The sequence below is a fragment of the Arthrobacter sp. AG258 genome (assembly GCF_004364695.1).
Classification (GTDB): Bacteria; Actinomycetota; Actinomycetes; order Actinomycetales; family Micrococcaceae; genus Arthrobacter.
Genome location: NZ_SOBI01000003.1, coordinates 561,503 through 602,321, shown reverse-complemented (window position 1 = coordinate 602,321; position 40,819 = coordinate 561,503). Strand labels below are relative to the sequence as shown.

Below are 40,819 nucleotides of genomic sequence, written 5' to 3'. Positions count from 1 at the left end.
GGTTGAAGTCTTCGAGGCGGCGGCCCATGCGCAGGGCTGTGGCGCGGTCCCACTGTTGGTTGGCGTCGACCATCAGTGGGACGTCGGGGCCGATGTGGTCCCGGATGCCGGCGACCCGGCGGAGGTCTTCCGTGCTGTCCGGCAGGCCTACTTTGATTTTGATGCCGCCGATTCCTTCCTCGATGGACCGGCTGGCCCGGTCCTTGACTTCTTCGAGGGTGGCGTTGAGGAAGCCGCCGGAGGTGTTGTAGGTCCGTACCGAGTCGCGGTACGAGCCCAGGAGCTTGGCCAGTGGCAGGCCCGCGCGTTTTGCCTTCAGGTCGTACAGGGCGATGTCGATGGCGGCCAGGGCCTGGGTGGCGACGCCGGAGCGGCCCACGGAGGCCCCGGCCCACAGGAGTTTGGTGTAGATCCTGGCGATGTCGTTGGGGTCCTCGCCGATCAGGCCTTCGGCGACCTCTTTGGCGTGGGCGTACTGTGCCGGTCCTCCGGCCCGTTTGGAGTAGCTGAAGCCGATGCCCGAATGCCCGAGTTCGGTGGTGATCTCGGCGAACAGGAAGACCACCTCGGTCATGGGCTTCTGCCGGCCGGTGAAGACTTTGGCGTCGCTGATGGGAACAGTGAGCGGCAGGCGCGCGGTGGACAGGTTGACGTGCCGGATCAGATCGACAGTACTCATTGATACTCCTAGGGGCGTGACTGGGCTCCATCGCCCACCTCTTTAGGATATAAGTTGATAACTTGTATTACAAGTTTGGGCTTTTGTTGCGCTCACCACTCCGGGATCGTGGCAGGAATAGCGCCGGGCTGCGGTGCTGTTGACCCAGGCATGAAAGCAATTACCTACAGCGAATACGGCAGCCCCGACGTCCTTGAGCTCACCGAGCAGCCAATGCCGAAGGTGGGTCCGGGAATGGTCCTGGTCAAGGTGAAGGCGGCTGCAGTCAATCCGGTGGACTGGAAGATCATGGCGGGTTACCTGGATGCGGCCATGGACCTGCAGTTCCCTGCGATCCCGGGATGGGATGTGGCAGGCGTGGTGGAGTCGGTGGGAATCGATTCCCGGCAGTTCAAACCCGGCGACGAAGTGATCGCCTACGGGCGCAAGGACTACGTCCACGGCGGCAGCTTCGCCGAATACATTGCCTTGCCCGAAAGGCTCCTGGCGCGGAAGCCCGCCGCCCTTGACTGGAACGGGTCCGCAGGCCTTCCGCTGGCGGGCTTGACTGCCTACCAGGTGCTGAACCGCCTTGGCCTCAGCGCAGGCGAGACCGTACTGATCCATGGCGGCGCCGGCGGCGTGGGATCCCTGGGCATCCAGATTGCCGTGGCGCTGGGCGCCGAAGTCATTGCGACGGCGTCGGAAAAGAACCACGATTTCCTCCGCTCCCTGGGCGCGCACCCCGTCACGTATGGTGACGGTCTTGCCGACCGGGTCCGGCCCCTGCGGCCCGGCGGGGTGGACGTGGTTGCCGATTTTGTCGGCGGCAACCTGGCGGCCACCCTCGACGTGCTTGCAGAAGGCGGACGGCATGCCTCGATCGCCGACAGTGACGTTGAAGAGCATGGCGGCACCTGGATGTGGGTCAGCCCTGTCGGCGCCCAGCTTCAGGAACTGGCGGACCTGGTGGATGAGAGGAAGATGCGGGTGGAGGTTGCCGAGGTGTTTCCCCTGGCCCGGGCCGCGGATGCATTCCGGCTCAACATGGAGGGGCATACCCGGGGCAAGATCGTGGTGACGGTGGATCACACAGTCTGAGTCCGCAACTGCCCGCTATTTCCTGATTGCGCCGAAGCCTGCAATCAGCGCCTCGAGTCCGAGGCGGAAGGCGGTGTCGGCCGGGCGGCCGCGTTCCTGCCCGGCCGAGGTCTCCTGCCCTGATGCCGAATGTCTCACGGCCGCCGTGAAATAGGGCGTGGATTCCGCCATTGAACCGGCGTCGAAAATGTCCTCGGGCGCCGTGACGTCGTAGGCGGAGCCGAAGATAAAGGACTCCAGTGCCACGATGGAGGGTACGATCCGGTCCTGGGGAAAGCCGGCGTCCGAAAATCCCTTGCTGACGGTCTCGTACATGGCGAGGGTCTGCGGGGCATCCGTCACAGGCAGGACGGCGATGACGGGGATCAGCGGGGTGTGTTCTGCAAAGACATCCCGGTAGCTCCAGGCCCAGGTGCGCACGGCGTCTTCCCAGCTGCTGCCGCCGAATCCGGAGACATCCACCAAGGACATCAGATGGTCCTCCACCAGGAGCAGCACGTCGTGCTTGGACGCCACGTGGTTGTAGAGGGCGGACGGCGCAACGTCCAACACCTTGGCGAGGGCGGCCATGGTCAGCCCGTCATAGCCTTTGCGGCTGACCAGCTTCAGCGCGGCCGAGGTAATCCCCGCTTTGTCCAAAACCGCCGCCGACGGCCTGCCCGCCCGCCTCTTCTGCGCGCCCCCGCTGGTGGCGGCGCGTCCCTGTGCGGCTGATAGTGCCGGCATTCCTGCCCTTTCGTCGGTGGTCTCCAGCATTATTCCATCCGGGACTTCCGCTCCCGGATGCCACCGGTTATAGTTCTACTAAATGAATGCCATTCATTTAGTGGTTTCCATCACTAGGGAAGCCGAAGAGAGGACATCATGCTGAACCTGAACCGCGACGTCGTGGTCGTTGGAGCCGGGCCGTCCGGACTCACCGCCGCCCGTGAACTGAAGAAGGCCGGCCTCACCGTCGCCGTACTTGAGGCCCGCGACCGCGTGGGCGGCCGCACCTGGACGGACACCGTGGACGGCGCCATGCTCGAGATTGGCGGCCAGTGGGTTTCCCCGGACCAGACCGCCCTCCTGGAACTCCTTCGGGAACTGAACCTGGAGACCTACCCGCGCTACCGCGACGGCGAGTCCATCTACATCGGCGCGGACGGCACCCCCGTGCGCTACACCGGCGACTCCTTCCCCGTGGACGCGGACACCGCCGTCGAAATGGACCGCCTGGTGGCCCTCCTGGACGGCCTGGCCGCCGAGATTGGCGCCACGGAACCGTGGGCCCACCCGAAGGCCCGCGAACTGGACACCATTTCCTTCCATCACTGGCTGCGGCAACACTCGGCCAACGAGGAAGCCTGCAAGAACATCGGCCTCTTCATCGCGGGCGGCATGCTCACCAAGCCGGCCCACGCCTTCTCCGCCCTGCAGGCGGTCCTGATGGCCGCCTCCGCCGGCTCGTTCACCCACCTGACGGACGAGGACTTCATCCTCGACCGGCGCGTTGTGGGCGGGATGCAGCAGGTTTCGCTGCTTCAGGCGCAGGAACTGGGCGACGACGTCGTCCTGGACTCCCCGGTGCGCACCATCAACTGGGAGCAGGATGCCGACGGCGGCTACCGGGTCGCCGTCGAGTCTGACCGCGCTACCGTCAACGCCCGGTTTGTGGTCATGGCCGTGCCGCCCAACCTCTATTCCCGAGTCTCGTTCAACCCGCCGTTGCCGCGCCGCCAGCACCAGATGCACCAGCACCAGTCCCTGGGCCTGGTCATCAAGGTCCACGCCGTCTACGCCACTCCTTTCTGGCGGGACAAGGGACTTTCGGGTACCGGCTTTGGCGCGGATGCTTTGGTGCAGGAGGTCTACGACAACACCAACTACGGAGATTCCCGCGGCACGCTGGTGGGCTTCGTCTCGGATGAGAAGGCGGACGCCGTCTTTGAGCTCAGCGCCGACGCCCGGAAGAAGGCCATCCTGGAATCCATTGCCGGCTTCCTTGGCGACGAAGCCCTGGCTCCGGAGGTTTACTACGAGTCCGACTGGGGCTCGGAGGAGTGGACCCGGGGCGCCTACGCTTCCAGCTACGACCTGGGCGGCCTGCATCGTTACGGCAAGGACCAGCTGGCACCCGTGGGTCCTATCTACTGGTCCTCGTCCGACCTGGCCGCGGAAGGCTACCAGCACGTCGACGGTGCCGTCCGCATGGGGCGCCTGACCGCCGCGCGCATCGCCGAGGTGGCGAAGGTTCCGGTTGCCGCCGGCTGGTAAATAAGCATGCTTACTAATAGGCTGGCGGCGGGGAGCGTCCCCGACTTCAGACGAACGAGGTGAGGCATGACTGACGCGCAGAGCATCAGCAAGGTTACTGAGATCATCAACGATGCCAAGATCGGGATGGTCACCACCATCAACGAAGAAGGCGCCCTCGTCAGCCGGCCGCTGGCAGTCCAGGAGGTCATGGACGACGGCGATATGTGGTTCTTCACCGGCCTGGGCACCTCGCAGGTGGCGCACGTCCGGGCAGATCCGCGCGTCAACGTCGCCTTTGGCAAGAACACCGAATGGGTTTCCGTTGCCGGAACCGCCGAGGTGGTCACGGACCGGGCCAAGATCCACGAAATGTGGAACCAGGTGGTCGAGGCGTGGTTCCCCGACGGTCCGGACACCCCCGAAGTGTGCCTGCTCCGGGTCGAATCGGACTCCGCGGAGTACTGGACCAGCCCGGGTGGCACTGCGGCCACCGTGCTGCAGTGGGTGAAGTCTAAGGTCACCAACAGCCGGATTAGTGTTGGCGAGAGCGGAACCGTGGAGCTTTAGCAGAACCAGGGGGCGGAGCGGCTACGGCTGCTCCGCCCTCTTCAACGCCTGCAGGACTGCCGGCAGCAGCACGTCATTGCGGCCCCACAGCGGATCCAGGATCTCCACGTACCAGGAGTCCGCGAGGAGCAGGGCCAGGGCATCGTTGGTTTCCACGGCCCAGTCCCGGATCTGTTCCTCTTCCACCGGGTTTTCGCTGGAGCCGAGGACCGTGGTCACTTCCGATCCGGCGATGGTGACGGGGATGGCTGCGCTGCTGGCCTCGCCAGGCGCGTGCGCCACCGTCACCAGTTCGGTGCGGGTGGACAGCGCCAGCAGTTCACCAGCGGTGGCGGCACTGCAGAAGCCCGTGACGTATTCGCGTTGCGCCGCCGCACCGTCCCGGATGCCAGGTTGGGATTCCTTGGTGAACAGCCCGTGCCGGTTCAGCTCGGCCAACGCTCCGGCAATGGGCCTGGTCTCGTCGTCGGAGCCCGGGGCAAAGTGCCCGGGCTGGTAGGAACTCCCGCCCTCCAGCCACCGGGCCGTCAGTTCCCCGGCGGCCTCAAGGGTGGTGGCTTGGCGCCAGACTCCACGGTCCTCCAACAGCCGGCCGAACTTGTCATGGACCGGCACTTCCTCAGGCTTCATCTTCGGATGCTATCGCCGGGGCGGCGGCCCGATCCACCGCCCCCGACACAGCAGTTAACCTCAGCCGGCCCGGTCGGCCGGCTGGCGGGATGGAATTCCGGAAGCCCGTTCGGCCGCCGCCAGGGTTGCCGCCAGGCTCCCGACGGCGTCCGGGTACTTCGCGTGCGCGGCAGTGCGCAGCTGGTCCGCCGTGCGCATCGCCTTGATCAGGGCGGAGGTCTCCGGCAGGCGCACGTCCGTCAGGGCGGGGTAGTCGATCATGCTGGCCGGATCGAGCTCATAGCGGCGCCAGCGGAGCAAAAGCTCGTCATGCCGAGCCGTCGCCGCCTGATGGGCAGAGAGCTGCCGGCGGTGCTCACGGCGGCCCGCATGCCAGGCCAGGTACCGGGGGGTGGCGTGGTGGGCGGCAATTCCCGCGGCCACCGCCGCGCCCGCCATGACAAGCCCGGACCAGGGGGACACCATCGCAGGGATGATCAACGCCGGAAGTGCAACGCACGAGCCCAGGAAAAGGTCCCAGAACAGCTGGTCCGGCACCTCGGCGGCGCGGCCCTTGGGTCCCAGTGCCCGGCGTCTTACGGCAAAAACTGTGGCGGCCACGCTGGCAACCAGGACCGGACCACACAACAGGACCGCCCACGCACCTTGATGCAGTCCCTGGAACAGGAATTCGGCCATGGCTGACATTGTGCACCTCCAGCGCCCGCAGGCCCCGGCCGGAACGCCCGGGCTGGTCATTCCATTGCATCGTCTTCCGGGCACCGCGTCAATGGCGTCAGGGAATGGCCACAGGGGGTACTGCAAAGCATCGGGAGGTGGGTAGCGTGGACCCATGCGTATCAAAATGTGCAGCATCCATGTCCAGGATCCCGCAGCGGCCCATGCCTTCTACACGGGGACCCTGGGCTTTGACACGCTCATGGCCATGCCTGAGTACAACCTCTACATCATCAAGGACCCCGGCGCCGACGACAGTTCCACGGGGTTGCTCCTGGAGCCCAGCGACAACCCGATCGGCGCGGACTACATGAACGCCGTGCGCGAAGCGGGCCTGCCCGCCATCGTCTTCGGCGTCCCGGACGTCCAGGCCGAATTCGAACGGCTGACGGCGGCCGGCGTCAGCTTCAAGACGCCGCCCACCACGGATCCCTTCGGCACCAGTGCCGTGTTCGACGACGGCTGCGGCAACTACATCCAGATCCACCAGGACTGAGGGCTACTCCGCCTTCGCGCGGTCCTTCTTGGCCTGCTTTTTCGCCGCCTCTTCCTTGACCCGCTGGGCCTCGGCGCGGACGGCAGCGTGCGTGGAACGCTCGGTGACCAGCCATTGTGGCGGTGCCTGCAGCAGGGCGGTGATTTCCGCCGTCGTAAGCGCTTCCTCCACGCCGCCGCGGGCAAGGCCGCTGATGGACACGTTCAGCTTCTGTGCCACCACCGGGCGGGGGTGCGGGCCGTTGCGGCGGAGCTCGGCGAGCCACTCCGGCGGGTTGGCCTGGAGCTCGGCGAATTCCTCGCGGGTGATGGTTGAATCCTGGAACTCCTGCGGCGCAGCAGGCAGGTAGATGCCAAGTTTCTTGGCAACGGTGGCCGGCTTCATGGACTGGGAGTTTGCAGAGGTCATGCTTCAAGGGTATCCGGGCGGCGGGTACTGTGAAGACGTGCCCGCCGACAATACCCCTGCCCCTGACGCCCCTGACGCCGTTGCCGGCGCAGAGCCGCGGATGCTTCGCATCTCCTACGTGGCAGGAGTGACGCCCGGTAAGTGGATCCGCCGGTGGGAGGAGCGGATGCAGGATATTCCGCTGCGCGCATCCATGGTTGACGACGGCGACCAGCTGGAGGTGCTTCGCGACGGCAGGGCGGACATGGCCTTTGTCCGGCTTCCGGTGGACCGGACCGGCCTCAATGTCATCCCGCTGTATGAGGAGCAGCCCGTGGTGGTGGCCCCCAAAGGCCACGAGATCTCCGTGTTCGAGGAAGTGGCGCTCGCCGACCTGGAAGAGGAATTGATCCTGGATGTGGCCTCATTGGGTGGACCGGAGGCGGCGCTCCAGGTGGTTGCCACCGGCGCCGGGCTGGTGATCCTCCCCATGCCGGTGGCGCGCCACCTCAACGTCAAAGACACGGTGGCGCGGCGGCTGACCGGGTTGGACGGGACGGAAATCGGGCTGGCCTGGCCTGTTGACGCCACGGACGAGGTCCTTGAAGAGTTCATCGGCATCGTCCGCGGGCGCACTGCCCACAGTTCGCGGCAGCCCTCTGCCCAGCCGGTCAAGGAAAAGAAGGATCCCAAACCGGACCGGCGGGGAACCGGGACCAAAAAAGCCCCGAAAGTGGCCCAGCGTTATGCTCCCAACCCGGACAAGGGCCGTGGCAGGGGATCGCGGAAAAAGGGCAAAAGATAATCATTTACGGGTCCGTCGCGGCCAAATAATAAGTCTACTTGCGAATATGTTGCTAAGCATGCTTATTGTAGGAGGGTAGCGACGCGGGGTGACCAGCACCTTGCCACCTGCAGGAAGGCCGCGGCCCGATGACCAGCAACCTCGATCCTGATGCCCGGAGCAGTTACCGCCTGATCGCGTTGGCGGCGCGCCTGATCCAGCGGCGCCAGGACGATGCCCTGGCGCACCTTGGCCTCACCCGTGCCGCCGTCATTGCCCTGGAAGGGTTGACGGACGGTCCGCTGAACCAGGAACAACTTGCGGAGGAAATCCGGGTCCAGAGCCAGACGCTGGGCCGGGTCCTCCTGCGGCTCGAAGCCGCCGGCCTGATAACCCGGACCCGCCAGGTCACGGACCGCCGGCAACTAAAGGTGGAACTGACGGATGCGGGCAGTGCCGCGGTCGAAGCCGCACGGGAAGCGGAGGTCAACGCCTACCCGCGCGACTCCGATATTTCGTGGAAAGCCCTCCGCGAGGAGCTGACGAAGTTCGTCCACGCGGTCCCGCCGGGCCATGACTCCGGAGTAGTTCCCTTCGCGCCGCCCGAACACCGTACGGGGCACCGCGGCCAGGCCAGCCGTGCCGGCGGCTTGCGCGGCTGGGACCAATCCCGTCCAGGCGGATAATCGGCCACGCAACTGCAGTGCCGGCGGTTCGGCAGTCGATCATTCGATGACCAGCGCATGCCCTTGGTGCTACGACGACGGCATTTCCGGTCCGGAATGCCAGCGCAGCAGGGCCGCAACGTGGTCGTTGCCCGGCAGAAGCGGTCCCGGTACCAACAGGACTCGGGCGTCGGTCAGGGCTGCGGCGCGCACCAGTGCCGCAGGGCCCGGAACTACGCCAAGAATTCCGGCAGCCAAGGCTTCGTCCGGGGCGGCGGCGACCCACGGTTCGGCATCCAACGCCAGCAGGGTCCCTCCTGACAAGGCGGCGTCATCCATGATCAGGCATTCCACCTGCGCCTGCTGGAATGCTTTGACCACCGCATCGACTCCGCGGGCGGAACCCGAATTGGGCCTGCCTCCCTGAAGCGCCAGCCTGTCAAGCACGGCGTCCTGCTCCTCTGCCCACAACGCGGCTACGCGCCGGTTCACCTCGTCATCCAGGTCGGCACTGTCCGCACCGGCCGTATGGGTATGGGAATCCACCTCCGAGACGAGAGCCCTGCTGGAGTCCGAGAGGCTTTCCTGCACCAGCCCGCGCGCCCGGACGTCACCTGCGAGAACAATCAGCCTCGCGTGGCTGCCGCTTGCCACCCGGTCAATTTCCGTCGCCACGTCGCTGGCATTGCGGCGCCAAACTTCCTCTGTGTGGTGCTGGAAACGCAGCTGCGACCAGCCGCCGCCATGAAATTTGTGGACGTGCTCGGAGCTTCCTTCCACTTCCCGCACGTTGCCTGGAAAGCTCGCCCCGGTGCGGTACAACCTGATTTCTCCGTGTTCCCGGCTTACCTCTGCAACGATGTAGTGAATTACTTCCGGCCGGTGCTTGAGGAGGGGGATCAGGTTCGGGACTGGCCCAACTTCCATATATTCAGGGAGTATGGGGCTGCCGGGGAGCACCTCGTTGATTTCAGCTTTCCCGGCACGGACCAACACGAACCTGGACGCAGGAGCGGGCACACCGGCCGCCGGTGTCAGAACCTGGCCCATTGCCTGGATGTCGGCGGATGTTGCCCCCTGTGCTTCAAGCCGGGTTTGGGCGTTGCCGGGCCTGACGTCGCCGGCTTCCAAGGTGTCCACCGTCCCGGTCCCGGCGGCGACATAGGCCGTGCACCACGGACCTTGCAGGCGGAAGAGGTGTGCGTACGCTTCCAGGCCCGAACCAGGTTGTTCTGCCATGACGGTCTCCTCCGCGCGTACTGACGCAACCCCGGGTGCGGTTCGTCAATTTACCGTAGCCGCGGAGTGGGGCACGCTGAAGGGACTTCCGACCCCCCTTGGAGCTTTACGCTTGGCAGGCGTCCTTGAGGGCTTTGACCGAGTCCGCCGGCACCTGGTCCCCGGATGCAGCCACGTCGCCGAGCGGCGTCGTGATTTCCGCCGGGACCCCGGCCTCCCGGGCCGCGGACACCAACCCTGCCAGCGCCTTCTTATCGTCCACGCTGACAAGTCCGTCCTGGACCCTGGCGCAGATCTGCTTGGTGACCTCCTGGGCAACGGCGGAGGCGGCCTGGGAAGCGGCGGCGCTGGCCGCGTTGCCGGCCGCGTCCCCTGCCGCTCCGCATCCGGTCAACAACAAACCTGCGGACAGGACGGCGGTGAGGGCTGCGTGGCGGCGGATCATGCTTCCAGCCTACCGGCGCGCGGGAACCCCCAGGATGCTGTCCAGGAGCCCATTCCGGAACTTGCCCTCCGGATCGTGCCCGGCGGCGAAGGCCCGGAAGTCTGCGAAGCGCGGATAGAGCTTCTCCCAGTCGTAAGCGTCCGCGGTAAACAGCTTCCCCCAGTGCGGCCTCGCCCCGAAGGGCCGCAGGGCTTCTTCAAGGACCGGAAGGAAAGCCTCCACCTCGGGTTGCATCGGCTTCCAGGTAAAGTGCAAGGCCACGCTCGGCTGCCGGAAGAACGGGCTGAGCCAAAACTCATCGGCGGCGCCGGTGCGGATCTCCGAGACGAAGAGCAGGGGTGCGAGCTCGTCCGCGAGGGCCCGGACCGCCTGGAGGGCCGCGGGGGCCTGCCCGATGGGCAGGATGAACTCGCTTTGCAGCTCGTCCCCGTTGCTCGGCGTGAATTCATGGCGGAAATGCGGCAGACGGTCCAGCCAGGGCCCGGGCTGGTCCAGCTGGAGGGTGCAGTTCTCGGCAGACATGTCCGGCAGTGGATGGCGCGGGCGCTGGGCCGGTGTGGCGCCGTACAGGTTGGCCAGCGGCTCTTCCCCGGCAAGGGCTTTGAGCCAGACCTGGTTGACGGTGTCACCGGCATAGTCCGTAAAGAGGCTGACGCTGTACGCACTGGACACGATGGCGGTGAAGTCCTCCAGCGCGGCATCCCACGGAAGGTCTTCCAGGACGCGCTGGCGCATGCTGAAGCTTGGCCGTACCGCCAGTTCCAGCCCGGTGACGATGCCGAGGGCACCCATGCCCACCACGCTGGCCAGGAAATCGTCCCCGTCCTTCCGGGACAGCGTGACCTGCTCGCCCGAGGCCCGAACCATGTCGATCGATTCCACGGCGCCGGCCAGTGCGGGGTTGTTGACGCCGGAACCGTGGGTGCCAGTCTGCACCGCGCCGGCTACCGAGATGTGCGGCAGTGATGCCATGTTGTGGATGGCAAGGCCGGCCTCTTCCAGCTTCCGGCACAGGGCACCGTAGCTCACCCCGCCGCTGACCCGGACCGTTGAACGGTCCGCACCCACCTCCACCTGCTGGGGGAGTGCATCGAGGAGGACGTGCATGCCGTCCGTGTCGCCGACGCTGTTGAATGAGTGCCGTGACCCCAAGGCCTTCACCCGCGTCGATCCGGCGACGATAGCAGCCAGTTCGCTGACCGATTCCGGCCGCCGGACATCAGCGGAGGAGTATTGGAGGTTTCCTGCCCAGTTCTTCATTGAGTGGCTTTCGCTTGGTGTTGGGGTCATCCCACTGTCAGCGCTAACAAAGTGGGATGTCAAGGCACTTCCGCTGTGCGGGCGGCGGCCCGCCAGTGTCCGGGCCGTCCGATACCCGCCGGGAGGCTCGTGGCCGCGCTGCCCCGCGCCGCGGCAACCTGCGCCTGGGTGAGGAACAGCGCTCCCGCCAGGTCGGCGTCGTCCAGCCTTGCATCCCGCAGGTCGGCGCCTGCCAGGTCGGCACTTGGAGCCAGGCGGACAACGCGCGGATCGGGGTCGAAGTAACCTGCGCGGACCTCCTCGCTGACCTCCCGCAGAACCGCGCCAACACTCTCATGGAGGGACCCGACGTCGGCTGCAAGGACCGTTTCGAGGCTTCCACCGGCGATTCCCTGTACGAGGCTGTGTACCTGGCCCACCTCCCGTGCCGTTTCCGGGCTGTAAGCAAGCGACTCGGCCCGGTCCAGTTGCCAGAGCATTTCGTGGAGCTGCCGCAGGACCTTGAAGGCGGCAAACATGTCCTTGGCCGACCGGGGGTCCTCCCGCCAGCTGGTCCCTCCGAAGAGCCGCTGGCTGACGGCCTGGCCGGCACCGAAGCAGTCAAAGGCCGTGCAGCCTGCGAACCCGCGGGCGCGCAGGCTGCGGTGGATGGTGCAGGAGAAGTCGCCTGCCAGGTTGGGGCACGGGGTGGCTGGCGGCTTGTCGATGGCAAAGTCCGCGGAGCGGGTGAATCCGAAGGCGGTGCAACACAGTGCAAAGCACTGGGTGCAGTCAGGTGTGAGGCGTGGGGTGGTGGGTTCCATGGGGGCTCCCTGGGGTGGTTCCGATAAGGGTGCGGAAAGGAGGGGAACCCGGGTTCGGGTTCCCCTCCGGGGCGCACGGAATCACCGTTCCTGTATGGAAGGATAAGAACTGCCGGCAGCGGGAGGTCACTGGGAATGCATGGAATTCACTGGGACCAGAATAGCCATTGCGGGCGTGCTCTGTCAGGAGGTCCCTGTATCTCCCGCCTGCGTGGTGCGCGGCGGCGGGACGCGGCGGCTGCCGGTGGTTTCGAAGGCCGCGGCCAGCCGGAGCAGGTCCGTGTCGCTGTACGCTTTGCCGGCGATGGTCAGGCCCACGGGCATGGCAAGGTCAGCCGCAACTCCCATGGGGACCGTGACCGTGGGGATGCCCAGGTGCCGGGGGACCAGGTTTCCGTTGGCCACCCACACGCCGTTGCGCCACGCGATGTCTGCGGAAGCTTCGTTGCTGTCGGCATCGGCGGGTGCAACGTCGGCAGCTGCCGGGAACACCACGGCATCCAGTCCCAGCCGGTCCATCCATTCCTCCAGGTCGACGCGCCGGGTTTCCTCCAGCCCCGCCAGTCCTTCGGGCAGGTGCGGAATATCGGCCAGGGCTGGAACGCCGTACTCCCGGATCCAGGCGGGATAGTCGCTGATGTCGTCATCGAACCCGTCGTAGCGGTCCGGCAGCGAACCTTCAGGGGCTGGGAAGATGGCGGAGCCGTCCACGTCAGACAGGCGGTTCAGCCGCGGATCACCGTTTGCATCAAGGAAGTCATTCCACGCCCAGGCTGACAGGTCCACGATCTCCCGCCGCAGATACTCCGGGGACACGAATCCCCGCGTGGCGATGGTGGGCGCGCCCGGCCGGTCCCCTTCGTAGTTGGACACCACGGGGAAGTCCACCTCGATGACCTCCGCGCCTGCGGCCTCGAGGTCCTGCCGGGCTGCGTTCCAGAGGTCCAGCACCGAGTCCCGGGTATTGATCCGCTGCCCCGTGGGACCACCGATGCCCGGATGGTCCGACGTCCCGGCGTCGGGATCGGCATTGATGTACATCCGGGGGATACCCAGCCGCTTGCCCGCGAGGACGCCGGCTGCTGCGGAAGCGTCCGGCACGGCCAGCTCAACGTACGACGGCGGGCGGACACTTGATGCCTTGGGTACCGGCACCCACGGCTGGACGCGCCAGAAATCCCCGCGTGCCTCGGCGTCGTCCGCCACCACGACGTCCAGGACTTCGAGCAGGTCGGCCATGGTCCGGGCGTGCGGAACCACCACGTCCATGGTGGGCACCAGGGGCCAGTTTCCGCGGACGGAAATGACCCCGCGCGAGGGGGTATAGGCACACAGGGCGTTGTTGGAGGCCGGGGCGCGACCGGAGGACCAGGTCTCTTCCGCGAGGCCGAACGCCGCGAAACTGGCGGCGGTGGCGGTCCCGGAGCCGTTGGATGAACCTGACGCGAAGGCGGCCGTGAGGTAGTCCGCGTTGTAGGGGCTTTCTGCCCGGCCGTACACGCCGCGCTGCATCCCGCCGTTGGCCATGGGAGGCATGTTGGTAAGCCCGATCAGGACTGCGCCGCCGGCCCGGAGCCGTTCAATGGTGAAGGCGTCGCGCTGCGCCACCAGGTCCTTGAACGCCGGGGAACCGGCGGCCACGGTGAGGCCGCGGACCTGGTAACTGTCCTTGGCCGTGTAGGGGATGCCGTCCAACGGGCCCAGCGTGAAGCCGGCCGACCGGCGCCGATCGGACGCCTGCGCCTCGGCCACCGCCGCCGGGTTCATGACCACCATGGCATTTAGACATATGCCCGATGAATCATATTTTCGGATCCGCTCCAGGTACAGCTCCACCAGCTCCTCGCTGGTGACCTCGCCGGACTCGAGCGCCGCACGCAGCCGGCTGATGCCGGCCTCGACGACGTTGAACGGGCGGGCTGCGGGTGCGGACTTTTGCTCCTCGACCAGTTTCACGCGGCCTCCTCCCTCGGGGCAGGCTGCTGCTGGGTGATGCAGTGGATGCCGCCGCCGAAGGCGAAGATGTCGCGGGCGTCCACCAGTTCCACCGTTCGGCCCGGGTACGCGCGCTCGAGGATGCCTGCGGCGATGGCGTCGTTGGGATCATCGAAGCTGCACAGCACCACCACGTCGTTGGCCACGTAGTGGTTGATGTAGGACCAGTCCACCCAGCCTTCGTCGTCCTTGAGGGTTGTGGGCGCGGGAACGTCGATAATGCGCAGCGGCCGGCCCTGGGCGTCCATTTGGCCGGACAGGACCGCCTTCAGTTGGAGGTAGACGGCGTGATCCGGGTGTGCGGGGTCGTCTTGGCGGTGAAGCAGGATGGTGCCGGGTCCAGCGAAGGTTGCCACGATGTCCACATGGCCGCGGGTGCCGAATTCGTCGTAATCGCGCGTGAGTCCGCGCGGCAGCCAGATGGCCTTGCTGGTCCCCAGGGCCGCGGAAACCTCCGCTTCCACGGAGTCCTTGGTGGCGCCGGGGTTGCGGCCGGGATCAAGCTGGACGGTCTCGGTCAGCAACACTGTCCCCTCACCGTCCACGTGGAATCCGCCGCCCTCGTTCACCAGTGGACTTGTCCGGACGGGGACGCCGGTTGTGGCGGCGACGGCCTTTGCCACTGCTTCGTCGTTGCCCCAGGCTGCCCATTCCTGGGCGCCCCAACCGTTGAAGATCCAGTCCACGGCGGCCACTGATCCGTCCGGTTGGTGTACGAAGGTGGGTCCGCTGTCCCGAAGCTAGGCGTCATCGAGGGGGACCTCCACGACGTCGATGCCCGTGCCGAGCCATTCCCGTGCGGCCGTGGCGTCCCGGGGATCGGCCACCACGGTGACCGGCTCGTACCTGGCGATGGTCTGTGCCACCCTGGTCCACGCGGCGCGGGCGCGGTCAAGGGTGGGGCTTCCTGTTGGACCGAAGGTTTCGTTGGGTGGCGGAAATGCCATCCAGGTGCGCTGGTGGGCCTCCCACTCGGCGGGCATCCCGGTGGTGGCGGAGGGCGAAACGTGGTTGGGGGCGGCGGTGGCCCCAACGGCGGTCGAATAAATGAATGACATTCATTTATTATGGAGAGGCGGATGTGTCGTGCGCAAGGGTTACGCCGATTCAGTCCATACCTGACCGGTCAACTGCCGCCAGGATGGCCCGTGCCAGTTCCGCCGGCTTGGTGAATTGCGGCCAGTGGCCGGTGGGCAGGTCGACATAGTCGACGTCGTGGACCCGCGCCAGCTCGGCGACGAACGGACTGGCGGCCGCGATCCACTCCCTGAGCAGGGCCGCGGGAAACTCGCACGCAATCACAGTGGCGGGCACGGCGTAGCGGCGCTCGTCATGCAGGTGCTGCCTGCCGTAGGCCACGCCCCGCGGTTCGGGAACGGCACGTGCGCGGAAGGCCCGGCGGAGCCCGTCGTCCAGGTCCAGCAGGTCGGCGTCATCGAAGCTTTCCCAAGGCGGAAGGGGAATGTCGTCACCCTCGGCGGGCAGTTCATCATTGATCACACCCCCTTCGCCCAGTGGGCCGCTGTCCACGTAGATGGCGCGCTCCACCTTGTCCGGCCGTGCGTCAACGGCCCCGTGGATGATGGCGCCACCTCCCGAATGCCCCACCAGGACCACCTTGCCGCCGATGGCATCGACGGCCTGGACCACGGCGTCTATGTGGTCCTGCAGCCCTATTCCGGCCCGACTGGAGTCCACCGATTCCAGTCCGGGCAGGGTCAGGGGGTGGGGGCGGTGGCCCGCTGCCTCCAGGGCAGGTGTCACCTCCGCCCAGGATGAAGCGTCCAACCAGAATCCGGGTACCAGGATGATGTCCATGACCGCACCCTACCCCCCACCCCCTGCGCCGGAGCAAGGGGCCGCTACCGCTTCCGGTTCCGGCCCTTCCCGGCGTTCCGGCTGCCGCGTTCGAAGGCCTCGCGTTCTGCGGAGCGCTGCGACTTTCCCGCGGAGACCACCTTCTGCTGCCACTCCCGGTGGTAGGCGCGCTGGGCGGCAACGTCGGAGCGGCGGGCCAGGGCTGCGAGTTCACGCTGCATCTTCAGGTACGAATTCCAGCGCCGTTCCTCCAGGACGCCCCCGTCAATCGCTTCCCGGACTGCGCAACCGGGCTCAGTTCCGTGCGCGCAGTCCGCAAACCGGCAGCTTGCGGCCAGTTCCTCCACGTCGCCGAACATCCCGCCCAGGCCTTCGCCGGCGTCGAACAGCCCGAAACCCCGCACGCCGGGTGTGTCCATCAGCACCGTGCCGTTGGACAGCGGCACCAGTTCGCGGGCGGTGGTGGTGTGCTTGCCCTTGAAATCGCCGGACCTCACCGCACCGGTCTCTTGGACTTCCTGCCCCGCCAAGGCGTTGATCAAGGTGGACTTGCCGGCTCCGGACGGACCCAGGAGCACAATGGTGCCTCCGGCCGGAATGCGGCCCATCAATTCGTCGATGCCGTCGCCGTTCTCGGCAGAGGTGGTCACCACGTCCACGCCCGCCGCCTGAAGGACCACCTTCCCGACGACGTCGTCCGCCACCTGCGCAAGGTCAGCCTTGGTGATGATCACCAGGGGAGTGGCGCCCGAGTCCCATACCGCCACCAGGGTCCGTTCCAGCCGGTTGTGGGTGAGCGGCCGGTCCACGGGCACCACCACGCCAACGGTGTCCATGTTGGCGGCAAGGACCTGCTCGGCGGACGAGTCCTCGAAGGCACGTTTGCGGCTGAGCTCGGACCGGCGGGGCAGGATGGCCAGGATCTGGCGCCCGCCGGCGCGGTTGGGGCCGATCCAGACCCAGTCACCGGTGACGGGCTGGTCGCCGGTGAGCGGGTAGGGCAGGTGGAGCAGCCCGTCGGCGACGGCGACCAGCAGCAGCGTTCGGTCCACGCGCACCACCCGCCCGGTGCCGGTGGCCTCGGGGTTGGGATGCGCGGCGAAATGGCGGGCGACGGCGGGCGTGTAGCCGTAGGCGAAAGGGCCCTCGGCCGTTGAAGGGTTGTTGATGCCAGGGTTGTCCAGGGCGTTGCCTGAAGGAATATGCACGTTGGTGTCCTCGGAAAGGTTCCCGGAGCAGGCGCGAGGTACCGGTCAGGAATCTCAGGAACGGCGCGTGCAACGGGAAAGGATGGTTGATGGTGTTGATGCGGGGCGCTCACGGCGCGCGGCAGTTGCAGTCATCAAAGCCACCTCCTCTCCCTCGTGCGGGTCCCGTCACCCTGCCGGGAACGGCAGGATGGGGCCGGGACCCACTTTAGTGGCCGCCGGCGTCGGGCACCAGAGCCTGGACCACAAGGGTGCGGACTCCCGTGGATCCACCCCCCTCCGGCCGCTAGGCGCTGGTGGCGTCCTGGACCTCGCCCACCAGCTCCTCGATGATGTCTTCGAGGAAGAGCATCCCGGTGGTCCTGCCGCCGGCGTCGAACACCCGGGCCACGTGGGCCCCCGTCCGGCGCATGGCGGCCAGCGCATCCTCAAGGTCGGCGCCGGCAAAGGCCGAGGCGAGGCGCCGGATCCGCTTGGCCGGCACCGGCTGGTGGAACTTCGCGGCCGTGGTCAGGTCCATGACGTCCTTCAGGTGGAGGTAGCCGCCAGGTTCCCCGGCCGGGTTGGTCAGGATGTACCGGGAGTAGCCGTGCCTGGCTACGGCCAGCTGGATATCAGCAGGCGTGGCCGACTCCGGCAGCAGCACCATCTCCGCCAGGGGGACCTGGACATCTGCCACGGTCTTGGCCGTGAATTCGAACGCGTTGCTCAGGGTGCCGCTGGTGTCAGCCAGCATCCCGTCCCTGGTGGACTGCTCCACGATGGTGGCGACCTCGTCCAGCGTGTAAGCGCTGGTGGCCTCATCCTTGGGTTCCACCCGGAAGAGCCGGAGGACGGCATTGGCAATCCCGTTCAGCGACCAGATCACCGGTTTGAATACCCGGGCCACCAGGACCAACGGGGGAGCGAGCAACAGGGCCGCCCGGGTGGGAACCGAGAAGGAGATGTTCTTGGGCACCATTTCCCCCACCACCACATGCAGGAACGTCACCAGCAGCAGCGCCACAACGAACGCGATGATGCTGATCGCCTCATAGGACAGGGATGTCAGGCCCAGCGGGATTTCCAGGAGGTGGTGGATGGCGGGCTCGGAGACGTTCAGGATGACCAGCGAGCAGACAGTGATGCCCAACTGACTGGTGGCCAGCATGAGGGTGGCGTGCTCCATGGCCCAGAGGGTGGTTTTGGCCGCCTTGCTCCCCGCCTCCGCCTTGGGCTCAATCTGGGACCGGCGTGCGGAAATGACGGCAAACTCGGCACCGACGAAGAAGCCGTTCACCAGCAGGAGCACGGCCAGCCAGATGATGCCGGGAAGGTAGTCACTCATGGGCCAGCTCCTGGGTCAGGTTGTCGATCATCCGGTCATGCGGGCTCTGCGGCGGTTCGGCGGCCCCGGCGGGAGTGAAGCGGAGCCGCTCCACATGCATCCCCGCCACGCGCTCCACACGGAGGGCGCCGCCGTCGACCGCCACTTCGTCGCCCAGCTCCGGCAGCCGGTCCAGCTGGTCCGTGACGTACCCGCCAACTGTGTCGTACTCCTCCCCGTCCGGAACCTCGATGCCGGTGCGGTCCAGCAGTTCATCGGGGCGCAGCGCCGCGTCGAACGTGACGGACCGGCCAACCCGGACCACACCCGCCCGTGCGCGGTCGTGTTCATCCTCGAGTTCACCCACTATCTCCTCCACCAGGTCCTCGAGCGTGACGATTCCGGCGGTACCGCCGTACTCGTCGGAGACGATGGCCACCTGGAGCCCCTGCCGGCGGAGGAGGCCCAGGAGGGTGTCCACGCCCATCGACTCCGGAACCCTGAGCGGTTCAACCATCAGCCCCGCCGCGGTGGTCCCGGCGCGCTGGTCCAGGGGCAGCGCGAACGCCTGCTTGACGTGCAGGAGGCCCAGCACCTCGTCCCGGTCGCGGCCGATCACGGGAAAGCGGGAGTAGCCGGTCGCCGTGGCAAGGGCCACAATGTCCTCGGCGGTGTCACCGGACGCGACAGCCGCCATGCGCACGCGCGGAGTCATCACGTCCGCTGCGCTGTACTCCGAAAAACGCAGGGTGCGGCGCAACAGGGTGGCGTGGTCAAGGTCCAAGACCCCTTCGACGGCGGAGCGGCGCACCAGGGAGCTCAGCTCCTCCGCGCTGCGCGCACCGGAGAGCTCCTCCTTCGGTTCGATCCCGAACCCCCGGATGATCCGGTTGGCTGTGTTGTTGAAGAGCAGGATCACCGGCTTGAACACAGCCGTGAACAGGGCCTGGAACGGGACCACCACCTTGGCGGTAGCCAGCGGCAGTGCCAGGGCGAAGTTCTTCGGGACGAGCTCGCCCACCACCATCGAAAAGACCGTGGCCAGGAAGATCCCGGCAACGGAGCCAACGGCGGGAACCACCGCATCGGGAACGCCCAGCGAGGTGAGCGGCGCGCTGAGCAGCCGGCTGATGGCCGGTTCAAAGGTGTAGCCGGTGAGGAGGGTGGTCAGCGTGATACCCAGCTGCGCACCGGAAAGGTGTGTTGAGGTGATCCGCAGCGCTTTGATGGTGGGGCCCAGCCGCTTCTCGCCGCGGGCCTGTCGGGACTCGAGGTCATGCCGGTCAAGGTTCACCAGGGCGAACTCGGAGGCGACGAAGAAGCCGGTACCGACGGTCAGGACCAGGCCGATGCCCAGCATGATCCATTCATACATTGGGGCGCCCCTCTCCTGTGGTGGCCGGTGGTCCGGTCAGGCGGCAGAGGGGCCAGGGCATGTGTGAAGGAGGGTCGTCCATAACCGGTTCAACTCCGCTCCCGCCGGCGAAGTTCCCAGCGGGGTTCCAGATCCCGTCCAGAGCGGGGTTCCGCGCTTAATCATGGTGCGGGGTTCTTCTGCCAGGCGCGGCGGGGTGTGATACTTGCTGCGGCAGCATTCGGGCTTTTGGGGGGACTTCCTGCATATGGTTCTGGACACCGCAACCCTGCGCATCGCGTTTGGCCTGATGGCCCTGGCGCTGGTGGTCCTCTTCTACTTTTCCGCATACCGGGTGACGCGCTCGCCGTACAGCGGCTGGTGGTGCGTTGCCCTGGTGTTCTTCCTGGCGGGGTCGGGCTGCTTCCTGCTGAACGGCACCCCCCACCAGGTTTGGGCCAATCCGCTGGGTAACGCGGTTCTGGTGTACGGTGCGGTGGCGGTCTGGGCCGGGGCACGTTCCCTGCGGACGGCGCCGCCGCCGAAGTGGGCCTTCACGGGCATCCCGCTGGTCACGCTGGTTGCCTCCGTGCTGGACCACCCGGCCACCAACACATGGTCCGGTGGCGCCGTGTTCCTCGCCGCCATGAGCGCCACCATCGGGCTGGCATCCCATGAGCTGTGGCGCCTGGAACCCGGCTACTCGAGGGTCCGCATTCCCATGGCCGTGGCTGCGGGAGGGCTGTCCGTTTTCTACTTGTTCCGGTGGGTGGCCTTCCTCCTGGACGGCCAGGACGGTCCAGTGTTCGTCACGGTCTTCGGGTCCGCCGTGACCACCATGGTGACCATGGTGATGCTGGTGGTGGTCTCCTTCAGCATGGCAGCACTGAGCAGCGAACAGCAGACGCGCGCCCTCCGCGTGGTGGCCACCCGCGATGACCTCACCGGGCTCCTGAACCGCAAGGCGTTCCTGGACCTTGCCGCCGAGCAGCTCGCAGACCGCGCCATCACCCGCGGATCCGGGGCGTTGATCCTTGCCGACCTGGACCATTTCAAGACGGTCAACGACACCTACGGGCACGCTGCCGGGGACTTTGCCCTGAAGGCCTTCGCTGACGCCTGCGTAGCCACCGTGCGTTCCACGGACTTGACTGGGAGGTATGGCGGGGAGGAGTTCGTCATCCTGGTTCCCGGGGCCAGCGCCGAGCGGGCGGAGGCAATCGCGGAGGAGATCAGCAGGCGGCTGGCCGACGCTGCCGCGCCGGGCGGATTGGAGCTGCCCACGGCCAGTTACGGGATTTCCGTCTACGACGCCGGCACCTCCAGCGTGGACCGCCTCATCGCTTCGGCCGATGCCGCCCTCTACCGGGCCAAATCGCTGGGCAGGAACCGCGCCGCCCGCAGCGACGAGATGCTGTAGGGCGGCGCGGCTCCGGACTGCCGGTCAGTGCGGCCGCAGGGCGTCCGCCTGGCCGGCAAGGAGCGTCAGCGCCACGGCTTCGGGCCGGTCCACGGTGCTCTGGATGGCCACGGAGGTGCCCTTGCGGGCCGAATCGAGGATGGATTCCATGACTTCCAGGACGTGGTAGGCCAGGGCACCTCCCGCGCGCGGTTCCTTGCCCTGCGGGGTGGAAGCCAGGTCAGCGATGCCGAACCCGCGTCCGGAGTCGATGTAGCCTGCGGAGGCGGGAAGTGTTTCCCAGTCCTCGGCGCCCAGGGAGAACAGCTGGACGTCGCCGTCAAAGTGGTTGGGATCGGGCACCACCAGCGATCCGCGTTCGCCATGGACTTCAATGTTGGGGCTCTTGGTTTTTACCGCGTCGAAGCTCATGAACAGGGTGGAAAGTGCACCCGAGGCGTGGACCAGGACGCCCGTGACGTGGGAGTCGATGTTAACGGCTACCTGCTCGCCCTGCCGCGGTCCGGACCCGATGGTTCGCTGGTTCCGGGTATGGCTGGCGGCACCCACCACGGACACCACCGGTCCCAGCAGCGTCACCAAGGCCGTGACGTAGTAGGGCCCCATGTCCAGGAGGGGCCCGCCGCCGGGCTGGTAGTAGAAGTCCGGGTTTGGGTGCCAGCGTTCGTGCCCCGGAGTTGCCATGGTGGCGGTGGCCGAGATGGGTGCGCCGATCAGGCCGTCGTCGATCGCTTTGCGGGCGGTTTGGATCCCGGTGCCCAGCACGGTGTCAGGGGCGCAGCCGACGGCGACACCGGCCTCGCGTGCCGCATCCAGCACCTGGCGTGCTTCCTCGGTTGTGGCTGCCAGCGGCTTTTCGCCGTAGACGCTCTTGCCGGCGGCGATCGCCTTTAGCGCAACGTCAGCATGCGCGGCGGGGATGGTCAGGTTCAGGACCAGGTCGATGTCGTCAGCGGCGAGCAGTTCGTTCACGGAGACGGCGCGGACTCCGTCGTAGTCATCCGCCACGGCCTGGGCACGCGCGGGATCCAGGTCCGCGACGGCCACCAGCTGGATCTGGTCCAGGCGCCGGAAGTTGGCGAGGTACTGGGCGATGATGGCTCCGCAGCCAATGATCCCTACGTTCAACGGCTTGCCCACAGCAGGCCCCTTTCGATGATGGTGCGTACGTTCCGGTCCTGCAGGATTTCCACCCGGTGCCCGGGCGTGCAGACGAAGATCCTGCCCTTGCCCCACTGGCGGGTCCAGATGGCGGGGGAGGTGACTTCGCGGTGCCAGGGGTCCCACTCGCGGACTTTTTGGGTGGTGGTGGCGAGGACGTCGATGTAGTCGTCCGAGAGGACCCAGTACTGCTCGGTCTCCAGGTCGAAGTCCTGGATGCCCCGGGTGATGGGGTGTTCGGCCGCCGCGGGCAGCATATTGACGGTATAGGGCACATAGTTGTCCGACTGCTCGCCGATGCACTCATCCGGGTGTTTGCCGGGGTGGCAGGCGAACTGGCCGCCGATCAGGTGCAGGTAGTCGGAGGTGTTCCGGTACGAATCGGCGATTCCACCGTGCCAGCCGGCCAGGCCGGTGCCGTTCTCCACGGCGGCCCGCAGTCCGGCGAACTCGTCCTTTTCGATGGTGGACATGGTCATGCACTGCATGATCAGGTCCACCCCGGCCATGTACGCGGCGTCGGCGTAGACCTTGGGGGATTCCTCCACCCGGACGTCATAGCCGCTGTCTTTGAGATAGGGAATGAAGAGCTCGGTGGCCTCGTAGGGCTGGTGGCCGTCCCAGCCGCCCCGGACCACAAGTGCATGCTTGCGTTCTGTCATTGGATTTCCTTTGTTTGGCTACCGGCCTCGCGGGCCGGAAGGAGCAGGGATCAGCGGCTCGCGAAGGCGGCGTCGAAAGCGGCTGCGGGCGGGGCGATGCGTGCCAGTTCCCGGACCATGGCAAGGGCCTGCGGGGCGCCGATGAGGCGGTCCATTCCAGCATCCTCCCATTCGATGCTGGTGGGACCCTCGTAGCCAATGGCGTTCAGTGTCCGGAAGATGCGGTTCCACTGCACGTCACCGTGTCCTGCCGTGACGAAGTCCCAGCCCCGGCGGGGGTCCGCCCAGGCGAGGTGTGAACCCAGCCGGCCGTTGCGCCCATCCAGCTGCCGGACGGACTCCTTCACATGCACATGGAAGATCCTGTCCGCGAAGTCCTGGAGGAACATCACGGGATCCAGGTCCTGCCAGATGAAGTGGGAGGGATCGAAGTTCAGCCCAAAATTTTCCCTGTGGCCAATAGCTTCAAGGGTCCGCTTCGTGGTCCAGTAATCGTAGGCGATCTCGGACGGGTGGACCTCCAGGGCAAACCGGACTCCCACGTCGTCGAAGACATCCAGGATGGGGTTCCACCGGTCCGCGAAGTCCTGGTAGCCGGCGTCGACCATTGCCTGCGTGGCGGGCGGGAACATGGCGACGGCCTTCCAGATGGAGGAACCGGTGAACCCCGTCACGGTCTTGACGCCAAGCCGTGCGGCCGCCCGGGCGGTGTCCTTCATGGCTTCCGCTGCCCGGCGGCGTACCCCTTCAGGCTCCCCGTTGCCCCAGACCTCCGCCGAGAGGATGCCTTGGTGGCGCTCATCGATGGGGTCGTCGCAGACGGCCTGGCCGGTCAGGTGGTTGGCGATGGCGAACACCTGGAGGTTGTTTTTCTCAAGGATATCCAGCCGGCCCTGGACGTAGTTGTCATCGTCGGCTGCCCGGCGGGGGTCCAGGTGGTCGCCCCAGCAGGCGATTTCCAGCCCGTCAAAACCCCACTCGCCGGCAAGCCGGGCCACTTCCTCGAAGGGCAGGTCGGCCCATTGGCCGGTGAACAGCGTGATTGGTCGTGTCATTGGGTGTTCCTTGGGTTCTTGGAGCTGTGGATCGCTCAGACTTTTTGCCATTGGCTCGAATTCGCGGCGCTGGACTCCACGGCAGCAAGGACCCGCTGTACCTGCAGGGCATCCGCGAAGGACGGTTCAGGCTGCCGGCCTTCGCCGATGGCGGTGACGAGGTCCACCACCTGGTGGGTGAAGCCGTGTTCGTACCCGAGGCCGTGCCCGGTGGGCCACCAGTTTCCGACGTACGGGTGCTCGGGCTCGGTGACGAAGATCCGGCGGAATCCTGCGTCGGGCGATTCGGCCGCGTCGTAGAAGGAGAGGACGTTCATCTCCTCGAAGTCAAAGGCGAGGGAACCTTTGGTGCCGTTGATCTCCAGCCGCATGGCGTTCTTCCGGCCCAGGGCGTACCGCGTAGCTTCAAACACGCCGATCGCGCCCGCGGAGGCGCCGCCGTCGAACCTTGCGCTGAAGATGGCCGCATCATCGACGGTGACCCTCCCGCGCGGGGCCTCGCTGCTGACGTCGCCGTGGCCGCCCAGGCCCACCAGGTCGCCTGCCAGCGGACGTTCGGGGACGAAGGTTTCCAGCAGTGCCGAGACCCCGCTGATGTTTTGCCCCGTGACCCACTGGGCGGCGTCGATGCTGTGCGCACCGATGTCGCCCAGGGACCCGGATCCGGACTTGGCCTTGTCCAGCCGCCAGGTCATGGGGGCGTTGGCGTCGGAGAGCCAGTCCTGCAGGTATTGGGCCCGGACGTGCCGGAGGTCGCCGATCCGTCCCTGCTCCACGAAGCGCTTGGCCAGTGCCAGGGCCGGGGTGCGTCGGTAGCTGAAGCCGCACATGGAGAGGACGCCGTGCTTCGCGGCAGTCTCCGCGGCCAGTGTCATCCGTTCGGCTTCTTCCACGGAGTTGGCCAGCGGCTTTTCGCACAGCACGTGCTTGCCGGCTTCGAGGGCCGCGATGGCGATCTCCGCGTGGGTACTGCCGGGCGTGCAGATGTCGATGAGGTCGATGTCGTCGCGTTCGATCAGGCGCCGCCAGTCGGTCTCCACCGAGTCCCAGCCCAGCTTGTCTGCGGCCGCCTGGACGCCGTCGGCATTCCGCCCGGCCACTGCGGTGAGCTGTGGCTGCAGCGGCAGGTCGAAGAACCGTGGCGCGGTGCGCCAGGCGTGGGAGTGGGCGGCACCCATGAAGGCGTAGCCCACCATGCCCACCCGGAGGGGTTTGGCGATGCTCATGGCATCGGTCCTTTCTACTTGCTGAAGCCGGCGGTCAGGCCGCTGAGCAGCTGCCGGCGGGCGATGACGTACACCACGAGGAGTGGAAGGGTGGCCAGCACGACGGAGGCAAGAATGGCGGGGATGTTCACGCTGAACTCGCCTTGGAAGGTCCACAGCGACAGGGGCAGCACCCTGGTGGCGGGACTCTGCGTCAGGATCAGTGGGAAGAGGAAGCCATTCCAGACGTGGAGGGCGTTGTAGATGCCCACGGTGATGACGGCGGGCTTGGTCATGGGAAGCGCAAGCCGCCACATCATGGCCCAGTCCGAGCAACCATCCAGACGCATCGACTCAAACAGCTCATTGGGGACGTCCCGCATGAAGTTGGAGAGGATGAGGACGCTGACCGGGATGGCAAAGGCCACGGACGGCAGGATCAGCGCCAGCAACGTGTCGTACATGTGGGCCTTGGTGATCATCCAGTAGATGGGGATGATCGTGGCGTGCAGCGGGATGGCCAGGCCCAGGAGGAAAAGGTTGTTCGTCAGGCTCAGGAATTTTCCCCGTCCGCGGACGATGGCGTACGCGGCCATGAAGGAGACCAGCAGCGCCGGCAGCACCGTGCCCAGCGTGACGATCAGGCTGTTGGCGAAGTACCTGGCGAAGTTGTTGTCCAGCACCAGCTTGTAGTTATCCAGCGTAGGTTCCGTTGCCGGCAGCATCGGGTTGGACGTGAAGAACCCCGCCTGGTTCTTGAAGCTGGTAATCACCACGTAATAGATGGGCACGATGATGACGGCGAGCCAAAGCCAGCCGCCCAAGCCGCCCAGGAGGTTCGGCCGCATCCGGCCTGGCCCCTTGGACCTGACAGCCGGTTTTTCCGCGATGGTTCCGGTGGCCGGCGAAGGGGGAATCGGGAGTTGTGTCGTGGACGCCATCAGGCACCTTCCAATTGGCTCGCGTTGCGGTTCTTTCCGCCCAGGCGCTGGAGCAGGAGCGCCAGTCCCAGGCCGATGACGATCAGCATGACGCCGAGGGCGCTCGCCGCGCCCATGTCATTGGCCTTGAAGCCCGTGAGGTACATATGCAGCGGAAGGAGCCGGGTGCTGTAGCCCGGTCCGCCGCCGGTCAGCACGAAGATCAGGTCGAAGTAGGCCAGGCTGCCCACCACCATCAGGGTGGAGGAGGTGATGATGGTGTACTTCAGCTGCGGCAGGGTGATGTCCCAGAACTGGCGCAACCGGCCTGCGCCGTCGATTTCAGCTGCCTCATAGAGCGAGGCCGGGATCTGGCGCACGCCGCCTTGGTAGATCAGTGTGTGGAACGGGACAAACTGCCAGGCAATAACGAAGACGACCACGAAGAGGACCAGATCCGAGTTGCCCAGCCAGTCTTGGGCGAGGATGGGCAGGTTGAATCCGGGGCCCAGGCCGAAGTTGGGATCGAGCAGGGCTTTGAAGGCGATGGCAACGGCCGCGGACGACAGCAGCAATGGCAGGAAGTAGAGGACGGCAAGGGCCGCCCGGTACTTTTGGCCGCCGGCGGTGAAGACCCCCAGCAGCAGGCTGACGGGGGCCTGGACGATGAACGAGAAGAACATGACTTTGGCAGTCACGACCAGCGCGTTGCCCGTTACCGGATCGGTCAGTACCGTCGTCCAGCTGGCCAGGCCCTGCAGCTTGATCTCGCCCAGTCCGTTCCAGCTTGTGAAGCTGAGGAAGACAACGCCGATCAGCGGGATGACGGCAAAGGCGAGGAAGAAGACCAGCGCCGGGACCGCGAGCCACCCCGAGGGGCCCGAGTCACGGACCCCCCGGTTGGTAGAACCAAGAACCGCCATGGCCGCTTACTTTCCTATCGTGGCGTTCATGGTGCTGATGAACTGGTCCGGGCTGATCTTCTGCAGGAAGATCTGGTCCAGGTTCGACAGCATGGCGTCTCCCTGGGCCGGGCTGAGCGCCTGGTCCCAGGAGAGCGTGAAGCTGGGGGCGTTCTTGGCCAGGCCATAGACGAAGGTCAGGAAATCCTTGTCCGGCGAGGCGGCCAGCTTGTCTTCAATTCCCTTGACCACCGGCACAGCGCCGGAACTGATGAGGGCGTCGGTATTCGCGTCGGTGAACATGCCGTCCTTGACATAGTCCAAGGCGGCCTTCTTCTGGGCGTCAGTCGCCTTGGCTGAAATGGACCAGAAGTTGGAGGGATTTCCGACGACGTTCGCCGGGTCTCCCTTGCCGCCGGAGACGGTGGGGAAGGTGGTGTAGCCAAGCTTCCCGCTCTTGACGAAGTCCGCGGCGTCCTTCTTCATGCCCTGGTAGATCCAGCCGCCCTGCAGGATCATGGCTGCCTTGCCCGTGTACATCAGGGCCTGGTCCGCGTTGCTGTCGGCAGCCACCGAAGAGAAGCCGTTGATGAACCCGCCGGCACCGGCCAGCTCCTGGATCTTCGTGAGCGCTTCCTTCACGGCAGGATCAGACCAAGCACCAGGCTTGTTGGCGGCGATATTGGCGAAGACTTCAGGGCCGCCGATGCGCTCCACGAGGTACTCGAGCCACATAAGGTCCGGCCACTTCGATTGGCCGCCCAGGGAGAAGGGAGCGATGCCGGCCTGCTTGAACTTCGGCACCAGGGCCATCAAGTCGTCCCAGGTCTTGGGCGGCTGGGCACCGACCTTGTCGAAGACGTCTTTGTTGAAGTAGAGGACGACCGGCTGGACGTTGTTGTTCGGCAACGCGTAGGTCTTGCCGTTTACTTCACCGTTCTTGAGCACCGATGGAAGGTAGCGGTCCTTGACCTGCGGGTTGTCCTTGACGAACGTGGACAGGTCATCCACCTGGCCGGCATCGACGTACGATTTCAGCACGCCGCCGCCCCAGCCGTAGACGAACGTGGGTCCTTCACCGGCGCCGATGGCCGTCCGGACCTTTGTCTTGTACGCGTCGTTGGCGAAGAAATCGAGTTTGATCGACTTGTCCGGATTTGCCTGGTTCCAATCGTCCACCGATTTCTGCAGGACAGGCTGGTTGCCGCCGGTCAGGCCCCACATGCTGGCCGAGTCGCTGCTGACGCTGGAACCTGCCGGTCCTGAAGAACCGCAGGCGGCGAGGCTGACTGCCAGTCCTGCCGCAGTGATTGCCACGGCTGCCGAACGCAACTTTCGAAATGTCATGTCGTTTCCGTTCATCCTCCGGGCTCAACGCTGGGTCCCGGTAACGTATGAAGCAGGCATTGCCTCGGCTCCGAGGCGGATCACCCACATCGATTCGGTTGATGGTCGCACCGACGATAGCTCGAAATATTTCGAAAACTTGCGGTCGGTTGTCAAAATGTATCGGTGAGCCGCATCACAGTCAAGGGCCACGCGCAGCCTCTTTTTGCATCCTTAGAGGGACTTCATTGACCTCTCGGGTTATTGGGTGCAAGATTGCCGTAGTCGAAATGTTTCGAAGGATGGGATGGTCCCTTGGTAAGGACTGAGCGCACGCAAAAGGCGACTCTGGCGGCAGTTGCCTTGCAGGCAGGGGTTTCGACTCCCACGGTTTCGAAGGTGGTCAACGGCCGTGAGGACGTGGCACCGGATACCCGGGCCCGGATCCTCCGGGCACTTGAACAAGCCGGATACCAGTCGCCGGTGCAGCGGCGTACCGCCACCAGGACAGGCACGGTGATCGAAGTGGTGGTGGATGTCCTCACATCCGCCTATACCTCCGAAGTCCTGGCGGGAGTACTGAACTTCGCCGCAGCCGAGGACGTCGAGGTCATGCTGAGCGTTACCGGCCCCACGGCACCCTCCGCCCAAAGCGCTGAACGCCGGGCCCAGCGCATGGTCGACGATGGCAGGGCGGGAATGATCGTGGTGACCTCGGCCTTCAGCGAGGCGCAGCTGCATGCCTTCCGGCGGCGCCACATTCCCGTCGTCGTCATCGATCCGCTCAATCCGCCGCCGGCGGACGTGGTCAGCATCGGTGCCACGAACTGGGCCGGGGGGAAGGCCGCCACCGAGCACCTCCTGGACCTGGGCCACCGGCGCATTGCCTACATCGGCGGAATCGAGCGGGCGGAGTGCAACCAGGCCCGGTTGCACGGCTACATGGCGGCCTTGACGGCCCACGGCGTGCCCGTGGATCCCCAATACATCGTCACCGGCGGCAGGTTCCGCCGGGATAGCGGAGTTGCCGGCCTGAAGGCACTGCTCCGCCTCGAAAACCGCCCCACGGCCATCTTCGCCGGAAGCGACAGCATCGCCCTGGGGGTTCTGGCCGAAGCTGCACACCACGGCCTCCGGGTCCCCGGGGACATCAGCCTCATCGGGTTCGACGGCACCATCCAGGGTGAAGAGTCCGTGCCGGCGTTGACGTCCGTGGCCCAACCGCTGGAGGAGATGGGCCGGGCTGCCCTGCGGTCGCTGCTGCGGCAAGCACGCGGTGAGGTCCTGGATTCGCACCGCGTGGAACTGGCCACGCAGGTGATCGTCCGGGAATCCACTGCACCTCCCGCGGACTGACGGCAAGCCCGGGGCCTGGCCCGGTCCAGGATTTAAACGACGGGCGGCCGCCCACCCGGCCGAAAAGACCGGGGTGGCAGCCGCCGTGCGGGTGGGATTCCTAGCGTTTGACGGCTTCGAGCTTGAGCATCTTGGCGATGACGCCGTCGAGTTCGGAGTCGTCGAAGATCTTCTTCCAGTCGTCCTTGATGATGGTGTCCTTGCCGTACTGGATGGCGATTTCGCAGGCTTCCGAGAACGGGTTGGACCCGCGCAGGGCGTTGGTCAGGGCGATCTGGACGTGGCCGAACAACATGGCCTTGGCCGCCTCCTCCGGCACGCCGGCCGTGTGGACGGTCTCGTGCAGCGCCTCGTTGAGCAGCGTACCGATCATGCAGGCCACGGTTTCCACCAGGGTGGGCTCCAGGATGGCAAGCTGCTTGACCGTGACCCAGTGCACGTCGATGACCGGCGCGTAGATGGTGCGGATGACGGCCTCCGCAGAGTCGCGGGTGGCTGCCGGCGCGTCGTCGTCGATGGCGGCGACGACGTTCTGGGGGGCGCCCTCGCCGCCGAAGGTGTCGGCCCATTCCTCCTTGGTGGTGCGCTCCAGGAACACCGACGGGTGGCACGGGTGCGCGACTGCCTGGACGACGTCGTCGCGCTTGGCCAGCAGGCCCGCATAAGCGGCAGCGGGGTCAAGGGTGAGCAGGATGGCGCCGGCCTTCATCTGCGGCACCACATCTTCGGAGACGATGCCCAGGACGGTGTCGGGGACGGCGAGGATCACCACGTCGGCGCCCTTGACGGCGTCGTCCGTGGCGGTGATCTGGCGGCCTTCGGCCTGGACGCGTTCCTGGCCGGCGGGGGAGTTCTCGCTGTAGAAGACGATGTGGCCGGACTTCTGGAGGTTGCGGGAAACGCGCATCCCCATCTTGCCTCCGGCTCCGATGACGGCGACGGTCAAAGTTTCTGCTGACATTTCACTTGCTCCTTAGGAATTTGATGCTGTGCCGGGTCCACTGGTTTTCGAGCCGGATGGTGTCCGCCTCGGTGTCCTGCCAGGGCAGCCAGTGTTCGACGATCTGGTTGATGTTTCTTTCGTGCGGCCGGATTTTTTCGACCATGTACGCGTAGTCGAGCAGGCCTTCGCCAAGCGGCGCGCCGGAGTAGGTGAAGCCCACCCATCCGTCCTTGCGGCTGAAGGCAAAGTCCTTGATGTGCATGTTCAGGACGTAGGGGGCGACGGCGTCAATGACCTCGCGGGGCATTTCCAGCGCTGCGACGGTGTTGGCGGGGTCGCTGCAGATCCCCAGGTACGGGCTGTCCACGCCGCGGATCACGTCCAGGATGCGGGCGGTGGGGACCTGTTCGTAGGTTTCCACTGCGATCTTCACCCCGGCATCCTCGAATTCCGGCAGCACGTCCTTGAAGATCGCCACCGCTTCCTCCGTGGTGGGGCTGTGGCCGGGGGCGTGGACCATGGTGCGCAGAAGCGGCGAGCCGAGGATGCCGGCGATGTGCAGGAACCTTCGCAGGTGGTCCGGTCGGATGCCCTTGGTGCCCAGCTCCAGGGAGATTCCCAGCCTGTCCGCGGTGTCCCGCACGGCTCGGAGTTCCGGGTCAGCCATGGCCTCCAGGGGTGCGTAGTCGCAAACCTGGAACAGGTCCACGCCCAGTTCCGCGGTCCGCTCCAGGACATCATGAAGGCTCAGTGGCTGGGAGACCTTGGCCGAGAGCTGCCAGAAGAAGGCGTAACTGCTCAGCCCAATCCGTGAGGTCATGCCGGCACCGCCATCGTTTGCAGCCGCGCCGCGGCTTCGTCAAGGACGGCCTTCAGTGCTGTGGGGTCGTGGGCGAAGCGGCCCAGGAACAGGCCGGCGACGGCGGGACCGAGTTGGGTGATCAGGCCCGGCCCGGCGCTGCCGCCATAGATGACGCGGCTGTCTTCCTGCCCCGGGAGGCTGCGCAGGTGCTCGTCCAGGCCCGAAATGACGGCGTTGATATACCCGGGCGTGGCCGGCTCCGGAGCGCCGATGGCCCACTGCGGCTCGTATGCCACGATGGTCCTGGCGGCCGCTGCCAGCGATGACGCGCGTTTGAGGATGCCATCGATTTCCGCCGTGCACTGGGCGATGGCTTCCTCAACGGATCCGCGGTGCAGTTCCCCGACGCACAGGACGGGGGTCAGGCCATTGCGGTAGGCCGCGGCGGTCTTCAGTCCGATCACGCGCTGGTCCTCGTCAAAGATCCGGCGGCGTTCAGCGTGGCCCACCTCGGCGTACCGGCCACCGAGTTCAGCTACTGTTTTGCCGCCGACTTCGCCGGTGAACGCGCCTTCGTCTTCCCAGAAGACGTCCTGCGCTCCGGTGGCAGCACCTGCCGGACCGAGGATCCGTGCCGCTTCCGGGAGCGCCGGGAGGATGGGCAGGACGAAGAGTTCGATGTCGCCGTTTTGCACCGCGGGGTGGGCGAAGGCGATGGATGCGATATCGCGACAGTAGTCCACCGAGCGGGCGTAGCCGAAGTACATCTTCAGGCTGACACCGATAATGGCCGTGGGTCCGGTGCGGGGCTTAGCAGGAAGTGACACCTTCGTAGTCCTTAATCAGGGAAACTTTCTCTGCCGAGGCGGAGGTTTCGTCGAAGGTGTAGGTGAGCCATTCCCTGGCGAGCCGCCGGGCGAGTTCAAGTCCGACGACGCGCTGGCCGAAGGTCAGGACCTGGGCGTTGTTGCTCAGGACGGCGCGTTCAACGGAGAAGCTGTCGTGGGCGGTCACCGCGCGGATGCCGGGGACCTTGTTCGCTGCGATGGCGACGCCGAGCCCGGTTCCGCAGACGAGCAGCGCGCGGTCGGCCTTTCCTGCGGCGATGAGTTCCGCCGCTGCGATGGCTACGGAGGGATAAGGGGTGTGGCTGGTGGCGTCCACGCCCACGTCAGCGACGGACTCGACCAGGTCGGAGGCCTCGAGGTCGGCCTTGAGGGCTTCCTTGTAGTCGAAACCGGCGTCGTCGGCTCCGATGACCAGGCGCAGTTTGGCGCTCATGCGTTCTCCTTGATGGTGGTGTTCTGGCTGAGGGTGTTGTGGATGGCCCGCACGATCAGGGCCATGGAGACGGCGCCCGCGTCCGGGGTACCAAGGCTCTTCTCGGCGTGCGGACGTGCCCGGCCCATCAGTGGCAGCAGGTTGGCGGTGTCCTCGGCGGCCTGCTGCGCGGCGGTGGCGGCAGCGTCCCAGGCTCCGGACAACGGCTTTCCGCTGTCCACGCCGGCGGTGAGGGCATCCCGGAAGGGAACCAGCACGTCCACCAGCGTCTTGTCACCTACCTTGGCCTTGCCGAAGTCCATGATGGCTGCAGCGGCGCCGGCCACTCCGGTGGCGACGGCACCGGCGTCGGGAGCTTTGTCATCGCCCACGGCGTCACCGACGGCGCGCAGGGCCATGCCCCACAGGGCGCCGGAGGTGCCGCCGGCCTTGTCCGCCCAGGCGTCTGCGGCGAAGTAGAGGGTGGTGGCCGCCCCGGCGCCGCGGGCGACGGCGTCTGCCGCGGCCTTCACGGCGGCCCCGACGCCCCGCTCCATGCCGATGCCGTGGTCGCCGTCGCCGGCGACCGCATCGATGCGGCCCAGTTCGCCTGCGTTGGCGTCCACCACGTCCTTGGCCGCACCGAGCGCTGCCAGGACACGGACGGCCCCCGCACGGGACGCGGGAGTCGCCTCGGGAATGGGAAGTTCGACGTCGGCCACCTCGTCGACGGTCTCTTCCAGCGCTTCGGCCCTGACGGCGCCGCGGCGGAAGGCCGGGGCGTCCGCAGGCGCGTTCCAGAGGGCTTCGAGTTCGTCGTCGAGCCAGAAGAGCGTCAGGGACGTGCCGGCCATGTCGAAGCTGGTGACCAGCTCGCCCACCTGCGGATCCACTGCCTGCAGGCCGGCCTCGGCCAGGAGTTGCGCCACGCGGCGGTAGACCACGAACAGCTCCTCGTACTTCACGCTGCCCAAGCCGTTCAGGATGGGGACCACGCGTGCACCCTTGGGTTCCACGCCCTCCGGCACCTCGGTCAGGAGCTTGGCGACCAGCAGCCCGGCGAGCTCATCCGCCGTCGGAATCGCCGTTTCGCCGATGCCCGGCTCTCCGTGGATGCCCATGCCGACGGCCATGCGGCCCTCGGGGACGGAGAACAGGGGTTGGATGGCTCCCGGCAGGGTGCATCCGCTGAAGGCCACACCAAAGGAACGGGTGCGGTGGTTGGCGCGTTCGGCGATTTCCACCACCGCGTCCATTCCGTAGCGCGCTTCCGCGGCGGCGGCCGCCACCTTGAACACGGTCAGGTCCCCGGCAATGCCGCGGCGCTTGGTGTGCTCTTCGACCGGGGCGGATGAGACGTCGTCGGTGACGGCGATGCTGCGGCAGTCGATGCCTTCCCTGCGCAGCTTCTCCTGGGCCTGGGTGAAGTGCAGGACGTCGCCGGCATAGTTGCCGTAGCCCAACAGCACCCCGGCGCCGTTGTTGGCCGCCTTGGCCACGTTGTAAACCTGCTGCGCCGACGGCGACGCGAACAGGTTGCCCATTGCGGCACCGTGCGCCAGGCCTTGGCCCACCAGGCCGGCAAACGCGGGATAGTGGCCGGAGCCTCCGCCGATCACCAGTGCCACCGTGTCCGGGATGCTCTTGGTGCTGCGGACCACGCCACCCGAAACGCGTTTGACCCAGCGTCCGTGGGAGGCGACGAAGCCCTCGATCATTTCGTCAGCGAAGGCTGAAGGTTCGTTGAAGAGGCGGGTCATGGGAAAGCTCCTGGGCCTGGCTGGGGGGACGATCTGGTTCGGGGGTGGGATGGTGCGGGGGCATCCGCGGATGAGGCGGATGCCCCCGGGCTGCTACGGTTCGGCGTGCTGTGCGGCGCCGGCGGGATCCAGTGCCTCGGTGCGGACGCCCTCGCTGGCACGGCCGGAGCGGCTGAGGGCCACCATCAGGACGGCGGACAGCAGCATGAACCCGCCCACGACGAACATCGGCACGGTGTAGTCGCCTGTCCAGTCCTTGAGCCAGCCGGTGATGTAGCCGGCGCTGAAGCCTGCCAGGTTGCCCACGGTGTTGATCAGGGCGATGCCCGCTGCCGCTGCCGCGCCGGTCAGGAACTGGGTGGGAACCGTCCAGAAGTTGGGGAGTGCCGCGAAGATGGCCATGGCCGTGATGGTGATGACGGCGATGGTGGCTGCCGGGCTTCCCGCAAAGAGTGCCAGCGGGATGCTCAGTCCACCCACCAGTGCCGGAACCGCAATGTGCCAGGTCTTGACGCCGCGCTTGGTGGCGTCCTTTGACCAGAAGTAGAGGGCGAAGGCTGCCGGCAGGTACGGGATGGCAGTGATCAGGCCCTTCTGGAGGACGTCAAACTTGGTGCCGTAAATGCCTTCGAAGCCGGAGATGATGGTGGGCAGGAAGAAGCCGAGGGCGTACAGGCCGTAGATGAAGCCGAAGTAGATCAGGGAGAGCATCCAGACGCGGCCGTTGCCGAACACGGTGCGGACGCTGACGTGCTTGTTGCCGGCGGCCGTTTCGTTCTTTTCCTTTTCCAGGGCGCCCGTCAGCCAGGTCTTTTCCTCGGCGGAGAGCCACTTGGCCTTCGCGGGGGAATCGGCCAGGTAGAACCAGGAAATGATGCCGATCAGGATGGCGGGAATGGCCACGCCGAGGAACATGACGCGCCAGCCTTCAAGGCCGAAGAGGCCGTGCTGCTGGATCAGGAGGCCTGCCAGCGGGGCGCCGACCACGGTGGTGAGCGGCTGGGCCAGGTAGAACAGAGCCAGGATCTTGCTGCGGTGCCGTGCGGGAACCCAGAGGCTCAGGAAGAGGATGGCGCCGGGGAAGAAGCCGGCCTCGGCCACGCCCAGGATGAAGCGCAGGATGTACAGCTGTTCAACGTTGGCCACCCAGGTGAACAGCAGGGAGACGATGCCCCAGCTGACCATGATGCGGGCCAGCCAGCGGCGGGCGCCGAACTTGTGGAGCGCCAGGTTGGAGGGGACTTCAAGCAGGATGTAGCCGATGAAGAACACGCCCGAGGCGAAACCGAACTGGGCGGCGTTCAGCGCCAGGTCCTTGTTCATGCCGTTGGGGCCGGCGAAAGAGATGGCGGTGCGGTCGAGGTAGTTGATGAAGAACATCAGTGCGACGAACGGGACAAGCCGGATCGCCACTTTCCTGATTGCGGATTTTTCGACCACCGATTGTGTGGTGTCCACATTGACTCCTAGATGTTGGTGCCCCGGCCGCATCCGTCACTGGAGGCGTGGGGTTGTCTCAGATACGCGCGGACTGGGAGGCGCCGCGGTGCGTGAAGCTGTGAGTTCCACCATAGGACCGAAAAGTAAATTGGTCAACCGGTTGACGAGTTGGTGTCAGTACATTGCGGTCATCATGCGGACCCTCCCTGCAGTCGGGCGTGGTCAACCAGTTGTTACGCTTGGGAGGTGTCCGTAGAATCCGCCGCCTCGACGGCCAAGATCAGTGCCGCCCTGGGCTCTCTGGGGCAGGGTTCAGTAGTGTCGGAAGTGGCCGAGCGCCTGCTGGCCTTCTTTACGAGCGGCGACATTGCACCGGGAACCAGGCTGCCTGCCGAGCGCACGCTGGCCGCCTCCCTTGGCGTGGGCCGGTCTGCGGTGCGTGAGGCCCTCGCCGCGCTGGAAATCCTGGGCATCGTGGTGGTCCGGCCGGGGTCCGGAACCTACCTTCGGGACGGTGTCTCGGAGCTTCTGCCCCGCACCCTGAGCTGGGGCATGATGTTGGGCGCCCCACGCACGCGCGAGCTCGTGGAACTGCGCAGCGGACTGGAAGTGCAGGCTGCCCAGCTGGCCGCGGAGCGCATTACGGATGAAGCGCTGGCACGGATGCGCGACAATCTGGACACCATGGCCCGCACCTTGGATGACCTCGGCGCCTTCGTCGAGGCGGACGCAGCCTTCCACCGCGAAATCGCTGCGGCTTCAGGCAACCAGGTTCTCCAGGAACTCCTGCAAAGTATCCGCTCGCTGCTGCGGATCTGGGTGGACCGGGCCCTCACTGATGAGGGCCATGCTGCGGCCGCCCTCAAGGAGCATGCCAGGATCCACGAAGCCTTGGCGGCCCGCGATGCCGACGCCGTGACCGCCACCATGCGCTCGCACATGCAGACAGCGTCCCGGCGCCTGCTGGCAGGATACGACGCCGCCCAGTAGGGCGCCGCCCTATCTGGCAGCCGCCTTCTTCAATTCCTGCAGGATTTCCAGCTGGACCCGGTTCATGGAGATCAGCAGCTCGATCTCCTTTTTTGCCTCGACATTGGTGTCGTAGTCGTGTTGGGCCATGGCTGCGGCAATGGCGTCCTGCCGCTTGGCGGCGATGAGCAAAATGGCGCCCTGCAGTCCGGCGAGCATGGAAAGCAGGAGGTTCAGCAGGATGTAGGGGTACGGGTCCCAGGCGTTGGCGGCAAGTGCCACGGTATTGATGGCGGCCCAGATGAGCATGAAGCCGATGAAGCTGCCAACGAAGGGCCAGCTTCCCATCCCGTTGCGCATGATGTCAGCGGCACGCTGGCCCTTGCTCAGGGAAGCTTTGTGTTTCTCGTGCCAGGTCTTCTGTTGGAGGCTCATGGCTCAGGGTAGACCCAGTCCGGACGGTTGCAGGTCGGCCCGGTCCCCTCCCGTCTGGAGCGGTCCCACCGATCCGCGCCGCACCAAGGTGGCAGTAAACTGTGCCGGAGCGGCGGAGGGTAGGCCCTCTATCTGGCGGATGAGCGCCTTGGCCGCTGCAACGCCCATGTTGTAGACGGGCTGGGCAATAACGGTAAGGGGTGGGCTCACGAGCCTGGTCCAGGCGAAGTCGTCATACATGAGGAACGAAACATCGGCCGGAATGGACAGGCCCAGTTCCTGGATGGCCTCGACCACACTGAGGGCGATCAGGCCATCCGATGCCACCACGGCTGTGGCGCGGTTGGGGTCCCGCAGTACTTCGCGGGTGATGCTGCGGATGGAGTCTTCGTCGCCCGCATTCAACCTGACAAGGTCTTCCGGGAAGGGCAGTCCCGCAGCAAGGAAAGCCTGCCGCATCCCCTCAATGCGGTCCGCAATCTGGGAGGACTCCAAGGTCATGCCCGGCGTATAGGGCGAGTCGGTCCGCAGCGTGGAAATAAAGGCGATGCGCCGGTGCCCTGCCTCGAGAAGATATTGTGTGGCCTCCAGGGAAATCCTCACCATGTCCACGGCCATGGTCTCCACCTCAAGGTCACCGGCGGTGCGGTCGATGAACACCAGGGGGCGTCCGGACCGGTGGACATCCTGCAGGTGTTCGGTGTCCACGGATGACGCCGGGGCGACGATAAGGCCGTCCACCCGCTTGTCCAGCAAAACCCGCACCGCGTCCACTTCTGCGGCCCGGTCCTCATCAGTGTTGACCAGGATGACGTTGTAGCCGGCTTTTTTGGCCGTGTCCGTAATGCCCCGCGTGGCAAGCCCAAAATGCGGGTTTTCGATGTCACCCACCACCACGCCGATGGTGTGCGATTTGCCGGTGTTCATGCTGCGGGCCAGCTCGTTGGGCCGGTAGGAAAGCGCTTCGGCGGCCGCGAGGACGCGCTCGCGGACGTCGTCGCTGACAGCGCCGTAATTGCCCAGTGCCCGCGCGGCCTGCGCCTTGGAGACCTGCGCAGCTTTTGCGACGTCGGCAACGGTTACGTCCCGCCGTCGTGCTCCATCACCGTTCATCTTCACCTTTCGAGGGGGTGTTGACGCCCCCTGTGACTTCAGCTACATTTCTATCCATCGATGTGAGTCCGGTCTCAATCTTATGGTGTGAGACCGGACTCAACAAGACCATCGGCGACTTTCTTCGGCGGCCCTGACAGCACCGCCTTCCCACCAACGATTGGACAACGCTGTGAAGAAAAAGAACCTCCGACCTGCCGGATTTGCCGCAGCAGCCCTGGCCGCGGTCCTGGCACTTTCCGGCTGCGGCTCCACCTCGGCCGCCTCCACCACCGAAAACAACCCCTACGGACTGATCCAGCCCGGCACCATCCGGGTGGCAAGCCTCGGTGACTCAAAGCCGTACACGTTCGCCGATGCCTCCGGAAACTTCACCGGCTTCGACGTCGAACTCTTCAAGGACGTGGCCCACCGGGCCGGTGTGGACAACGTAGTCTTCACCGGGCAGGACTTCTCGGGCCTCCTCGCCGCTGTGGCCAACGGACAGTTTGACGCCGGTGTCGCCGCCATCGGCATCACCGACAAGCGGAAAGAAACCGTGGACTTCTCGGACGGTTACCTGGCCGGCTACCTCACGGTCATCACCACCAAGACCTCCGGCATCACCAGCGCCGACGGGCTGGCCGGCAAACGCCTGGGCGTGGTCCAGGGAACCCTGCAGGAAGCCTATGCGGTAAAGAACTTCACCTCGGCCAGCCTGGTCCGCTTCCCTGACAACAACACCGCCATCGCCGCCGTGAACAGCGGAACCGTGGACGCGCACTTCCTGGACTATGAGGCCACCAAGGCCTATGAGGAGCAGCACGGCCTGGTCAGCGCCGCGGACATCCCGTCCTTCGATGCCCCTGCCGGGTTCGCAGTGGCCAAGGGCAAGACGGCCTTCAAGGAAGCCCTGAACAAGGGCCTGGCCGCAGCCATGGAAGACGGCACCTGGAAGAAGCTCTACCAGAAGTGGTTCCCGGGCTCACCGATGCCCGAGCAGTACCTGCCCAAGGCTGAGCAGGCCGCATCACCCTCGCCAAGCAAGTAAGCCCCAAGCATCATTTGCCGGGCTGGCAGGCCTTCGGGCCACCTGGCCGGGCGGGCCGCCTTACGCGGCCTGCCCGGCACCTCCCCATCATCTACGTCTGAGAGCAACCATGGACTGGCTCAACACCATCATCCGTACCTTCTTTGACTTCGGCGCTATGGCCGAGGTCCTGCCCCAACTCCTGGCGGTCGGCCTGCTGAACACGCTGATCATCTCCATTGCCGCCACCGTCCTTGGCACGGTGCTGGGAATGGTGGTGGCCGTCATGGGCATTTCACCGTCCAAGTGGCTGCGCGTCCCGGCCAGGATCTACACGGACCTTTTCCGCGGCCTGCCCGCCATCCTCACCATCCTGCTGATTGGCCAGGGCTTTGCCCGCCTGAGCCAGTCGATCTTCGGCCCGTCCCCCTACCCGCTGGGAATCATCGCGCTGAGCCTCATCGCCAGCGCCTACATTGGGGAGATCTTCCGCGCCGGGATCCTCAGCGTGGACAAGGGCCAAGGCGAGGCCTGCCGTGCACTGGGCATGAGCTACGCCAAGTCCATGGCCCTGGTGGTGGTGCCCCAAGGTGTCCGCCGGGTCCTCCCTGCGCTGGTGAACCAGTTCATCGCCATCGTCAAGGACTCCTCCCTGGTGTACTTCCTGGGCCTGCTGGTCACCGAACGCGAACTCTTCCGGGTGGGCCAGGACGCCGCCGTGCTGTCCGGGAACCTTTCACCCCTGGTGGCCGCCGGCCTCCTCTACCTGGTGATCACCGTCCCGCTGACGCACCTGGTGAACCACTTCGACAACAAGTTCCGCACCGGCCGCCGCCGCGCCGCACCACCCACCAGCGGACTGAAGGAAGTCAAGGAACTCGACGCGGCCTCGCCGCTCACAGCCGGGAGCAACACATGAACACCCCCACCCCCACCACCATGAATACCGCCACCCCTGAGGCGCAGTCGTTCCGCGGCTCATGCCTGGAACTGCGCAACCTCACCATGGCGTACGGCGACATCGAGGTACTGCGCAACGTCAGCCTCACCGTGGCGCCGGGCACCACCACCTGCATCATCGGCCCCTCGGGATCCGGCAAATCCACCTTGCTGCGCGGTGTCAACCGGCTGCACGAACCTAAAAGCGGAAACGTCCTGCTCGCGGGCGACAGCACCCTGACCGTCAACCCGGACACCCTCCGCACCCGCATCGGCATGGTGTTCCAGCACTTCAACCTCTTCCCGGACCACACTGCCGAGGAAAACGTGGCACTCGCCCTCTGGAGTGTCAAAGGCATGCCCAAGGCCCAGGCCATGGAACGCGCCCGCCAACGGCTCGCCGAGGTTGGCCTCGCCGAACGTGCCGACCACCGCCCCCGTGACCTCTCCGGCGGCCAGCAACAACGAGTC

Annotated in this window: 41 protein-coding genes and 1 pseudogene (1 of these 42 only partly in view); 12 read left to right on the top strand and 30 right to left on the bottom strand. The window is 66.1% G+C overall.

What is annotated here, in order from left to right:
- A partial coding sequence (locus DFO47_RS09210) for a mandelate racemase/muconate lactonizing enzyme family protein (protein ID WP_133831431.1) occupies positions 1-679 on the bottom strand: 679 nt, incomplete at its 3' end.
- Between the two features lie 150 nt (positions 680-829).
- Here DFO47_RS09210 and DFO47_RS09205 point away from each other — a divergent pair.
- Entirely contained in the window at positions 830-1,759 is a 930-nt protein-coding gene (locus DFO47_RS09205) for an NADP-dependent oxidoreductase (RefSeq protein ID WP_133831430.1), read from the top strand.
- Positions 1,760-1,774: 15 nt separating this feature from the next.
- Here the strand turns inward: DFO47_RS09205 and DFO47_RS09200 are convergent, their stop codons facing one another.
- Positions 1,775-2,515, bottom strand: a complete 741-nt coding sequence (locus tag DFO47_RS09200; protein ID WP_133831429.1) for a TetR/AcrR family transcriptional regulator C-terminal domain-containing protein — start codon at positions 2,513-2,515, stop codon at positions 1,775-1,777.
- Between the two features lie 108 nt (positions 2,516-2,623).
- On the opposite strand from DFO47_RS09200, the gene DFO47_RS09195 reads away from it, so the two are divergent.
- Both DFO47_RS09195 and DFO47_RS09190 read left to right on the top strand, forming a co-directional pair.
- Positions 2,624-4,015: an NAD(P)/FAD-dependent oxidoreductase gene (locus tag DFO47_RS09195; protein WP_133831428.1), complete on the top strand. Its 1,392-nt coding sequence runs from the start codon at positions 2,624-2,626 to the stop codon at positions 4,013-4,015.
- 66 nt (positions 4,016-4,081) lie between these two features.
- A complete protein-coding gene (locus DFO47_RS09190) occupies positions 4,082-4,564 on the top strand; it encodes a pyridoxamine 5'-phosphate oxidase family protein (protein ID WP_133831427.1) in 483 nt (160 codons plus the stop codon).
- Positions 4,565-4,585: 21 nt separating this feature from the next.
- Here the strand turns inward: DFO47_RS09190 and DFO47_RS09185 are convergent, their stop codons facing one another.
- Both DFO47_RS09185 and DFO47_RS09180 read right to left on the bottom strand, forming a co-directional pair.
- Positions 4,586-5,194 (bottom strand): hypothetical protein, encoded by a 609-nt coding sequence (locus tag DFO47_RS09185; RefSeq protein ID WP_133831426.1) that lies wholly within the window; start codon positions 5,192-5,194, stop codon positions 4,586-4,588.
- A gap of 60 nt (positions 5,195-5,254) precedes the next feature.
- Positions 5,255-5,872 (bottom strand): hypothetical protein, encoded by a 618-nt coding sequence (locus DFO47_RS09180; RefSeq protein WP_243835405.1) that lies wholly within the window; start codon positions 5,870-5,872, stop codon positions 5,255-5,257.
- A 154-nt stretch (positions 5,873-6,026) separates the two neighbouring features.
- Between DFO47_RS09180 and DFO47_RS09175 the strand changes: the two genes are divergently transcribed.
- Positions 6,027-6,407 carry a VOC family protein gene (locus tag DFO47_RS09175; RefSeq protein WP_018763390.1) on the top strand — a complete coding sequence of 127 codons (381 nt, stop codon included), beginning with the start codon at positions 6,027-6,029 and terminating at the stop codon, positions 6,405-6,407.
- 3 nt (positions 6,408-6,410) lie between these two features.
- Here DFO47_RS09175 and DFO47_RS09170 read toward each other — a convergent pair whose 3' ends face one another.
- Complete coding sequence (locus tag DFO47_RS09170) at positions 6,411-6,815, bottom strand: DUF5997 family protein (RefSeq protein WP_026265045.1); 405 nt, start codon at positions 6,813-6,815, stop codon at positions 6,411-6,413.
- Between DFO47_RS09170 and DFO47_RS09165 the strand changes: the two genes are divergently transcribed.
- Together DFO47_RS09165 and DFO47_RS09160 are read left to right on the top strand one after the other, a co-directional pair.
- Positions 6,778-7,599, top strand: coding sequence for a LysR substrate-binding domain-containing protein (locus DFO47_RS09165; protein ID WP_208294390.1), 822 nt, complete (start codon positions 6,778-6,780; stop codon positions 7,597-7,599). The two genes, DFO47_RS09170 and DFO47_RS09165, sit on opposite strands and share 38 nt — an antisense overlap.
- Before the next feature lie 128 nt (positions 7,600-7,727).
- On the top strand, positions 7,728-8,264 hold the full coding sequence (locus DFO47_RS09160) for a MarR family transcriptional regulator (RefSeq protein ID WP_133831424.1): 537 nt from the start codon (positions 7,728-7,730) through the stop codon (positions 8,262-8,264).
- A gap of 69 nt (positions 8,265-8,333) precedes the next feature.
- On the opposite strand, the gene DFO47_RS09155 is transcribed toward DFO47_RS09160, so the two are convergent.
- From DFO47_RS09155 to DFO47_RS09110, 10 genes and pseudogenes are all read right to left on the bottom strand, one after another.
- The gene (locus DFO47_RS09155) at positions 8,334-9,482 is read right to left on the bottom strand and encodes a Vms1/Ankzf1 family peptidyl-tRNA hydrolase (RefSeq protein WP_133831423.1); all 1,149 of its coding nucleotides are present in this window, start codon (positions 9,480-9,482) and stop codon (positions 8,334-8,336) included.
- A 106-nt stretch (positions 9,483-9,588) separates the two neighbouring features.
- Positions 9,589-9,927 carry a hypothetical protein gene (locus tag DFO47_RS09150; RefSeq protein ID WP_133831422.1) on the bottom strand — a complete coding sequence of 113 codons (339 nt, stop codon included), beginning with the start codon at positions 9,925-9,927 and terminating at the stop codon, positions 9,589-9,591.
- A 9-nt stretch (positions 9,928-9,936) separates the two neighbouring features.
- Positions 9,937-11,187, bottom strand: a complete 1,251-nt coding sequence (locus DFO47_RS09145; RefSeq protein WP_133831421.1) for a D-arabinono-1,4-lactone oxidase — start codon at positions 11,185-11,187, stop codon at positions 9,937-9,939.
- 59 nt (positions 11,188-11,246) lie between these two features.
- Positions 11,247-11,990 carry a pentapeptide repeat-containing protein gene (locus tag DFO47_RS09140; RefSeq protein ID WP_133831420.1) on the bottom strand — a complete coding sequence of 248 codons (744 nt, stop codon included), beginning with the start codon at positions 11,988-11,990 and terminating at the stop codon, positions 11,247-11,249.
- Positions 11,991-12,173: 183 nt separating this feature from the next.
- The gene (locus DFO47_RS09135) at positions 12,174-13,946 is read right to left on the bottom strand and encodes an amidase (RefSeq protein WP_133831419.1); all 1,773 of its coding nucleotides are present in this window, start codon (positions 13,944-13,946) and stop codon (positions 12,174-12,176) included.
- A pseudogene (locus DFO47_RS09130) lies at positions 13,943-15,043 on the bottom strand (agmatine deiminase family protein). The gene DFO47_RS09135 and the pseudogene DFO47_RS09130 overlap by 4 nt, the downstream one beginning before the upstream one ends.
- Positions 15,044-15,092: 49 nt before the next feature.
- Positions 15,093-15,803, bottom strand: coding sequence for an alpha/beta hydrolase (locus DFO47_RS09125; RefSeq protein WP_133831418.1), 711 nt, complete (start codon positions 15,801-15,803; stop codon positions 15,093-15,095).
- Between the two features lie 44 nt (positions 15,804-15,847).
- Complete coding sequence (gene rsgA / locus DFO47_RS09120) at positions 15,848-17,011, bottom strand: ribosome small subunit-dependent GTPase A (RefSeq protein WP_133831417.1); 1,164 nt, start codon at positions 17,009-17,011, stop codon at positions 15,848-15,850.
- Positions 17,012-17,297: 286 nt separating this feature from the next.
- Positions 17,298-18,338, bottom strand: coding sequence for a hemolysin family protein (locus DFO47_RS09115; RefSeq protein ID WP_109044214.1), 1,041 nt, complete (start codon positions 18,336-18,338; stop codon positions 17,298-17,300).
- Positions 18,331-19,692 carry a hemolysin family protein gene (locus tag DFO47_RS09110; RefSeq protein ID WP_133831416.1) on the bottom strand — a complete coding sequence of 454 codons (1,362 nt, stop codon included), beginning with the start codon at positions 19,690-19,692 and terminating at the stop codon, positions 18,331-18,333. Before DFO47_RS09110 ends, DFO47_RS09115 begins: the two co-directional genes overlap by 8 nt.
- A gap of 247 nt (positions 19,693-19,939) precedes the next feature.
- Between DFO47_RS09110 and DFO47_RS09105 the strand changes: the two genes are divergently transcribed.
- Positions 19,940-21,091 (top strand): GGDEF domain-containing protein, encoded by a 1,152-nt coding sequence (locus DFO47_RS09105; RefSeq protein WP_133831415.1) that lies wholly within the window; start codon positions 19,940-19,942, stop codon positions 21,089-21,091.
- Positions 21,092-21,115: 24 nt separating this feature from the next.
- Here the strand turns inward: DFO47_RS09105 and DFO47_RS09100 are convergent, their stop codons facing one another.
- From DFO47_RS09100 to DFO47_RS09070, 7 genes are read right to left on the bottom strand one after another with little or no spacing between them, the layout of a single operon-like run.
- Positions 21,116-22,231, bottom strand: coding sequence for a Gfo/Idh/MocA family oxidoreductase (locus DFO47_RS09100; RefSeq protein WP_133831414.1), 1,116 nt, complete (start codon positions 22,229-22,231; stop codon positions 21,116-21,118).
- Complete coding sequence (locus DFO47_RS09095) at positions 22,216-22,914, bottom strand: ThuA domain-containing protein (RefSeq protein WP_133831413.1); 699 nt, start codon at positions 22,912-22,914, stop codon at positions 22,216-22,218. The genes DFO47_RS09100 and DFO47_RS09095 overlap by 16 nt, the downstream gene beginning before the upstream one ends.
- Positions 22,915-22,964: 50 nt before the next feature.
- Positions 22,965-23,969 carry a sugar phosphate isomerase/epimerase family protein gene (locus DFO47_RS09090; protein ID WP_133831412.1) on the bottom strand — a complete coding sequence of 335 codons (1,005 nt, stop codon included), beginning with the start codon at positions 23,967-23,969 and terminating at the stop codon, positions 22,965-22,967.
- Positions 23,970-24,004: 35 nt separating this feature from the next.
- Complete coding sequence (locus tag DFO47_RS09085) at positions 24,005-25,195, bottom strand: Gfo/Idh/MocA family oxidoreductase (protein ID WP_133831411.1); 1,191 nt, start codon at positions 25,193-25,195, stop codon at positions 24,005-24,007.
- Between the two features lie 14 nt (positions 25,196-25,209).
- The gene (locus tag DFO47_RS09080; protein WP_133831410.1) at positions 25,210-26,115 is read right to left on the bottom strand and encodes a carbohydrate ABC transporter permease; all 906 of its coding nucleotides are present in this window, start codon (positions 26,113-26,115) and stop codon (positions 25,210-25,212) included.
- Positions 26,115-27,017 (bottom strand): sugar ABC transporter permease, encoded by a 903-nt coding sequence (locus DFO47_RS09075; RefSeq protein ID WP_133831409.1) that lies wholly within the window; start codon positions 27,015-27,017, stop codon positions 26,115-26,117. Before DFO47_RS09075 ends, DFO47_RS09080 begins: the two co-directional genes overlap by 1 nt.
- Before the next feature lie 6 nt (positions 27,018-27,023).
- Positions 27,024-28,343, bottom strand: coding sequence for an extracellular solute-binding protein (locus DFO47_RS09070; protein WP_133831408.1), 1,320 nt, complete (start codon positions 28,341-28,343; stop codon positions 27,024-27,026).
- Positions 28,344-28,637: 294 nt separating this feature from the next.
- On the opposite strand from DFO47_RS09070, the gene DFO47_RS09065 reads away from it, so the two are divergent.
- Positions 28,638-29,678: a substrate-binding domain-containing protein gene (locus DFO47_RS09065; RefSeq protein WP_026265037.1), complete on the top strand. Its 1,041-nt coding sequence runs from the start codon at positions 28,638-28,640 to the stop codon at positions 29,676-29,678.
- A 100-nt stretch (positions 29,679-29,778) separates the two neighbouring features.
- Here the strand turns inward: DFO47_RS09065 and DFO47_RS09060 are convergent, their stop codons facing one another.
- From DFO47_RS09060 to DFO47_RS09035, 6 genes are all read right to left on the bottom strand, one after another.
- Positions 29,779-30,639, bottom strand: coding sequence for a phosphogluconate dehydrogenase C-terminal domain-containing protein (locus tag DFO47_RS09060; protein ID WP_133831407.1), 861 nt, complete (start codon positions 30,637-30,639; stop codon positions 29,779-29,781).
- A gap of 1 nt (position 30,640) precedes the next feature.
- On the bottom strand, positions 30,641-31,441 hold the full coding sequence (locus tag DFO47_RS09055; RefSeq protein ID WP_133831406.1) for a TIM barrel protein: 801 nt from the start codon (positions 31,439-31,441) through the stop codon (positions 30,641-30,643).
- Positions 31,438-32,250 carry a triose-phosphate isomerase family protein gene (locus DFO47_RS09050; protein WP_109044202.1) on the bottom strand — a complete coding sequence of 271 codons (813 nt, stop codon included), beginning with the start codon at positions 32,248-32,250 and terminating at the stop codon, positions 31,438-31,440. Before DFO47_RS09050 ends, DFO47_RS09055 begins: the two co-directional genes overlap by 4 nt.
- Positions 32,234-32,704 carry a ribose-5-phosphate isomerase gene (locus tag DFO47_RS09045; RefSeq protein ID WP_109044201.1) on the bottom strand — a complete coding sequence of 157 codons (471 nt, stop codon included), beginning with the start codon at positions 32,702-32,704 and terminating at the stop codon, positions 32,234-32,236. The genes DFO47_RS09050 and DFO47_RS09045 overlap by 17 nt, the downstream gene beginning before the upstream one ends.
- Entirely contained in the window at positions 32,701-34,443 is a 1,743-nt protein-coding gene (locus DFO47_RS09040; RefSeq protein ID WP_133831405.1) for a dihydroxyacetone kinase family protein, read from the bottom strand. The genes DFO47_RS09045 and DFO47_RS09040 overlap by 4 nt, the downstream gene beginning before the upstream one ends.
- Before the next feature lie 93 nt (positions 34,444-34,536).
- Positions 34,537-35,901, bottom strand: coding sequence for an MFS transporter (locus DFO47_RS09035; protein ID WP_133831404.1), 1,365 nt, complete (start codon positions 35,899-35,901; stop codon positions 34,537-34,539).
- Between the two features lie 228 nt (positions 35,902-36,129).
- On the opposite strand from DFO47_RS09035, the gene DFO47_RS09030 reads away from it, so the two are divergent.
- Positions 36,130-36,873, top strand: a complete 744-nt coding sequence (locus tag DFO47_RS09030) for a FadR/GntR family transcriptional regulator (protein ID WP_018763362.1) — start codon at positions 36,130-36,132, stop codon at positions 36,871-36,873.
- A 9-nt stretch (positions 36,874-36,882) separates the two neighbouring features.
- Here DFO47_RS09030 and DFO47_RS09025 read toward each other — a convergent pair whose 3' ends face one another.
- Entirely contained in the window at positions 36,883-37,287 is a 405-nt protein-coding gene (locus DFO47_RS09025; protein WP_018763361.1) for a DUF1003 domain-containing protein, read from the bottom strand.
- Positions 37,288-37,290: 3 nt separating this feature from the next.
- Positions 37,291-38,400, bottom strand: coding sequence for a LacI family DNA-binding transcriptional regulator (locus DFO47_RS09020; RefSeq protein WP_018763360.1), 1,110 nt, complete (start codon positions 38,398-38,400; stop codon positions 37,291-37,293).
- A gap of 172 nt (positions 38,401-38,572) precedes the next feature.
- Here DFO47_RS09020 and DFO47_RS09015 point away from each other — a divergent pair, with 172 nt between their 5' ends.
- From DFO47_RS09015 to DFO47_RS09005, 3 genes are all read left to right on the top strand, one after another.
- A complete protein-coding gene (locus DFO47_RS09015; protein ID WP_133831403.1) occupies positions 38,573-39,430 on the top strand; it encodes an ABC transporter substrate-binding protein in 858 nt (285 codons plus the stop codon).
- Positions 39,431-39,539: 109 nt separating this feature from the next.
- A complete protein-coding gene (locus tag DFO47_RS09010) occupies positions 39,540-40,328 on the top strand; it encodes an amino acid ABC transporter permease (protein WP_018770382.1) in 789 nt (262 codons plus the stop codon).
- Positions 40,325-40,819, top strand: the 5' portion of a protein-coding gene (locus DFO47_RS09005; RefSeq protein WP_133831402.1) for an amino acid ABC transporter ATP-binding protein. It continues 288 nt past the right edge of the window; the window shows 495 of its 783 coding nt (coding positions 1-495); the start codon lies at positions 40,325-40,327; its stop codon lies beyond the right edge, outside the window. The genes DFO47_RS09010 and DFO47_RS09005 overlap by 4 nt, the downstream gene beginning before the upstream one ends.

Coding starts and splice junctions, on each gene's coding strand:
- DFO47_RS09205 (WP_133831430.1), top strand. CDS start 830: ATGAAAGCAATTACCTACAGCGAATACGGCAGCCCCGACGTCCTTGAG.
- DFO47_RS09200 (WP_133831429.1), bottom strand. CDS start 2,515: ATGCTGGAGACCACCGACGAAAGGGCAGGAATGCCGGCACTATCAGCC.
- DFO47_RS09195 (WP_133831428.1), top strand. CDS start 2,624: ATGCTGAACCTGAACCGCGACGTCGTGGTCGTTGGAGCCGGGCCGTCC.
- DFO47_RS09190 (WP_133831427.1), top strand. CDS start 4,082: ATGACTGACGCGCAGAGCATCAGCAAGGTTACTGAGATCATCAACGAT.
- DFO47_RS09185 (WP_133831426.1), bottom strand. CDS start 5,194: ATGAAGCCTGAGGAAGTGCCGGTCCATGACAAGTTCGGCCGGCTGTTG.
- DFO47_RS09180 (WP_243835405.1), bottom strand. CDS start 5,872: ATGGCCGAATTCCTGTTCCAGGGACTGCATCAAGGTGCGTGGGCGGTC.
- DFO47_RS09175 (WP_018763390.1), top strand. CDS start 6,027: ATGCGTATCAAAATGTGCAGCATCCATGTCCAGGATCCCGCAGCGGCC.
- DFO47_RS09170 (WP_026265045.1), bottom strand. CDS start 6,815: ATGACCTCTGCAAACTCCCAGTCCATGAAGCCGGCCACCGTTGCCAAG.
- DFO47_RS09160 (WP_133831424.1), top strand. CDS start 7,728: ATGACCAGCAACCTCGATCCTGATGCCCGGAGCAGTTACCGCCTGATC.
- DFO47_RS09155 (WP_133831423.1), bottom strand. CDS start 9,482: ATGGCAGAACAACCTGGTTCGGGCCTGGAAGCGTACGCACACCTCTTC.
- DFO47_RS09150 (WP_133831422.1), bottom strand. CDS start 9,927: ATGATCCGCCGCCACGCAGCCCTCACCGCCGTCCTGTCCGCAGGTTTG.
- DFO47_RS09145 (WP_133831421.1), bottom strand. CDS start 11,187: ATGAAGAACTGGGCAGGAAACCTCCAATACTCCTCCGCTGATGTCCGG.
- DFO47_RS09140 (WP_133831420.1), bottom strand. CDS start 11,990: ATGGAACCCACCACCCCACGCCTCACACCTGACTGCACCCAGTGCTTT.
- DFO47_RS09125 (WP_133831418.1), bottom strand. CDS start 15,803: ATGGACATCATCCTGGTACCCGGATTCTGGTTGGACGCTTCATCCTGG.
- DFO47_RS09115 (WP_109044214.1), bottom strand. CDS start 18,338: ATGAGTGACTACCTTCCCGGCATCATCTGGCTGGCCGTGCTCCTGCTG.
- DFO47_RS09110 (WP_133831416.1), bottom strand. CDS start 19,692: ATGTATGAATGGATCATGCTGGGCATCGGCCTGGTCCTGACCGTCGGT.
- DFO47_RS09105 (WP_133831415.1), top strand. CDS start 19,940: ATGGTTCTGGACACCGCAACCCTGCGCATCGCGTTTGGCCTGATGGCC.
- DFO47_RS09095 (WP_133831413.1), bottom strand. CDS start 22,914: ATGACAGAACGCAAGCATGCACTTGTGGTCCGGGGCGGCTGGGACGGC.
- DFO47_RS09090 (WP_133831412.1), bottom strand. CDS start 23,969: ATGACACGACCAATCACGCTGTTCACCGGCCAATGGGCCGACCTGCCC.
- DFO47_RS09085 (WP_133831411.1), bottom strand. CDS start 25,195: ATGAGCATCGCCAAACCCCTCCGGGTGGGCATGGTGGGCTACGCCTTC.
- DFO47_RS09080 (WP_133831410.1), bottom strand. CDS start 26,115: ATGGCGTCCACGACACAACTCCCGATTCCCCCTTCGCCGGCCACCGGA.
- DFO47_RS09075 (WP_133831409.1), bottom strand. CDS start 27,017: ATGGCGGTTCTTGGTTCTACCAACCGGGGGGTCCGTGACTCGGGCCCC.
- DFO47_RS09070 (WP_133831408.1), bottom strand. CDS start 28,343: ATGACATTTCGAAAGTTGCGTTCGGCAGCCGTGGCAATCACTGCGGCA.
- DFO47_RS09060 (WP_133831407.1), bottom strand. CDS start 30,639: ATGTCAGCAGAAACTTTGACCGTCGCCGTCATCGGAGCCGGAGGCAAG.
- DFO47_RS09055 (WP_133831406.1), bottom strand. CDS start 31,441: ATGACCTCACGGATTGGGCTGAGCAGTTACGCCTTCTTCTGGCAGCTC.
- DFO47_RS09045 (WP_109044201.1), bottom strand. CDS start 32,704: ATGAGCGCCAAACTGCGCCTGGTCATCGGAGCCGACGACGCCGGTTTC.
- DFO47_RS09040 (WP_133831405.1), bottom strand. CDS start 34,443: ATGACCCGCCTCTTCAACGAACCTTCAGCCTTCGCTGACGAAATGATC.
- DFO47_RS09025 (WP_018763361.1), bottom strand. CDS start 37,287: ATGAGCCTCCAACAGAAGACCTGGCACGAGAAACACAAAGCTTCCCTG.
- DFO47_RS09020 (WP_018763360.1), bottom strand. CDS start 38,400: ATGAACGGTGATGGAGCACGACGGCGGGACGTAACCGTTGCCGACGTC.
- DFO47_RS09010 (WP_018770382.1), top strand. CDS start 39,540: ATGGACTGGCTCAACACCATCATCCGTACCTTCTTTGACTTCGGCGCT.